Raw genomic sequence first — 54,592 nt, 5'->3', positions numbered from 1 at the left:
GGCCTCTGAAGGGGGCCGCGGGTTACGCTACTCGCTGAGCAGCTTAGTGCATAACGTGCGTATTCGCAGGGTGTGAATGCACTAGTCATTCTGGCGCAAATGAACCGGGACGGCCGACGATGCCGCGCGGCAGACTGGATTTGTCTGCGCGGTTATCCGCCGTGCGTGCAATCACTTGTCCAGAAAATATAAGGAACAACGATGACCACTGTCTATGAATCAAATCGCTTTGCGTTTCAGGTGTCATGGGGCTCGATATTGGCCGGGAGTGCCGTGGCGCTGGTGACTTATCTGATCTTCAGCGTGCTGGGTACGGCTGTCGGTGCCCAGGCCGTGGATATGATGCAAAAGGGCAACCCGCTGAGCGGCTTTGGCACCGGCACTGGGATCTGGCTGCTGGTTTCAACGCTGGCCTCGCTGGCCGCAGGCGCGTTCGTCGCCGGCCGCACCGCACCGAATCGCGGCGGCTTGCATGGCCTGCTGAGCTGGGCGATCACCACCTTGCTGACCACCTGGCTGGTGGTTTCATTGGCGAGTGGCGTGGTGGGGCTGGCGGGCAGCGCGGTGGGCAAAGGGCTTTCGCTGGCGGGCAGCGGCCTGGCGGCGGCAGCGCCAAACGTGGGCGAAGGCCTCAAGCAACAGCTGGATAAAAAGGGCATCAGCCTTGACTGGGGAAGCCTGGAAAACCAGTTGAACGCCACGCTCAAGCAGACCGGCAAGCCAGAACTGGATCCGGCTCGGTTGGAACAGAAGGCCGATAGGGCGACCGCCGACGGCAAGCAATCGGCCATGGACGCGGCGGCCGATCCGGCGCGGGCCGCCTCCGAGCTCAAGCAGTGGTTCGACCGCGTCAAGCAGTCCGGTGAGCCGACGTTGAGCGCGGCCGATAAGGATGCGTTGGTGAATATCGTTGCGGCGCGCACCGGCAAGAGCCGTGATGAAGCGAGCCAAATCGTCGATAACTACGCTCAGGCTTACCAGCAGGCGGTGCAGAAAGTGGAGAAACTCAAGGCTGAGGCCGAGCAGAAAGCGCGTGAAGCGGCCGATGAAGCGGCTAAACAGCTGTCGCGCGCCGCATGGGGGTCGCTGTTGGTGCTGCTGTTGGGCGCCGCGCTGAGCGCCGGCGTGGGGCGGATTGCCGAATCAACTCGCCGCACCCTCGCGGTAAGTTGAGATGAAAAAAAACCTGTCGTGCATTTCGCTGAATTATCGAAAAGTAGCCGGGGCCTCTGCGCCCGTGCTCGTCATCGATTTTTGCAACGAGAACAACGAGCGCTATACCCTGCGCTACAACCTGCCGCCGGATACCCCGGAACGCACCGAGCGGCGGGTGTCTTTGCTGCTGTATCTGTTGCGTAAGCACAGGTCCGCAGAGATCGACAACCTGGCTGATTGAGCAGCCCGTGAATGAAAAGCCCGGCTTTGCGAGCCGGGCTTTTTGCTGCGCTTGGTCAATAAAGCGTGGCACAAGCAGACGCGGCACTGTTACGAGGGAAGGGGAGGCGGTTCAGCAGGGCACCAGTGGCGCTCCCATTGACATGGAGGGAAAATAGGGCATCGAACAGGGTTTGTTGAAACGTCGATTCTTCACCATGCGGGAGAAGATAAAAAAGAAACTTGCAATGACGATCTGTGATTATCGGGCCCAGGGTTAAGATCTTGCGCTTATCCGCCGCATCTTCCTTCGCCACCGTTCATACTTTTTCGTATTCGGCTCAATAGTTTTATCAACCGGCCAAACAATAAAACACGATTTAATTTGTGATGATGAAATTCCTATTCGGCCATGCCCGTGGAGCGTAAAAAAACACTTAAAGATAAAACAATTAACATAAAGTGTGATTCACCCTGGCGGGGCAAATGCATCTTTAATGGATGCACTTTGCGTGGCGCATTTTTTATTCACGGATTTTTCGCAAGCGTATTTATATAACATGATCATTTTCAGTTATTTATATGATGACTTTTCCTATGCCGTAAAAATTGCATTGACAGGGTGATTTTTTTTAGGATTAATCTTAATGACTTGATTTGAGAGGTTAACGATTTTAATAAAAAGGACACAATCTTTATAAAGGCAGGGAGCGCTCATGGATTATAGAAAGGATATTCTTGTACAGGTCTTGGAGTATATGGAGAAAAATATTATAGAGGGGCTTTCCGTTGAGAAGGTTTCCATTATCTCGGGTTACTCTAAATGGCATTTACAGCGGTTATTTAAACATTATTTTGGCATTACGTTAGGGACTTATATCAGGAATAGAAAGCTGAGCCGGTCCGCTGTCCTGCTCAAACAGCATCAAGGTAACATATTGGATGTTGCCCTGGCATCCGGGTTTGCTTCTCAGCAATGCTACACGCGGGCATTCAAACGTTTCTTTGGCGAAACGCCCAACAGCTTTAGGAACAGCCGGGGATGGGATTTCTCCACCCAGATCCCACCGTATGGCAGCGACAATAAACCCTATTTTTATCATACGGTCATGCCGGATGACATCGACATGTTGAAGCAGTACAAGGCATTGATTTTCCACTCCGTCAGGAAGTACAGAGATGCCAGTGACATTACCCAGACGAATGATAAATGGCTAAGTAAAAATGGGAGGGCTTATAGCGTAGAAAAAAGAAAAGGGGGGCGGCCGCATGCCAACGGCAAGGAGCAAGAGGTTTTTCATTCCATATTTAACTTCTATATACCCATGGGGAAATATATTGTCATTCCCTTTATCGGGGAGCTACCTGAGTATATTGCCTTTTTTGAGGGTATCTATGACGCCCATCTGCCGGCTATTAATGTCAAAATGAGGGAGAGCTTTTTCATCGAATTATACAGACACGAGCATTTAAACAGTAAGATCATCAATGTCGATATACTTATTCCTGTGGCGTAGTGTTGAGGAAAGGAGGCATCATGAGTAAAGAAAAATCCTCTGGCTCGATTAATAAACACCGCCGCGCGCTCTTTATGCTACCTTTAACGTTGCCTGCCTTTGGCAGAGTGAACGTTAAAGGTTTAGGCAGGCAGGCTATTCAATTAGCGCTGGCATTAACGCTCTTCATGTTTTCAGGAAATGCGATGGCAAATAATCGGGAACAGCATCAAATAGCGTTAGTCGGCACCTGGACCCATATTCCGGATGCGCCAATGGTGCAGAAACCGACGCGCCCCAGTGAAGGGCTCTATCGTCTGGCGGTTAATGGCGACGGCACGTTAACGCTGCTCGATGCCATTAAAATGGAAAGCCCGTCGTGGATCGTCACATCCCGCGATGGCCGCTTCGCCTATGCCACCAATGAGGAGGACGCGGGAACGGTGACCGCCTTGGCGATAGACCAGGCTGGCAGCCTGCGGGTGCTGAATACGGTGAGCAGCGCGGGTCGGCAGCCGACGCATGCCACCCTCAGCCCGGACGGCAAGTTTCTGTTGATCGCCAACTATTCCGTCGCCAAAGGCGGCGCGGGGGTGACGGTATTGCCGATTGGCAGCGACGGCAGGCTGGGTGAACGCGTACAGCATTATCCGTTTACGCCCGGCTCCGGCATCGTACAGGGGCGCCAGGAAGGCGGGCATGCGCACTCCACCACCTTCAGCCGCGATGGCCAATACCTGTACGCGGCGGATCTCGGCGGCGATAAGCTGCACGCCTACCGCTATCGTTCGGATAACGCGCAGCCGTTGCAGGCGGATGCTTCGCGCGATGTCGCCTTTGCGCCCGGCGCCGGCCCAAGGCACATGGTGTTCTCGCCGGCAGGCGACTATGCCTATGTCATCACCGAAATGGCGGGCGAGATCGAGGCGTTTGCCGTTAACGACAATCGATTGACGCGGCAAGGGAAAGTGAAACTGAACGGCGGCCTCGATTCGGCGGAGGCGAAAAGCGGTGGGGCCATTATCCTGAGCCCGAGCGGCAGATATCTTATTGCCACCCATCGCGGTACCGATAACCACCTGCTGGTATTAAAAATAGGCAGGGACGGTCTGCCAGGCGTGCCGACGCGCTATGAGGCCGGCGGCATTGAGCCGCGTGCGCTCGCTTTCGATGCCGGCGGTAACCATCTCTATGTGACGAATGTATTCACCAATAGCGTGACGCTGTTCGATTTCGATGATGAAAAGGGCGAGTTGCAGGCCAGAGGGCAGGCGGCGACGATTTCAACGCCGACGGATATTAAGTTTTTCAATTAATGCCCATCATAAGGCGCGTGAGAAACCGGGTCTGAACAGGGGAAAAGGGGAATTGCGGGTGCAGATGATGGGGAATGGCGTGATAAGAAAGAATGGTGTCCCCGACTGGAATCGAACCAGTAACTAGCCCTTAGGAGGGGCTTGTTATATCCGTTTAACTACGGGGACGCTGCGGGCCGGCAACCGAAGCTGCCGGGGCATTATACCTTTTTTTACCCGCAGAATAAGCGCTTAGCGGCGCGTTTGCTCAATACCTCGCCATTTCACGCCGAAATTTCCTCGGCTAACCGACCGCGATCACGGTTTTTCCCCGCCGTGGCGCCGCTTTTTCTCTTGCCGACGCGCGGCCTGGTTTTTGGCGCTCAAATCGTTGCGGATCTGCGCGTGGCTTATCAGCGCAAAGATAAAGGTGCCGCCGATGATGTTGCCCGCCAGCGTCGGCAGGGCGAACGGGTAAATGAATTCTTGCCAGCCAATCGCGCCGTTGAACACCAGATACAGGATCTCGACCGAACCGACCACGATATGGGTCAAATCGCAAATCGCCACCAGGTAGGTCATCAGCACGATCACCCAGATTTTCGCCGCGCCGGCGGCCGGGAACATCCACACCATGGTGGCGATGATCCAGCCGGCCAGGATGCCGTTGGCGAACATTTCTCCCGGCGTATGGCGCATCACCTCTTCGCCCAGGCTGACGAAAGCGCCGCGCGTTTCGGCGTCGAACAGCGGCATATGGGTAAACGCCAGCGCCGCCAGCCCGGTGCCAATCAGGTTGCCGAGCAGCACCACGCCCCACAGGCGCAGCAGGATCAGCAGGTTGCGCGGCGTGGGCTTATGCATGATTGGCAATACCGCCGTGACGGTGTTTTCGGTAAACAACTGCTGGCGTGCCATGATGACAATGATGAAACCGAAGGTATAGCCGAGGTTCTCGATGAAAAAGCGGCTGGGATCGTCCGGCAGGCGGGCGTGGAAAATGCCTTTTGCCGCCAGCGAGGCGCCCATCGACAGCCCGGCGGCGATCGCCGACCACAGCAGCGCCAGTCCGTCGCGCTCCAGCTCTTTTTCGCCTTCCATCCGGATCTGTTCATGCACCGCTGCCGCGCGCGACGGTAGATTCTCTTCCCTGACTTCGATTTCGCGCTTGCCCTGTTCCTGCTCCTCGCTCTCTACCTGCATCGTCTCATCCGGCTCGTGCTCTTGGCGCTGCTGCTCGCTCATGCTGTCGCTCCTGCTCATTAAGGGTGAGTTCACGTCATTAAGCGTAGTTGCCTGGCCCAAATGCGGCGAAATACAGAAAAAGGTAACAAGAGTTAAAATCCGCCGATTTTTTCCACGCATTCTTGATCCTGCTCGCCATATTGGCCCGTCGGCGCGCCCGCCGCGGGCTGCGTGCGGGGAAAGGCTTATGCTATGATTCGCTATCCCAAAGAAAAATATGAGTTCCCCGATGCTGGAAGCCAAAAGTCTGAGTTGCGTGCGTGATGAGCGCATCCTGTTTAGCGAGCTAAGCTTTTCAGTTCAGCCGGGCGATATCATTCAGGTAGAAGGGCCGAACGGCGCGGGTAAAACCAGTTTGCTGCGCATTCTCGCCGGTCTGGCGCGGCCGGACGGCGGCGAGGTGTGCTGGCGCGGGCGCAGCACGCTGCGCGATCGTGCGGGTTACCAGCAAGATTTGCTGTTTATCGGCCATCAGCCCGGCATCAAAGCCGTATTGACGCCCTTCGAAAATTTGCAGTTTTATCAAGCGGTGCGCGGCACAACCGATCATCCGGCCATCTGGCGCGCCCTGGAGCAGGTGGGGCTGGTGGGCTACGAAGATCTGCCGGTGGCGCAGCTGTCCGCCGGGCAGCAGCGGCGCGTGGCGCTGGCGCGGCTATGGCTCAGCGCGGCGCCGCTGTGGATCCTCGATGAGCCGCTGACGGCGATCGACAAACAGGGCGTAGCCGAGTTGATTAGCCTTTTTGAACAACATGCGCAGCGGGGCGGCATGGTATTGTTGACCACCCATCAGGATTTGGCCGGCGTCAGCCAAACGGTAGGTAAAGTTCGTTTGGCGGAACATGACGCGGGGAGCCTGTGATGTTTTTGACCCTGGTGCGCCGCGAACTGAAGATCGCCTGCCGTAAAGGCTCGGAGATCGTCAACCCGCTGTGGTTTTTCCTGATTGTGATCACGCTGTTTCCGTTGGGGATTGGCCCGGAGCCGCAGCTGCTGGCGCGCATTGCGCCGGGCATCGTGTGGGTGGCGGCGCTGCTGGCCTCGCTGCTGTCGCTGGAGCGGCTGTTTCGCGACGACTTCCTCGACGGCTCGCTGGAGCAGCTGTTGCTGCTGCCGACGCCGCTGCCGATGACGGTGCTGGGCAAAGTGTGTGCTCACTGGGTCGTGACGGGTCTGCCGCTGCTGATCCTGTCGCCGCTGGTGGCGCTGCTGCTGTCGCTCGATATGCAGACCTGGCTGGCGGTGGCGGGGACGCTGCTGCTCGGCACGCCGACGCTGAGCCTGATCGGCGCTATCGGCGTGGGGCTGACCGTCGGCCTGCGCAAAGGGGGCGTGCTGCTCAGCCTGCTGGTGCTGCCGCTGTATATCCCGGTGTTGATCTTCGCCACCGGCGCGATCGACGCCGCCTCGATGGGCATGCCGATCGACGGTTACCTGGCGATACTCGGCGCGATGCTGGCGGGCAGCGTGACATTGGCACCGTTTGCCACCGCGGCGGCGCTGCGAGTGAGCGTGCACTAGCTAACGTATTGAATGAACAGACGGGGCAAGGCCGACAAGAGCGTACCCCGCAGAAGATTTTCGCCGTTTCGATCGCTCGGGGCGGCCGACGCATAAAAATTACCGTGAGCACTGACGACAATGTGGAAATGGTTACATCAACTGGCGCGGCCTGAACGGCTGTATCACGTCTGCGGCCGCTTTATCCCCTGGCTGGGGCTGGCGGCGGCGGCCTGCCTGCTGCTGGGCTGGGCATGGGGCTTTGGTTTCGCGCCGAAGGATTATCAGCAGGGCGACAGCTTCCGCATCATTTATATTCACGTGCCGGCGGCCATGTGGTCGATGGGTATCTACGCCTCGATGGCGGTGGCGGCGTTTATCGGCCTGGTGTGGCAGATGAAAATGTCCGATACCGTGGTGGCGGCGATGGCGCCGATCGGCGCGGTGTTCACCTTTATCGCGCTGGTGACCGGCTCCGCCTGGGGCAAGCCGATGTGGGGCACCTGGTGGGTGTGGGATGCGCGTCTGACCTCCGAGCTGGTGCTGCTGTTCCTTTATATGGGCGTCATCGCGCTGTACAACGCCTTTGAAGACCGCCGTCTGGCGGGCCGCGCCGCCGGGATTCTGGTGCTGGTGGGCGTGGTGAATATCCCTATCATCCATTTTTCGGTCGAATGGTGGAATACGCTGCATCAGGGCTCGACCAATATGCAGCAGTCTATCGCGCCAAGCATGCGCACCCCGCTGCGCTGGGCGATCCTCGGTTACCTGCTGCTGTTCGTCACGCTGACGCTGATGCGCCTGCGCAATCTGATCCTGTTCCAGGAGCGCCAGCGCCCGTGGGTCGCCGGGCTGGTGAATAAGGAGCGTCAGTCATGAATGCCGCGTTCGATTCCTGGTCGGCGTTTTTCGCCATGGGCGGTTACGCCTTCTATGTTTGGCTGGCGGTCGCCGCCACGCTGATTTCGCTGTTGGGGCTGGTGGCGCACACCGTCTGGCAACGGCGGCAGTTGCTCGCCGAGATCGGCCGCCGTCAGGCGCGCGAGCGGCGCATTCGCCATGCGCAGCAATCAAAACAAAAATCCGCCGCACCGCGGGAGAAATCATTGTGAATCCACGTCGTAAAAGCCGCCTTTATCTGGCGATCGTTGTGCTGATCGGCATCGCGCTGACCGCGACCCTGATGCTGTACGCGCTGCGCTCCAACATCGATCTGTTCTATACCCCGGGTGAAATCCTGCAGGGCAAGGGCGAAAATCATGAGAAGCCCGAGGTCGGCCAGCGGCTGCGCATCGGCGGCATGGTGATGCCGGGCTCGGTGAAACGCGATCCCAATACGCTGCAGGTCAGCTTCAAGATTTACGACGCGCGCGGCGCGATCGGCGTGACCTACACCGGCATTCTGCCGGACCTGTTCCGCGAAGGGCAGGGCGTGGTGGCGCAGGGCGTGCTGGGCGAGGGCAACGTGGTCAATGCGCGCGAAGTGCTGGCCAAACACGACGAGAAATACACGCCGCCGGAAGTGGCCGACGCGATGAAAGAGAACCACAAAGGCCCGGCGGAAGCGTATAACGCGCCGCAGGCGGAGGGCGCCAAGTCATGATGCCGGAACTGGGCAGTTTTCTGCTGTGCCTGGCGCTGGCGATTGCGCTGTTGCTGAGCATTTACCCGCAGTGGGGCGCGGCGCGGCAAGACAGCCGCATGATGGCGGTCGCCCGCCCGCTGACCTACGGCATGTTCGCCGCGATTGCGCTGGCGTTCCTGTGCCTGGTGCACGCCTTCGTGGTCAACGATTTTACCGTCGCCTACGTGGCCACCAACTCCAATACCCAACTGCCGGTGTATTACCGCATCGCCGCCACCTGGGGGGCGCATGAGGGGTCGCTGCTGCTGTGGGTGCTGCTGCTGAGCTGTTGGTCGCTGGCGGTGGCGTTGTGCAGCCGGGCGATGCCGCAGGATGCGGTGGCGCGGGTGCTGTCGGTGATGGGGATGATCACCGCCGGTTTCCTGCTGTTCATTATCATGACCTCCAACCCGTTCACCCGCACGCTGCCGAATTTCCCGATCGACGGCAGCGATCTCAACCCGCTGCTGCAGGATATCGGCCTGATCTTCCACCCGCCGCTGCTGTATATGGGCTATGTCGGCTTCTCGGTCGCCTTTGCGTTTGCCATCGCCTCGCTGATGGCCGGCCGGCTCGACACCGCCTGGGCGCGCTGGTCACGCCCGTGGACCACCGCGGCCTGGGTGTTCCTCACGCTCGGCATCGTGCTCGGATCGGCCTGGGCCTACTATGAGCTGGGCTGGGGCGGCTGGTGGTTCTGGGATCCGGTGGAAAACGCCTCCTTTATGCCGTGGTTGGCCGGCACCGCGCTGATGCATTCGCTGGCGGTGACCGAAAAACGCGGCACGTTCAAAGCCTGGACGGTATTGCTGGCGATCACCGCCTTCTCGCTGTGCCTGCTGGGCACCTTCCTGGTGCGTTCCGGCGTACTGGTCTCGGTGCACTCCTTCGCCTCCGATCCGGCGCGCGGCATGTTTATCCTCGCCTATCTGGTGATCGTGATCGGCGGTTCGCTGCTGCTGTACGCGGTCAAGGGCGGCCAGGTGCGCAGCCGGGTGCAGCACGAGACCTTCTCGCGCGAGACCTTCCTGCTGGGCAACAACGTGCTGCTGATCGCCGCCATGCTGGTGGTGCTGTTGGGCACGCTGCTGCCGTTGGTGCACAAACAGCTGGGGCTGGGCAGCATCTCGATCGGCGAGCCGTTCTTCAACACCATGTTCACCTGGCTGATGGCGCCATTGGCGCTGCTGTTGGGCATCGGACCTCTGGTGCGCTGGCGCCGCGATGAGCCGAGCAAGCTGTGGCGCCGCCTCGGCGTGGCGCTGTTGGCGACGCTGGTGCTGTCAATCCTGCTGCCGTGGCTGCTGCAGGACAGCATCGCCGGCATGACGGTCGTGGGCCTGATCATGGCGCTGTGGGTGATCATCCTGACGCTGATGGAGCTGCATGAGCGCGCTACCCACCGTCACGGTTTCTGGCGCGGCCTGCGCCAGCTGTCCCGCAGCCACTGGGGCATGGTGCTCGGCCACCTCGGCGTGGCGGTGACGGTGATCGGCATCGCCTTCAGCCAGAACTACAGCGTGGAGCGCGACGTGCGGATGAAGGCCGGCGACAGCGTGGATATTCACAACTATCACTTCGTGTTCCGCGACGTGCACGACATTCGCGGCCCGAACTACAGCGGCGGCGTCGGCATCATCGACGTCACGCGCAACGGCAAGCCGGAGGCGACGCTGCACGCGGAGAAACGCTACTACAGCGTGGCGCGCAGCATGATGACCGAAGCGGCGATCGACGGCGGTTTCAGCCGCGATCTGTACGCGGCGCTGGGCGAGGAGCTGGAGGACGGCTCCTGGGCGGTACGCCTGTATTACAAACCCTTCGTGCGCTGGATTTGGTTCGGCGGCGTCTTTATGGCGATCGGCGGCCTGCTGTGCATCCTCGACCCGCGTTACCGCATGAGCAAAAAACTCAAGCGCGAAGGCAAGCTGGAGGCGCAACCATGAATCGTAAGCTGCTGTTTATCCCGTTGGTCCTCTTCCTGCTGCTGGTGGCGGCGCTGATGGTGCAACTGACGCGCAACGCCGGCGGCGAAGATCCGACCATGCTGGAATCGGCGCTGATCGGCAAACCGGTGCCGACCTTCAGGCTGGAATCGCTGGATCAGCCCGGCAAAACCTACGATCAGGCGGTGCTGCGCGACGGCAAGCCGATATTGCTTAACGTCTGGGCCACCTGGTGCCCGACCTGCCGCGCGGAACACCAGTATCTCAATACGCTGGCGGCGCGCGGCGTGCGGGTGGTTGGCCTGAACTATAAAGACGATCGCGCCAAGGCGGTGACCTGGCTGAATTCCCTCGGCAATCCCTATGCCCTCAGCCTGTACGACGGCGACGGCATGCTGGGGTTGGATCTCGGGGTCTACGGCGCGCCTGAGACCTTCCTTATCGACGGCCAGGGGATTATTCGCTATCGCCACGCCGGCGACATGAATGAGCGCGTTTGGCAGCAGGAAGTGCTGCCGCTGTATAAAAAGTACGGGGGTGAGGCATGAGGCTGATTGTCCTGCTGTGCGCCGCGCTGCTGAGCTGGAGCGCTGCCGCGGCGATCGATACCTATCGCTTCAACTCCGTCGAACAGGAGCAGCAGTATCGCGAGTTGACCGAACAGCTGCGCTGCCCGAAATGCCAAAACAACAGCATTGCCGATTCCAATGCCATCATCGCCGCCGACATGCGCACCAAGGTGTACGAGCTGATGATGCAGGGGCAAAGCAAGCAGCAGATCATCGATTACATGGTGGCGCGCTACGGTAACTTTGTCACCTACGAGCCGCCGGTAACGCCGGCGACGCTGATCTTGTGGATCGGCCCGCTGCTGTTCGTGCTGATCGGCGGGGCGGTGGTGATCCTGCGCACCCGTCGCCGGCCTGGCGCGGTGGTGGACGATGAATTCTCCGAACGGGAACGGCAGCGCCTGGCGGCGCTGTTGCAAGAGACTGACAGGAAGAAACCCTAATGGCTTTTTGGCTGATTATTTGCGTGTTGCTGGCCGGCGCCGCCGCGTTGCTGGTGGTGCCGGCGATGCGCCACGGCAAGCAGAGCGCCGCCACGCGCGATGCGTTGAACAAGGCTTTTTATCAGGATCGCCTCAGCGAGCTGGAGCAGGACGAGCAACAAGGCGTGGTGGCCGAGCGCCCCGAGCTGGTGAAAGAGCTGCAACAGAACCTGCTGAACGACATTCCCGTCGAGCAGGCGGCGCAGGCGAAGCCGATCAACCGCTGGGCGCTGGTGCCGGGCGTGCTGTTATTGCTGGCGGTGACCGTTGGCTTTTATCTGAAAACCGGCGGGCTGGCGCAGGTGCTGGACTGGCGCCTGGTGCAGGCGCAAATGCCGGAATTGCGCGAGCGCGTCGCCAATGAGCGCGCCAAACCGCTGAGCATGGAAGAGATCGCTCGCCTCGGGCTGGGGCTGCGCACCGCGCTGCAGCAGGACGATCGCAACATCAACGACTGGATGATGCTGGGGCGGGTCGGCATGGCGCTGAACAACGCCACCACCGCTACACAGGCGTTTGCCCATGCTTATCAATTGGATCCGAATAGTCTGGAAGTGCGGCTCGGCTATGCCGAGGTCTTGACGCGCTCCAACGATCCGGAGGATAACAAGCAGGCGACGCAGCTGTTGCGGCGCATGATCGCGGAAAATCACGGCGATCCGCGGGTGCTGAGCCTGCTGGCGTTCAATGCCTTCGAACAGGGCGATTTCAAGCAGGCGATCGGCGCCTGGCAGGTGATGCTGCAGCTGCTGCCGGCCAACGATCCGCGCGCGGAAGTGATAAAGCGCAGCATTGCACAAGCAAAAGCCCAGGCCGGCGGAGAAACTGTTAAACTCAATGTGACCGTTTCGCTGTCACCGCAGGCGGCGAAAGCCCTGCCGCCGCAGGGGACGCTGGTCATCTCGGTCACCGACGGCGCCAGCCCGGTGCCGGTGGCGGTAAAACAATTGCCGCTGAGCCGTTTTCCGCTGTCTTTCTCGCTGGATGACAGCAACGCCATGATGCCCGAGCGTTTACTCTCGGCGCAGCATCAGGTGCAGGTGCGTGTGCGCCTCTCACAGGACGGATTGGCCACGCCGCAGCCGGGGGACTGGTTCGGCGAAAGCTCGCTGCAGACATTCAGCGGTAAAGAGCAGGTTAGCGTTCAGATAAACAAGCAGGTCGCTGAAAAATAAGACCGAACGTGTTTTTATGGAGAAAAATATGAATTTTCGCCTGACTGGGGTGGCATTCGCAACGGTATTACTGGTGGGCTGTGCCAGCGCGCCAGACAACGAGCCGCAAGGGCGTTCCGATCCTCTGGAAGGATTTAACCGGACGATGTTCGATTTCAACTACAACGTCCTGGATCCTTATATCCTGCGCCCGGTCGCGGTGGCTTGGCGCGACTACGTGCCGATGCCGGCGCGTAACGGCATCAGCAACTTCACCTCCAACCTGGAAGAACCGGCCAGCATGGTCAACGCCTTCCTGAAGGGCGATCCTTACCGCGGGATGATCCACTTCAACCGTTTCTTCCTGAACACCCTGCTCGGGATGGGCGGCCTGATCGACGTGGCCGGTATGGCCAACCCGAAACTGGCGCGCGAAGAACCGAATCGCTTCGGCAGCACATTGGGGCATTACGATGTGGGTTACGGCCCGTACGTGATGCTGCCGGGCTACGGCAGCTTTACCCTGCGTGAAGACGGCGGCGACTTTGCGGATACGCTGTATCCGATGCTGAGCTACCTGACCTTCTGGATGTCGGCGGGCAAGTGGGTGGTCGAGGGGATCGAAACCCGCGCCCAGCTGCTGGATTCCGATGGTCTGCTGCGCAACTCTTCCGATCCTTACATCATGGTGCGCGAAGCTTACTTCCAGCGCCACGATTTCATCGCCAACGGCGGTTCGCTCAAGCCGGAAGAGAACCCGAACGCCAAGGCGATTCAGGGCGAACTGGACGAGATCGACTCGCAGTAATCACGGGCGTTACGCCAATGAAAACCCGCCGTCAGGCGGGTTTTTTTATGCCGGCGGCAAGCGGCGGGCAAAAAAAAGCGCCCCGAGGGGCGCTTTGGCTTCTTTCTCAAGCGAGATTAGAAGCGGTAGTTGAAGTTGGCGCCGTACAGCCAGGCCTTGCCTTCGGAAGTGAAGGTGTAAGGGCCTTCGTTGATGGTGACTTTTTGGCCGTGCATGTAGGACACGCCGACGTCGACCGACGCATCTTTGTTGAACGCATAGGTGGTACCGGCACTCAGCCAGAAACGGTCCTGATCCGGAATGGAGATCGAACGGTTTTGGGCGGGCACCGGGCTGTCATCGAAAGCGATACCGGTACGGAAGGTCCAGTTGTCGTCGTAGAAGTAGGTGGTGCCCAGCGCGATGCGGTAAGCGTCTTTGAAGCCTTCATGCTTCTGGAACAGGGTCTGGCCGTTGTTGCCGGTGGCTTTCAGCTCCTGGAACTGGCTCCAGCTGGTGTAGGCCAGGCTATAGTGGATAGCCCACTGCGGCGCTACTTTGTTGTAACCGGACAGCTCCCACATTTCCGGCAGATGCAGGCTCAGAGAACCCGGAATGGTGGTGCCGTTGGTACCCCACGGAAGACCTTGAGAGGCCAGCAGCGGGTTGAAGGCTGAAGGCAGACTGCTTTTGTAATCGCCGTCGAAGTCGATTTTCACTTCTGAGCGATAGGTGAAGCCGTAACGGTTGTTTTCATCCACTTCGTACAGAATACCGGCGTTCCAGCCGAAGCCCCATTCGTCGCCTTTCAGGTGAGAAATTTGAGTATCTGCCGGGATCTGCGAAACCGGGCCGGCCAACTGTGGCGGCAATTTGCCTGAACCGGCGATCAATTTTGGCAGGTCGCCGGCGTAACGTTCGAGTTTAGCCTTGGCGTAGACGGCGTCAAAACCCAGACCGAAGCTGAAGTTTTTGTTCAGGCGATAAGCGCCGCTCAGATTCAGGTTCAGGGTTTCCAGATCGGTTTTGCCGCCCATGGAACCCGCCGCATAACCGTTGTTGTATTCGGTCGCCAAACCAAAGTTGCTGGTGACCGAGCCGCCTACGGCGAATTGATCGTTAATCGGGTGAACATAATGCAGGTTCGGCACCCAGGCGGTCGGCGCGATGTTTTTCGCATCCAGGCTGGCGCCGGAAGGGGATTGGCCACTGATATCGACGTCCGGATCGATGAAGACTGCGCCGAAAGAGAGTTCCGGACGGGTATACATCATCAGCAACGCCGGGTTGCGGCTCGCGGAGGCCGCCGTATCCGCCATGGCGCCTTCGCCAGAATACGAACGTCCTAAACCAGCTGATGAGAACTCATTCAGCTGGAATCCTGCGGCAGACACGTTTGAAGAAATAATTGCCACTGCAGCTGCGAGAGCTGATTTAGTCAATAGGTTTTTCTGGCTCATGACCAAAACCTCATTATGTGTTTATTATTTAAACTATGTTACGCAAGGTAACAAGGAGCGCGGGATTGTAGGGTCCGTTATCATTCAGACAAATCAGACCAGTGGCTGAAGTATAGGTCTGACCTGTGAAAATGTTGCAAGTTTGTTTTTGAAATATTTCCAACCTGATATCAAAAAAGAGATCTGCTTAACAAAAAGCCAGCGGTAAATAACAAAATTCTTACCATTCCTTAGCAGGCGCTCATTTTTATTTGTGATTTCCATCACTTAAAACACCCAGTAAAAGTAAGTGCTAGTGATTGCCGGCGCGGAAGCGTAAAATACCTGCAGAATTTTGTGGCTTTGTGCCGGTGAGTAAAACGGCAATTTGGGCTGATAACCGAGGCCCTTGAGGAGAACCAATCATGTCAGATGCAATTAATAAATGCAGCGCCCAGGAAACCGCCGCGTGTTGCTGCGTGGATGTCGGCACCGTGATGGATAACACCGATTGCACCGCGTCCTACAGCCAGGTGTTCAGCAATCAACAAGATGCGCAAGCCATGCTGGCCGCCCTGAGCGAAAAGGCGCGCGCGGTAGAATCCGACCCTTGTGACATCAGCAGTAGCATTAAACCGGTTGACGGCGGCGTGCAGTTGGAGGCCGATTTCACCTTCGCCTGCCAGGCGGAAACCCTGATCTTCCAGCTCGGCCTGCGTTAATCCCCGCTTTACCCCCGGCGCCGCCTGCCGCGCGTCGGGGATTGCCTTCCCCACACCGCCCCCGATAGAAAGTGCGCCTGCTCGCAGTTTTGATCTCTGCCGGTTTGCCAAATGTAACCGTTTGGTTAACAATGACCTCATCAGGTCAGACCTCTTTCTGCCCATTGCGCTGACGTTATTTTCTTCAGGAGCATTTATGAGTAAGCCACTGCCGTTGGTGACCCGTTATGGTGACCGCATTGCGATTGTGAATGGACTGCGTACCCCCTTTGCCAAACAGGCGACTGCCTATCACGGCATTCCGGCGGTGGATTTAGGGAAAACGGCGGTGAGCGAGCTGTTGGCGCGCAGCGGCATCGATCCGCAGCTTATCGAACAACTGGTGTTCGGCCAGGTGGTGCAAATGCCCGAGGCGCCGAACATCGCGCGTGAAATCGTGCTGGGCACCGGCATGAGCGTCCATACCGACGCCTACAGCGTGTCGCGCGCCTGCGCCACCAGCTTCCAGGCAATCGCCAACGTGGCGGAGAGCATCATGGCCGGCAGCATCAGCGTCGGCATCGCCGGCGGGGCGGACTCTTCTTCCGTTTTGCCGATCGGCGTCAGCAAGGCGCTGGCACGCACGCTGGTGGACGTCAACAAGGCGCGTACGCTGTCGCAGCGTCTCAAACTGTTCAGCCGGCTGAAATTCCGCGATCTGATGCCGGTGCCACCGGCGGTGGCGGAGTATTCCACCGGACTGCGCATGGGCGATACCGCCGAGCAGATGGCGAAGAGCCACGGCATCACCCGCGAGGCGCAGGATGCGCTGGCGCACCGTTCCCACGAGCTGGCGGCCAAAGCCTGGCAGCAGGGGTGGCTGCGCGATGAGGTGATGACCGCCTACGTACCGCCGTACCGCGCGCAGCTTTCTGAAGACAACAACATCCGCAAAGATTCCAGCCTGGCGTCCTACGCCAAGCTGAAACCGGCGTTCGATCGCAAGCACGGTAGCGTCACCGCGGCCAACAGCACACCGTTGACCGACGGCGCGGCGGCGGTGTTGATGATGAGCGAGTCGCGCGCCAAAGAGCTGGGGCTGCAGCCGCTGGGCTATTTGCGCAGCTTTGCCTTCGCCGCCATCGACGTGTGGGAAGACATGCTGCTGGGGCCTTCCTACGCCACGCCGCTGGCGCTGGATCGCGCCGGTATCGGCCTGGCCGATCTGACGCTCATCGACATGCATGAAGCCTTCGCCGCGCAAACGCTGGCCAACCTGAAGATGTTCGCCAGCGAAGAGTTCGCCCGCGAGAAGCTTGGCCGCAGCCAGGCGATCGGCGAAGTGGACATGGACAAATTCAACGTTCTGGGCGGTTCCATCGCCTATGGCCACCCGTTCGCCGCCACCGGCGCGCGCATGATCACCCAGACGCTGCATGAGCTGAAACGCCGCGGCGGCGGGCTGGGCCTGACCACCGCCTGCGCCGCTGGCGGGTTAGGGGCCGCGATGATCGTGGAGGTGGAATGATGAGCTTTGAAAACGCATTGCATGAACAGCGCGCCAAACCGTCGGCCTTTCAGCTGACGATTCGCCCCGACAACATCGGCGTGATCGCCATCGACGTGCCGGGCGACAAGGTGAACACGCTCAAGGCCGAGTTCGTCGAACAGGTGAACGACGTGCTGATCCGGGCGCAACAGCATACCGCGCTGGAAGGGTTGGTGATCGTTTCCGGCAAGCCGGACTCGTTTATCGCCGGCGCCGACATAACCATGATCGCTGCCTGCACCAGCGCCAAAGAGGCGGAAACGCTGGCCAAGAAAGGGCAGAGCACACTGGCGCAGATCGCCGCGTTCCCGGTGCCGGTGGTGGCGGCCATTCACGGCGCCTGCCTGGGCGGTGGGCTGGAACTGGCGCTGGCCTGCCACGGCCGCGTCTGTTCGCTCGATGACAAAACCGCGCTCGGGCTGCCGGAAGTGCAGCTGGGCCTGCTGCCGGGCTCCGGCGGTACACAGCGCCTGCCGCGCCTGGTCGGTGCCGCCAAGGCGCTGGACATGATCTTGACCGGCAAGCACATTCGTGCCCGCCAGGCGCTGCGCATGGGGTTGGTGGATGACGCCGTGCCGCAGTCGATTCTGTTGCAGACCGCTATCGAGCGGGTGAAACAGGGCTGGAAACATCAGCGCGAGCTGCCGTGGCAGGATCGCCTGCTCAACGGCCCGCTGGGCAGAAATCTGCTGTTCAGCATCGTGCGCAAGAAAACGTTGGCGAAAACCCACGGCAACTACCCGGCGGCGGAGCGTATCATTCAGGTGGTGCGCACCGGGCTGGATCACGGCAGCGCCAGCGGTTATGAGGCCGAAGCGCGCGCCTTCGGCGAACTGGCGATGACGCCGCAGTCGGCGGCGCTGCGCAGCCTGTTCTTCGCCTCCACCGCGCTGAAAAAAGAGCGGGGCGGCAATGCTCAGCCGCGCGCCCTGCACCGCGTCGGCATTCTCGGCGGCGGTCTGATGGGCGGCGGCATCGCCTGCGTCACCGCCACCCGCGGCGGTTTGCCGGTTCGGATCAAAGACATCAATGAAACCGGCATCAATCACGCGCTGAAATACAGCTGGGACGTGCTCGGCAAGCGGGTGCGCAGCAAGCGCATGCGCCCGGCCGAGCGGCAAAAACAGATGATGCTGATCTCCGGCTCTACCGATTACACCGGCTTTGAACAGGTGGATGTCGTGGTCGAGGCGGTGTTTGAAGATTTGGCGCTGAAGCAGCAGATGGTGGCCGAGGTCGAAGCAAACTGCGCGCCGCATACCGTGTTCGCCTCCAATACCTCCTCGCTGCCTATCGGCCGCATCGCCGAAAAAGCCCAGCGGCCGCAGCAGGTGATCGGCCTGCACTACTTCAGCCCGGTGGACAAGATGCCGCTGGTGGAAGTGATCCCGCACGCCGGCACCAGCGAAGAGACCATCGCCACAACCGTGGCGCTGGCGCACAAGCAGGGCAAGACCGCCATTGTGGTGGGCGACAGCGCCGGTTTTTACGTCAACCGCATCCTGGCGCCGTACATCAACGAAGCGGCGCGCTGCCTGCTGGAAGGCGAGCCGATGGAGTCGCTGGACAAGGCGCTGGTGGACTTCGGTTTCCCGGTCGGCCCCATCACCCTGCTGGATGAAGTGGGCATCGACGTCGGCACCAAGATCATCCCGGTACTGGTCGAGGCGCTGGGGCCGCGCTTCGCCGCGCCGGCTGCGTTCGATGCGGTGCTGAAAGACGGGCGCAAAGGGCGCAAGAACGGCCGCGGCTTCTATCTCTACCCGAGCGAAGGGCAGCAGCGGCAGCGGCGCAAACGTGCGGATACCTCATTGTATACGCTGCTCGGCGTCACGCCGAAGGCGCACATGCTGCCGGCGACCGTCGCTCAACGCTGCGTGATGATGATGCTGAACGAAGCGGCGCGCTGCCTGGACGAAGGCGTGATCCGCAGCGCGCGCGACGGCGACATCGGCGCAGTGTTTGGCATCGGCTTCCCGCCGTTCCTCGGCGGCCCGTTCCGCTATATGGACGAACTCGGCGCCGAGAAAGTGGTGAAGACGCTGGACTACCTGCGTCAGCAGCACGGCGAGCACTTCGCCCCGTGCGAACGCCTGCAGCGCATGGCGCAGCAGGGCGAGCGCTTTTACCCGCTGGGGAGCTGAACGCAGGGCGGCCCGATTTGCACTATAGTTGCAACAGGGCCGCGTTGTGATCGCCATCACTCCTTGCAACAGCGTCAGCCGGTGAGGCTGTACAGCGAGGCGGAGGCAGCGGTAAGTTAGCTTGACCGCCATCAATAAATTTCATGGCGGCAAGGTTAAAATTTAACCCGTTGAATTGCTTGTTCTGTGAGCAATCGAGGTTTGCCCGGAGAGGATTGCTGTAAAAAACAGCGTTTTCTTTACGCAAACTTTCAGGCAAAATGCCCGGCCGCCATAAAGAGACGGCGCGTTATCGTTTTAAAGCTTTGGCTTTGGGTTGTAAAACTCGGCGGTACAGCACGCACGGCGTTTCTGTATAGCGTTACTTTGTCAACAACAGCGGTGCAATATGCAAGTTTTGATTATGCGTCACGGAGAGGCGGCGCTCGAGGCAGCCAGCGATGCGGTAAGGCCCCTTACCCTATGCGGCCGCGACGAGTCCCGTCAGATGGCGGCCTGGTTGAACACCAAGTCTGTGGATATTGAACGCGTGCTGGTCAGCCCCTATCTGCGGGCCGAACAGACGCTGGCGACGGTGCGTGAAGCCTTGACGCTGCCGGAGGGCGAAGAAGTGCTGCCCGAGCTGACGCCGGGCGGCAACGCCGAACAGGTCGGCAGCTATCTGCAGGCGCTGGCGATGCAGGGGGTGAGCTCGGTGCTGATCGTGTCGCACCTGCCGCTGGTGGGCTATCTGGTGGCCGAACTGTGCCCGGGTGAGTGCCCGCCGATGTTCGCGACCTCGGCGATTGCCAACGTCGATCTGCCGGCGGACGGCAGCTACGGCAAGTTTGAATGGCAGGTCAGCCCGTCGCAGGTGATGGCCAAAGTGTGAGCCGCGGATGCGGTGCGGAATAAACTCAGGGCGATGTCTGACATCGCCCTGAGTCGTTTCTGCGGGTCTACTCGGCCAGCTCCACCAACAGCAGGATGGCGGCGTTGCCGCCCCATTCCTTCGGCGCCTGGTGGAACGCCAGCACGTCGGGATGCTGCGCCAGCCACAGCGGCGTTTGCTGTTTGAGAATGTGCTTGCCGTGCCCGTGCATCACGCAGGCGCAGTGCACGTGTTCGCGTTTGCAGGCGGCGATCAGCGCCCCCAGCTCCTGCTTGGCCTGCAGCTGGGTCAGGCCGTGCAAATCGAGAAACAGCTCCGGCGAATAATCGCCGCGTCGCAGCTTCTTCAGCTCATACGGGCTGCTGCCGGGGCGCACGTAGCGCGTCGGGCCTTCCTCTTCCAGCTGCGGCTGGTATTCATCTGAAAAATAATAGCTGGCATCGACCTGCTCCTGCAGCAGCCGCTGCGGGGCAATCTGTTTGACCTTGGGTTTCGGCGGGCGGTGGACGATGGTGTCCTGGCGCAGCTTTTTCGCGCCCGCCACCGACTCTCTGAAGAGCTGTTGTTCGTCTTTGCTCAGAGGGGGCTTGTTCTTCATGCTTCATTCACCGGAAATCGTTTATTTCGCTAGTTTACCTTGTGAACGAGCGCTGTCGACGCAAAACTCGGGCCAGAATGAAAAGCGCGAGGGGCAAGCGTGATTTGTCGCGGGCTTCATGGCAAACTATGCGGCTAAATCATGAAACACAGCGCCTGCCGGAGGGCAAATTGGACAAAATTTTCGTCGACGAAGCAGTGAACGAACTGCACACCATTCAAGATATGCTGCGCTGGACGGTAAGCCGTTTCAACGCCGCCAATATCTACTATGGTCACGGAACCGATAATCCGTGGGACGAAGCGGTGCAATTGGTGCTGCCAAGCCTGTTCCTGCCGTTGGATATTCCGGAGGACATGCACACCGCCCGTCTGACCTCCAGCGAGCGCCATCGCATCGTTGAGCGCGTGATCCGCCGCGTCAACGAGCGTATCCCGGTCGCCTACCTGACCAACAAGGCCTGGTTCTGCGGCATGGAATTCTACGTCGACGAGCGCGTGCTGGTGCCGCGTTCGCCGATCGGCGAGCTGATCAACGATCGCTTCAGCGCGCTGATCCCACACCCGCCACGCCATATCCTCGACATGTGTACCGGCAGCGGCTGTATCGCCATCGCCTGCGGCTACGCTTTCCCGGAGGCGGAAGTGGACGCGGTGGACATCTCCAGCGAGGTGCTGGCGGTGACCGAGCGCAACATTCAGGCGCACGGCGTCGAACATCAGGTGATCCCGATCCGTTCCGATCTGTTCCGCGACGTTCCCGCGATCCAATACGATCTGATCGTCACCAACCCGCCGTACGTCGATGCGGAAGACATGTCCGATCTGCCGCAGGAGTTCCGCTTTGAGCCGGAGCTGGGCCTGGCGGCGGGCAGCGACGGCCTGAAGCTGGTGCGCCGCATCCTGGCCTGCGCGCCGGACTACCTGACCGACGACGGCGTGCTGATTTGTGAAGTGGGTAACAGCATGGTACACCTGATGGATCAATATCCGGACATTCCGTTCACCTGGCTGGAGTTCGAAAACGGCGGCGACGGCGTGTTCATGCTGACCAAACAGCAGCTGGTGGATTGCAAGGAACACTTCAGCCTCTACCGCAGCTAAACCGCATTTCCAGGGCCCGCACGGCGGGCCTCATAACGATAAAAGACTAACGGTAAGGAGCCGTGATGGCAGGAAACAGTATTGGGCAGATTTTCCGCGTCACCACCTTCGGTGAATCTCACGGGGTGGCGCTGGGTTGTATCGTCGACGGCGTGCCGCCCGGCATTCCGCTCACCGAAGCCGATTTGCAACACGATCTGGACCGCCGTCGTCCGGGCACCTCGCGTTACACCACCCAGCGCCGCGAACCGGATCAGGTGCGCATTCTCTCCGGCGTATTCGAAGGCGTGACCACCGGCACCAGCATCGGTTTGATCATTGAGAACACCGATCAGCGCTCACAAGACTACAGCGCCATCAAAGACGTGTTCCGTCCCGGGCATGCCGACTACACCTACGAACAGAAATACGGCCTGCGCGACTATCGCGGCGGCGGCCGTTCTTCGGCGCGTGAAACCGCCATGCGCGTCGCGGCGGGCGCTATCGCCAAGAAATACCTGCAGCAGAAGTTCGGCGTGCAGGTACGCGGCTATCTGGCGCAGATCGGCGACGTGACCTGCGAGCTGAAAGACTGGGACCAGGTCGAGCAGAACCCGTTCTTCTGCCCGGATCCGGACAAGCTGGAAGCGCTGGACGAACTGATGCGCGCGCTGAAAAAAGAGGGCGACTCCATCGGCGCCAAGGTCAGCGTGATCGCAGAAAACGTGCCGGTTGGCCTGGGCGAGCCGGTATTTGACCGTCTCGACGCCGATCTGGCGCATGCGCTGATGAGCATCAACGCGGTGAAAGGCGTGGAGATCGGCGACGGGTTTGCCGTGGTGACCAAACGCGGCAGCGAAAACCGCGATGAAATCACCCCGGAAGGCTTCCAGAGCAACCATGCCGGCGGCATTCTCGGCGGCATCAGCAGCGGCCAACCGGTGGTGGCGCATCTGGCGCTGAAGCCGACCTCCAGCATCATGGTGCCGGGCCGCACCATCAATCGCCAGGGCGAAGCGGTGGAAATGGTCACCCGCGGTCGCCACGATCCGTGCGTGGGCATCCGCGCCGTGCCGATCGCCGAAGCGATGATGGCGATCGTGCTGATGGATCACCTGCTGCGTCAGCGTGCGCAAAACGGTGATGTGGTTTCCGACGTGCCTCGCTGGTAATCGCCATGAAAAACTGGATGTTGGGCCTGGTGGCCCTGACGGCCTCCGCCTCCGCCATGGCGCTGACGCCGTGGCAGAAAATCGATCACCCGGTGGCCGGCGCGCCGCAGGCGGTGGGCGGTTTCGCCAACGGCTGCATCATCGGCGCGCAGCCGTTGCCGCTGAACTCACCGAACTACCAGGTGATGCGTACCGACCAGCGCCGCTATTTCGGCCACCCGGATCTGCTGGCGTTTATTCAGCGCCTCAGCAGCCAGGCGAACCAGAAAGCGCTGGGCACGGTGCTGATCGGCGACATGGCGATGCCGGCCGGCGGCCGCTTCAGCAGCGGCCACGCCAGCCACCAGTCGGGGCTCGACGTCGACATCTGGCTGCAGCTGCCGCGCCAACGCTGGAGCGCGCAGCAATTGCTGAAACCACAGCCGATCGACCTGGTATCAGGGGACGGCAAACAGGTGGTGGCCAGCCAATGGCAGCCGCAAATTGAGTCGCTGATCAAGCTGGCGGCGCAGGACGCGGAGGTGACACGCATCTTCGTCAACCCGGCGATCAAGCAGCGCCTGTGCCTGGATGCCGGCGCCGATCGCGCCTGGTTGCACAAGGTGCGCCCGTGGTTCGGCCATCGTGCGCACATGCACGTGCGCCTGCGCTGCCCAGCCGGCAGCCTGGAGTGCCAGGAGCAGGATACGCCGCCGCCGGGCGACGGCTGCGGCGCCGAACTGGCGAGCTGGTTCGTGCCGCATCAGCCTAACGCCAAGCCGGGCAAATCCGTGCCGCCGCCGTTACCGCCGACCTGTCAGGCATTGCTGGATCACCATTTCTCAGCGGAATAACACATGGACTGGTTTGTCATTGGCCCCGAGATGCTCGGGGTGTTGTTTGCGGTAGCGCTGCTGGCGGGGTTTATCGATTCCATCGCCGGCGGCGGTGGGTTGCTGACGGTACCGGCCCTGCTGGCGGTGGGGGTTCCCCCGGCGCAGGCGCTGGCCACCAACAAACTGCAGTCGGTCGGCGGCTCCTTCTCCGCCAGCCTGTACTTTATTCGTCGGCGTGCGGTGAACCTCAACGACCAAAAGCTGACGATATTTCTGACGCTGATCGGTTCGATCGCCGGCGCCATTCTGGTGCAGCATATGCGCGCCGATTTGCTGCGGCAGATGTTGCCGTTGCTGGTGATCGGCATTGGCCTCTATTTCCTGCTGATGCCGCGGCTGGGTGAGGAAGATCGTCAACGCCGCCTCGGGGCCTTGCCGTTTGGGCTGGTGGCCGGTGGCTGCGTCGGGTTTTACGACGGTTTCTTCGGCCCCGGTGCCGGGTCTTTCTACGCGTTGGCCTATGTGACGCTGTGCGGTTTTAACCTCGCCAAGTCCACGGCGCATGCCAAGGTGCTGAACTTCACCTCCAACGTCGGCGGGTTGGCGCTGTTCATCATCGGCGGCAAGGTGGTGTGGAGCATCGGTCTGGTGATGCTGGTGGGGCAGGTGCTGGGGGCGCGTCTGGGGGCGCACATGGTGCTGACCCGCGGGCAGAAGCTGATTCGGCCGATGATCGTGATCGTCTCACTGGTGATGAGCCTCAAGCTGCTGTACGACAATCACGGCGCGGAAATTCAGCAGTGGTTGACCGCCCTGGTGCACGGCTAAAGATGAAGAGGGGGCCGCTTACGCGCCCCTGTCTCCTCATCGGTTATCGGGTATAATGGCCTCTTTATTTTTGTGGTTATAGAGTTTTTATGTCAGACATGCAGACCCGTCATCGCTATGAACAGCTGATCGAGATCTTCAATCAGTGCTTCAGCGATGACTACAACACCCGCCTGGTGAAGGGCGACGACGAGCCTATCTACCTGCCGGCCGACGACGAACTGCCGTATCACCGCATCGTGTTTGCCCATGGCTTCTACGCCAGCGGCCTGCACGAAATCTCGCACTGGTGCATCGCCGGCGAAGCGCGCCGCCAGCTGGTGGACTTCGGTTACTGGTATTGCCCGGACGGGCGCGACGCGCAAACCCAGAGTGAATTCGAAGCGGTAGAGATCAAACCGCAGGCGCTGGAATGGATGTTCTGCGTGGCGGCCGGTTTCCCGTTCAACGTCAGCTGCGACAACCTGAACGGCGACTGCGAGCCGGATCGCATCGCGTTCCAGCGCAAGGTGCGCGCCCGGGTATTGGCGCTGCTGGAGCAGGGAATACCCACACGGCCTGCGCGCTTTATTCAGGCGTTGCAATCGTTCTACAATACGCCACCGTTGGCGGCCGAGCATTTTCCGTACCCGGAAGATCTCAACTGACGCCACAGCCCGCTATTTAATGAGGAAATTTGATGATCGCAGAATTCGAAGCGCGCATTTTGGCGCTGATTGATGACATGGTAGAGCACGCCAGCGATGATGAACTGTTTGCCGGTGGCTACCTGCGCGGTCATCTGACGCTGGCGGTGGCCGAAGCGGAAGAGCAGGGTGAGCACACTGCCGAAGCGCTGAAGGCGCGGGTGGAAGAGAGCCTGCACAAGGCGATCGCCGCCGGGGAACTCTCGCCGCCGGATCAGATCCTGGTGCGCGGCATGTGGGAAAACCTCTATCAGGCCGCCACGCCTGCCGCCTGACCGCCATGCCGGGGCGCATCACCGCGCCCCTCATTTATGAATTAAACCGCACGCCCTTTCAGCAGCTTTCGTATCCACATCCGATTCGGATTCAACGCCGCCAGCAGGCGCGCATCGCCCGGCAACGGTTCGCCGAACAGCTGCGCCGCCAGAATTTCCGCTGCCAGCGGCGCCGAGCACAGCCCGCGCGATCCCAACCCGCCGATAGCGAACAGGCCGGGATAGACCGGCGCATCGGCGACGGTTTCGCCGCGCTGGTTCTGCCGCTGCAAATCCTGATACTGCGTCACCGTGGCCTGATAGTCCGGCAGCGCGCCGACCATCGGCAAATGATCGCGGGTGGCGCTGCGCACGCCGCAGCGCGCCTGATGAGCGCTGACGTCCACCTGCTGCGGCCAGGCCTGCTCAGGCAGGCAGCGCAGCAGGCGCTCGCGGTTTTCCTGTTGCTCCTGCTCGCGGTAGTCGGTGGCGGTGTCGCCACGCTGGTAGCTGGCGCCGATGCAGTGTTGGCCGTTGTTGGCATTGACCGGCGTCAGGTAGCCGTCGTAGCACAAGACCTGTTTCAACTGACCGAGGGCCGGCGAGCTTGGGATGTGCGACACCTGCCCGCGCACCGAGTACAGCGGCAGGGCTTGCGTCGGCGCCAGCTCGGCCAACCGGTGCCCGTTGGCCAGGATCACCGTCGCATGGCGGTGGCTTTCGCCGTGGGTGAAGTCGATACGCCAGCCGTTTTCTTCACGCGCCAGCGCCTGCGCATCGTGCCGGTAGCGGCAGACCAGACCCTGCCGCTGCGCCAGCGCGATAGCGCCGCGCGTCAGCTCGGCCGGGCAGAGCCAGCCGCCCTGCGGGTAGGTGATGCCGCCAAAGCCGGTATCGACGCCGCACAGTTCACTGAGCGTCTCGCGGTCGGCCGCCATCGCCAGCGCCGGCGGCCAGTCGGTTTTCAGCATATTGGCGATCTTGGCCCCACTCTTTTCGTCGTAGGCCAGCTGGCTGACGCCGCACCACTGGTGATCAAAGGTGACGCCTTGTTGCAAGAGGGTGTCGTATTGACGACGGGCGAAGGGAAACGCGGCGCTGAAGAAACTCTCCAGCGCGTCGCCGCTGCCGTTCAACAGAGGATAAATCGCCCCCTGACGGTTGCCGGAAGCGCCCTCGGCCGCCTGCTCGTCGGCGCAGTACAGCGTGACGCTGGCGCCGCGCCGCAATAAGGCCAACGCGGTGAGCGCGCTGGCGACGCCGCCGCCGATCAGGGCGATGTCGGCGGTGTTGTCCGCCGCCGGACGCCGATACCAGGGGGCCGGGTGGGGTGTAGGCTGCGTATCGGCCGGCAGACCGCCTGCGAGCATCTCACGTTTTTGGCCGAAGCCTTTGCAACGGTTGACCTGAAAACCGGCCTGCTGCAAGCCGCGGCGCACGAAGCCGGCGGCGGTAAAGGTGGCGAAGCTGCCTTCCGGCCGGGCGAAACGCGCCATGGCGGCGAACAGTTGCTCGGTCCACATGTCGGGATTTTTGGCCGGTGCGAAGCCGTCGAGGAACCAGGCGTCGATCTGGTTATTCATGCTGGCGTCGAACTGAGGCAGCAATTCGTTGACGTCACCGAACCACAGATCGAGCGTAATGCGGCCTTCGGCCAACAGCAGGCGATGGCAGCCCGGCAGCGGCAGCGGCCATTGGGCGCGCAGCTCGTCGGCATAGGGAGCCAGCTCCGGCCAGCGCGCATGCGCCGCCGCCAGATCGGCCTGCTGAAGGGGGAATTTTTCAAAGCTGATAAAGTGCAGGCGTTGCAGTGCGGCGTCCGGCTCGGCCTGGCGGAAGCCCGCGAAGGCCTGCCACAGGGTCAGGAAATTGAGCCCGGTGCCGAATCCGGTTTCCGCCACCACCAACAGCGGGCGCGGGTGAGTGGCGAAACGCTGCGGCAGCCGGTTGCCGTGCAGGAAGACATAGCGGGTTTCTTCCAGCCCATCCTGATTGGAAAAATAGACGTCATCAAACTGTTTCGAAACAGGTGTACCCTGTTCGTTCCAGGTTAGCGTTGCGGTTTGGATGGGGGCGTGGTTCACGGTCAATAGCTCGAAATTCAAGGGATGCCGCGAATTCTAACGGCGCTGGCGCCCTGGCGCAAACTGGACAACAATAAAGCTGAAAAACGCTGATCGGACTTGTTCGGCTTACATCTGTACGCTAAAGTGCGATGCAAAATCCCGTAGGTAAATAGTGGAAGAGGTATTGAATGAAACGTGCAGTGATTACTGGCCTGGGAGTTGTCTCCAGCATTGGTAATAACCAGCAGGAGGTCCTGGCGAGCCTGCAGGAAGGACGTTCTGGGATCACTTTCTCCCAGGAACTGAAAGATTCCGGCATGCGTAGTCACGTATGGGGGCAAGTTAAGCTCGACACGACCGGCCTGATCGACCGCAAGGCGGTACGTTTCATGAGCGATGCTTCCATCTATGCCTTCCTGGCGATGCAAGAAGCGATCGCTTCTTCCGGCCTGAAGGAAGAAGAGTATCAAAACAACCCGCGCGTGGGCCTGATCGCCGGTTCCGGCGGCGGTTCTCCGCGCTTCCAGGTGTTCGGCGCCGATGCGATGCGCAGCCCGCGCGGCCTGAAAGCGGTTGGCCCGTACGTGGTCACCAAAGCCATGGCCTCCGGTGTTTCCGCCTGCCTGGCGACGCCGTTCAAAATCCACGGCGTAAACTACTCCATCAGCTCCGCTTGCGCGACCTCTGCACACTGCATCGGTAACGCGGTTGAGCAAATCCAGCTGGGCAAACAGGACATCGTGTTCGCCGGCGGCGGCGAAGAGCTGTGCTGGGAAATGGCCTGCGAGTTCGACGCGATGGGCGCGCTGTCCACCAAGTACAACGACACGCCGGAAAAAGCCTCCCGCACCTACGACGCCGATCGTGACGGTTTCGTCATTGCCGGCGGCGGCGGTATGGTCGTGGTTGAAGAACTGGAGCACGCGCTGGCGCGCGGTGCGCACATCTATGCAGAAATCGTTGGCTACGGCGCAACGTCCGACGGCGCCGACATGGTTGCGCCATCGGGCGAAGGCGCAGTACGCTGCATGAAGATGGCGATGCAGGATCTGGATGCGCCTATCGACTACATCAACGTGCACGGCACCTCCACGCCGGTAGGCGACGTGAAAGAGCTGGGCGCGATTCGCGAAGTGTTCGGCGACAATACCCCGGCTATCTCCTCCACCAAGGCGATGACCGGCCACTCGCTGGGCGCCGCAGGCGTGCAGGAAGCGATCTACAGCCTGCTGATGCTGGAGCACGGCTTTATCGCGCCGAGCATTAACATCGAAACCCTGGATGAGCAGGCGGCCGGCATGAACATCGTGACTCAGCCGACTCAGCGCGAGCTGACCACCGTGATGTCCAACAGCTTCGGCTTCGGCGGCACCAACGCTACTCTGGTGATGCGCAAACTGGCGAAATAATTCCGCCTGAGCTTCATCTCGCCATCAAGCCCGCGTTTTCGCGGGCTTTTTACCGTTCAAAGCCCGCCGGGCGAGCGCTCGGAGTTTTCCCAAATCACATCCCCTGACACATCATTACCTCGCCATTACACGCGTTGGGCATACAATAGCCAGGTAGCGTGATTATCGCTCGGCGTGGCTTTCTAAAGTGATCGAACATTGAGGCAAGAAGTATGAAAAAGTTAATTGCGGTTGGGTTACTGTCGGCCGTGTTGGCCGGATGCGCCACTGATTCTCCCTGCGTTCCGGTCTACGATGACCAGGGGCGTCTGGTGCACACCAACACCTGCATGAAGGGCACCACTCAGGATAACTGGGAAACCGCGGGCGCGATCGCCGGCGGCGCGGCGGCAGTGGCCGGTCTGACCCTCGGCATCATCGCGCTGACCAAGTGATCGGCGCGGCGCCTGCGGGCGCATGCAACCAGCCCGGCCATTGCGTGCCGGGCTTTTTTATTTCACTGCACCAAAAACGCCTTGAACTGCGGCGTCATCACGGCGCTAAAGCCGTCGTCGGTTTTGCTGATCAGGTAGACCGCCAGCCCTTTCTCTTCGGCAAGTTTCAACGCTTTCTCCGTGCCCAGCACCATCAGGCCGGTATCCCAGCCGTCGGCCTCGAGCGCGGTGGGGGCGATCACCGTGGCGGAAACCAGCCGGTGGTTGATCGGCCTGCCGGTGGTCGGATCGATGACATGAGAGTAGCGCTGGCCGTCTTGTTCAAAGTAGTTGCGGTAGCTGCCGGCGGTGCTGATGCCGTAACCGTGCAGATCCACCAGCGCCTGCACCGCGTTTTCACGGTCGGTTGGCTTTTGGATTGCCACCCGCCAGGGTTTGCCCTGGCCGTTGACGCCGCGTGAAGAGACCGCGCCGCCGACCGATACCAGGTAGTTGGTAATGCCGTTGCGGTTCATCAGGCGCACCAGTTCATCGGCACCGTAGCCTTCGCCCAGCGTCGAGAGATCGACGTACATGTCCGGCAGATCTTTTTGCAGCCACTCCCCGCGATTGTCGCTGATAAGCTTCAGGTGCTGCAGGCCGATGCGCTGCTTCGCCGCGTCGATCTGCGCCTGTTCCGGCACCTTGACCGGATGCTTGTCGGGGCCGAATCCCCACAGGTTCACCAGTGGGCCAACGGTAATGTCCATGGCGCCGCCAGTATCGCGGCCGATGCGCTGGGCCATCAGCACTATGTCCGCCATGCCGCGCGGGATCGGCTGCGGTTCGAGGCTGGCGCTACGGTTAAATTGCGACAGCACCGAGTCGGCGCGGTAGGTGGAGATATCGTCGTTGGCCCGTTCGAGCACCACGTCGATCTGCCGCTGCAGTTCTTGCTTGCCGATCGCGACGTCACCGCTGACTTTAACGCTGTAGAAGGTGCCCATGGTCTTGCCGTCGATATCGATTTGCGGGCGGGAGGAGGCATCGTCGCAGGCGGCGAGCAGGGCGCATAAGGCGCTGAGCAACGCCCCTTTGGCGAACAAGGAAGCCATAACATGTCCTTTGAAAACGAGAAAGCCGCTACAAATAAAGTAAAGCGCGGCAAATGGAAAGCGGATAAAGGTAAAATAGCATTTTGCTGGCGTTGCGGCTGCGCCTGAGCTAACGTCTCGCTCATGCTTTTCGCTGAGGTTTCAAGCTGCCACCATGAGTGCAACCGCCATTTCCCGGCTTATCCATCCCTTTGTCAAAGACCGTTTCCTGCATGCGCTGTTGCTGGCCGGCGTAGCGATGTTCGCCTTTCATCCGCAGCCGCTGGCGGCGCTGGGCGGGTTCATCGACGGCCGCACCCTCATTACTCTGTTGGGGCTGATGCTGCTGACCAAAGGCGTCGAGGTCAGCGGCTACTTCGACTTCGTTGGCCGTAAGATTATCAACCGGCTGCATAGCGAACGGCGGCTGGCGCTGTTCCTGGTGTTTTCCGCCGCGCTGCTGTCGTCGTTTCTGACCAACGACGTGGCGCTGTTTATCGTCATTCCGCTCACCATCACGCTGAAAAAGCTATCGGCGCTGCCGGTGGGCCGTTTGATCATCTTTCAGGCGCTGGCGGTGAACGCCGGTTCGCTGCTGACGCCGATCGGCAACCCGCAAAATATCCTGCTGTGGAGCCGCTCCGGCCTTTCTTTCCTCGGCTTCATCGGCCAGATGGCGCCGTTTGGCGCCGCGATGATGCTGAGCCTGTTGGCGTTGACCTGGTTCAGCTTCCCGGCGCGCGACATCGTGAAAACGCCGAATACCGAGGGCTACCCCTATCAACGGCCGCTGTTGCTGAGCTGCGTGGGGCTGTATGCGATCTTCCTGCTGTGCCTGGATATCGGTCTGTCGCTGTATGGGCTGCTGGCGGTGTTCGCCGGCTTTTTGTTGCTGGCGCGCCGGGTGCTGTTGCAGATCGACTGGAGCCTGATTTTCGTGTTCGCCGCCATGTTTATCGATGTTGGCCTGTTTACCCGCCTGCCGCCGCTCCAGCCGGCGTTTGCCGCTATCGCCGGGCTGAACGACGGCGGGGTGTATGCGCTGGGCGTCGGGCTGTCGCAGATTGTCAGCAACGTGCCGGCCACTATTTTGCTGCTCAACTATGTGCCCTCCAGCGCGCAGTTGGCCTATGCGGTCAATGCCGGCGGCTTTGGGTTGGCGGTCGGCTCGCTCGCCAACCTGATTGCGCTGCGCATGGCGGGGGAGCGCAAGATCTGGTTGCGCTTCCACTATTACTCGCTGCCGTTGCTGGCGTGGGCCGCGCTGGTCGGCTGGCTGTTGAGCTAGCCCGGATTACCGCTCTGCCGGGCGGCCAACAGGCAAATGCTGCGGGTTACCTGGTAGGATTTCACAAAGGCGCTGATGGGTAAAAACTCGAAGCGCGAGTGGAAGTTATGCGCGCCGGTGAAGTAATTGGGCGTCAGGATGCCGCGGCTCGAGAGCGCCGCGCCGTCGGTGCCGCCGCGCATCGGGATCACCTTCGGCGGGATGCCGTGGGCGGCAAGGGCGCCAAAGATCAGATCGATGGCGCGCCGATCTTCGCCGATGGCGTTGCTGATGTTGCTGTAGATGTCGCTGATGCTGCAGCTGACGTTGGCGCGCGGATAGTTGGCCGCCACCTGACGCACCGTCTCCTCAAGGCGGGTTTTACGCGCCTCGAAGGTGGCGCGATCGAAGTCGCGAATCGACACCTTCAGCGTCGCCTGATTGGCATTGGCGGCCAGATCCGTGAACCAGAAATAGCCCTCGCGCCCGTCGGTGTGTTCCGGGGTATCCTGCACGTCGAATCGGTTGATGATGTCGTTGGCGATGCGTATCGGGTTGATTAACACGTTTTTCGCCGACATCGGGTGCGCGGTCACCCCTTCGATGCGGATCTCCGCCGACGCCGCGTTGAAATTCTCGTACACCACTTCACCCAGCTCGCAGCAGTCGATGGTGTAGGCGAAATCGACGGCGAAACGCTGCAGATCCAGCGCCTTGGCGCCGCGCAGGCCGATCTCTTCATCCGGCACGAACGCCACCACGATATCGCCGTGGCGATCGGCCGCGGTCAGGTTGGCCAGCAGCGTCATCACCACGGTGACCGCCGCCTTGTTGTCGGCGCCCAGCACGCTGGTGCCGTCGCTGAACAGGATCTCTTCGTTCCGGTAGGGCAGGATCTCCGGGTGCTCGGCGGTGCGCAGCCAGATATCTTGCTCGGCGTTCAGGCATAAATCTTCGCCGGTGAAGCGCAGGCGCTGCGGGCGAATTTCGGGCGACAGGCCGACGTCCACGGTGTCGATATGGGTGATGAAGCCGATGCGCGGCGCGCCGGGTTGGGTGCCGGGCTTGCGGGCGGTGACGGTGGCGTGGTCGTCTATCTGCACGTCGGCCAGGCCGAGCCGGCGCAGCTCTTCCGCCAGCAGCTGTGCCATCTCATGCTGCCCCGGCGTGCTGGGCAGGGTGGTTGCGGCGGCGTCGCTCTGGCTGGTCACCGCCAGATAGCGGAAGAAACGTTCGGTGAGCTGTTCGGCAATCGTGCTGGTCATCGGAACTCCTCGCGGTTGGCAATCTACCGGTTTTAAAACGAAATCAGCCGTTTGTCCAACGGTGCAATGCGTAAACTGCCAGAATGCGAAGCATCGCGCAGAAACAAAAAATAGCGGTGAAACTAGGAAATCGTCGCAGGTTTCTGCGGCAAAATCGGTGTTAGCTGTGGGCCGGGAAGCGCCCGCATAACACTTATCTGTTCCTCAAGGAGAATTCATGCACACCGGTCACGCTCTGCTTATCACCATACTGTCCCTTGGCCTCTCTCCCAGCGCCTGGTCCTCTGCCGACACCGGACATGCCAACAGCAACGCCAACAGCCGCGAAGTGGCCAGCGCGTTGGGCGGCCTGAAAAACAAAACCTACGAACTGGAACAGGCGCCGAAGATCCGCGTCGCCAGCTTCAATATCGCCGCCGGCAAGGTCAGCGACATGACCGCCATCGCCAAGGCGATTCGCGCGATGAACGTCGACGTGGTGGCGCTGCAAGAGGTGGATAAGCTCACCGCCCGCAGCGGCCGCGTCGATCAGGCGGCGGAGCTGGCGAAGCTGACCGGCATGCAGGCGGTGTTCGGCCGGGCGATCGACTTCGACGGCGGTGAATATGGCCTGGCGTTTCTCTCCAGGTATCCGCTGCACGACGCCGTGATCTATCCGCTGCCGTCCGGCCAGCGCGAACAGCGCATCGCCTTCAGCGTCAAGGTCGACGTGCCGGAGTTCCCGGCGCCGATCACCCTGTTCAACACCCACCTCGATACCAAGGAAGACCCGACAATGCGCCTGGATCAGGTGCGGGAGCTGAACGATCGCACCATCGAAGTGCGCGGTATCAAGCTGCTGTTCGGCGACATGAACGATGTGCCGGGCAGCGTGACCTGGCTGGAATTGAGCCGCTATTGGAACGACATCATGCCTAACGGGCAGGATGGCCGCAGCTGGCCGGCGGAAAACGCCGAGATCAAGGTGGATTACCTCTTCACCGGCAACGCGCAGCGCTGGCATCTGGACAGCCTGACGGTACCGAACGCCAGCGGCGACTGGAACGGCGTGCATTGGCCGGCGGTGAGCGACCACCTGCCGCTGGTGGCGGAAATGCGCCTGACCGAGCAATAAGCCGGTCGCATTCCGTTGGGGCCGGGCTAAGCCACGGCGATCTGCGCCAGCCGCTCGACGGCGCTGCGGATCTCGCCCGGCGTCAGGGCCGAAAAGCCCAGCAGCCAGCCGTCGCGCTGTGCCTGAGCCGTCTGGTATTGTGCCGTCAGCCGGGGCGTGAGGATGCCGAGCCGCTGCGCCTGTCGGCTGAGCGCCGCCTCCTGGCCGGGCGGCAGCCAGACGCTGAGCTGCAGGCCGCCGGCGGCGGGAGCGGGCGTGGCGAAGTGGCCGAGTTTTTCGCGAACTTCCGCCAGCAACACATCGCGGCGGCTACGGTAGAGCTGGCGCATGTAGCGGATATGCGCGGCAAAGTGCCCCTGGCGGATGAATTCGGCGGTGACCGCCTGCATCAGCTGCGCGCTGTGGCCGTCATACACCGTGCGCGCGGTGACGAACGCGTCAACCAGCGTGGGCGGGACGATCAGGTACGCCAACCGCAGCGAAGGGAACAGCGATTTGGAGAAGGTGCCGAGGTACAGCACCCGGCCACGGCGATCCAGGCCCTGCATCGCCGGTATCGGCAGGCCGTCGTAATGAAACTCGCTGTCGTAATCGTCCTCGACGATCCAGGCCTGCTGCCTGTCCGCCAGCGCCAGCAGCGCCAACCGGCGTGCCAGGCTGAGCGCTGCGCCGGTTGGGTATTGGTGCGAGGGCGTCAGATAAATCAAACGAGGGTCGGGCAAGGAGGGGTCAGCGCGCAGGCCGTCGCCGTCCACCGCGACCGGCGTCAGGGCGGCGCCGGCGCTGATAAAAGCATTTCTTGCCCCGGTGTAACCCGGTTCTTCCATCCAGACGCTGTCGCCGCTGTCCAGCAGCAGCGTGGCGATCAGCTGCAGCGCCTGCTGCGAACTGGTCAGCACGATAACCTGCCGTGCATCGCAGATCACGCCGCGCGTTTGATTGACGTGGGCGGCAATCGCTTCACGTAGCGGCAAATAGCCCTGAGGGTCGCCGTAGCGCAGCAGGCTTTCTCCCTGTAGCCGCAGGCGCTGTGCGGTCAGTTGCTTCCACAAGACCAGCGGAAACGCGCGCAGATCCGGCGAGCCGGCGGCAAACGCCCGTGGCTGCTGCGGATCGCGGCAGCCGCCGGTTTGTACGATCTGTTGGCCGCGCTGCGAAAGGCGCGGTATGCCGGCAGCGGTCGCCGGCGGCGGTGATTTGGCGATGATAATCGCCACAAAGGTGCCCTGGCCGACGCGGCGCTGCAGGTATCCCTCCGCCTCCAACTGACCGTAGGCCGCTTCGACGGTCACCCGCGAGAGGCCCAGATCGCTGGCCAGCACCCGGCTGGAAGGCAGGCGTTGCCCAACGCTCAATGCAGCTTGGTGGATGGCCTGCCGCAATGCGCCGCACAGGCGATCGCGCAGCGTGCCGGCGGTGTGGGGCGATTGCTGAAACAGCGTGACCAGCGAGTGCCGCATAATGGGTCTTATCACAGTTGGGAAATGGGTATCAATCATAAGACCAAAATGGGGCACTATTGTCATCTGTCTTGATGCACGGGAGTGAGTGGTATGTCGAAAGAATCATTGGTGCTGGCTTTTCCTCCGGCGGCGCCGGAAGAGAGCCTGGCCTACCTGGCGGCCAAACTGAGCCGCTATGCGGATGCCTGGGACGTGGCGGAGGATCTGCGCAATGGCGTGGAGGGGGTGGTAGTGATAGACACCCGCGCGGAGGCGATGTACGCCGCCGGGCATATTCCCGGTGCGCTCAGTTTGCCGCATCGCCTGATGGATGAAGCCGGCACGGCGCAGCTGGATCGCGAAAAAGTGTATGTGACCTACTGCGACGGCATCGGCTGCAACGGTTCCACCAAGGGCGCTTACAAGCTGGCGAAGCTGGGATTCCGGGTGAAGGAGCTGATCGGCGGGCTGGACTTCTGGCTGCGCGACGGCCATCCGTTGGCCATCGGCGAACAGCCGGGATCGTTGCGCGATCGGGCGGCTGTTGAGGACTGCGGCTGCGCCTGAGGCGTTAAAACACCAGCGCCAGCACGACGGCCAGCGCCAACAGCAGCAGGATCAGCGCGACGGCGGGTTTGCTGAGCGCTTTTTGCAGCGGCAGCGGCAGGGCGGCGATCAGCGGGTTGAGCAGCGGCTGCGGATCGACAGGGTGGCTGACGATAGCCTGAGCCTGGCCGGCTTTTTCCAGGCGGCGGGCAAACAGTTGATGAATGGCGTCGCTCATTTGCGGATGCGTCAGCGGCGCATTGGCACCGCAGTTGAAGCGCGCCTGGCAGTAGTCGTTCATCTGCTGCAGCTCTTGCTCGTCCGCCGGCTGCTTGAGCGCCGCCAGCAGATTGTTCAGCGTCGGCGCGCTCTGCGGGCTGAGGGCCACCTTCACTTGCAAGAATTGGTTTAACAGCTGGAAGTGGCGCGCCGGCAGCGGATCGTTGGTTTTCACGCCCGCCAGATCAAACAGCGTTTGCCAGATTTTAGCCGGCGCTTCACCGGTGGCCGCGCTAAGTTTGGTGATCTGCTGCTGCAGGCTCTGATGCTCTGCGGGCAGCAGCGGGCGATCGCTGGTGGCGGTTTGCTGCGGCTGAGGAATGGTCAGGCCGCCGGTCTGCAACAGATTCAGCACCTGCTGCAGCTGTGGTGGGCTCAGCTGGCTCAGTACCGTGTGGCCGAACTGCTGGCGAATAAAGTCGCTGACCGCCTGGCGGTTGTTGCCCTGCGGCAGCAATTCGGCCAGCTGTTGCAACAGCTGGCGCCCGGCGTGGTTTTGCTGCGCCTGCGTCAGGCGCGTTTGCAGCAGCTGTTCCGCCGGTTGAAAATGGCGGGCCAACAGTTCACCGCCGTTGTCGGCGCCGAGCTCGTGGCGCAGAGTCGCCCAGATCTCCGCCGATTTTGCCGGGCTGAGCGTCATGATTTTCACGATCAGCTTTTCCAGCGTCGTGCGCTGTGCCGGAGAAAGGGGTTGATCGTCAGTGGCCGCCGTTTTGCCCGGGGAGGGAGGGCGTTCGCCGGCGATTGGGGTGCCCGGCCCACTCAAAGGTTGCATATCACCAGTCCTTCGCTGTGTATCCCCGCAGAATGCCTGGAGGAGAGAATCATCATCGTACCCGGCGAAAAGCGCAGGCTTACCCGCTATGATACCTGTAAATCGCCGCCATCAATACCGCCGCTCAGACATTTCTTTACCGACAAAACGTTGCTAATCGCGCCCGCGTCGCTAAGATAACCCCAGACCCGAACATGAGGATGGCATGGTTAAACGGCAGCGGATTGCAAAATGGTTTTTATGCCTGGCTTGCCTGGTGGTGCTGACGTGCATGACCCAGCGCATGGCGGGCCTGCATGCGCTGCAGCAAACGCTGGGGATCCCGGCCGCCACCGCCGTTCAGTCCAGTGACACCGCCGCCGAAGCGCAGCCGACGCCCTGTGAACTGAGCGCCAAGTCATTGCTGGCCGCGCCGCCGGTGATGTTCGAAACCGTACTGTTCGGGCTGGGCCTGCTGCTGGCGCTGTTGGCGCCGACCATTGCCGCGCGCCTGCGTATTCCTCCTCCTCGCGCCATTTCACCGCCCACCCTCAGGGTGCACCTTCGATTATGCGTTTTCCGTGAATGAGTTAATCGCCCGTTTTTCGCGGTGAATTAATCATTTATGGAGAATTAACATGTTGAAAATTATCAGGCTGGCCTGCGCTTGCCTGTTTATGCTGTGGCTGCCTGCCTTGCAGGCGGCGGACAGCGGCTGGCTGCAAAACCCGGCCAACGATCATGCCAAGGTGCGGCTGCGTGCCGCCACGTCACAGCCGGGGGAGACCCGCCTGCTGCTGTCGGTCGAGCTGCAAAAGGGCTGGAAAACCTACTGGCGTTCCCCTGGCGAAGGCGGCATCGCGCCGGCTATCGTCTGGCAGGGCAACCCGCCGCCGGCGACCTGGCACTGGCCGACGCCGCAGCGTTTCGAGGTGGCCGGCATTTCTACCCAGGGCTATCACGATCGGGTCACGCTGCCGATCGTAATGTCTGGTCAGGTATCCAGCCCGCTGGCGGGCACCCTGACGCTATCCACCTGCAGCAACGTCTGCATTCTGACCGACTACCCGTTCAGCCTGGATCTGACGACGCCGAACGATCCGCAGTTTAACCACGACTTCGCGCAGGCGATGGGGCAGGTGCCGATCGCCGCCGGGGTGGCGGAGGGCGTCAAGGCCGGTTACCGCAACGGCGAGCTGCAGATTTCCGCCGAGCGCGCCGCCGGTTGGCAGCAGCCCGCGCTGTTCTTCGATACGCTGGCGGATGCCGATCTCGGCAAGCCGCAGGTTGAGACCGACGGCGCTCAGCTGTTGGCGCGAGTGCCGGTCAGCGATGGCTGGGGCGATGCGGCGCCGGATCTGCGCGGCAAAACGCTGACGCTGGTGATCGACGACGGCGGCATGGCGCAGCAGATTACGCTGCCGATTGGCGATCCGCTGGCCGCGCCCGCCGGTGCGGCATTCCCGCTATGGCAGGCGGTATTGATGGCGCTGGCGGGCGGGTTGATCCTCAACCTGATGCCGTGCGTGCTGCCGGTGCTGGGCATCAAGCTTGGCTCCATCCTGCAGGTGGAACGGCGCGATCGGCGCAGCGTGCGTTTGCAGTTCCTGGCGTCGTCGTTGGGTATCGTCGCCTCGTTTATGGCGTTGGCCTTACTGATGACGCTGCTGCGGCTCGGCAACCATGCGCTCGGCTGGGGCATTCAGTTCCAGAATCCATGGTTTATCGGTTTTATGGTGCTGGTGACGCTGCTGTTCAGCGCCAACCTGTTTGGCCTGTTCCATCTGCGCCTCTCGTCCGATCTGAATACGTCGCTGGCGACCCATAATGGGCACGGTCTGAGCGGCCATTTCTGGCAGGGCGCGTTTGCCACGCTGCTGGCGACGCCGTGCTCGGCGCCGTTTCTCGGCACGGCGGTGGCCTTCGCGCTGGCGGCGTCGCTGCCGGTGCTGTGGGGCATGTTCATCGCGCTCGGCATTGGCATGAGTCTGCCGTGGCTGCTGATCGCCGCCTGGCCATCGCTGGCGCTGCGCTTGCCGCGCCCCGGTCGCTGGATGAATACCGTCAAGCTGGCGATGGGGTTGCTGATGCTGGCGTCGTCGCTGTGGCTGCTGAGCCTGCTGAGCAATCATATCGGCGTGCAGGCCACGCTGTGGCTGGGGGCGTTGGCGCTGCTGGCGTTGCTGCTGGCGGTGTGGCGTCAGCAGGGCGCACGGTTGGCGGCCAAGCTGGCGGCGGGCACGTTGGTGCTGGCGGGCGTGGCCTTGCTGGCCGGATCGCTGACCGCCGGCCTGTGGCGCCAGCCGTTGCAGGATCGGGTGCAGTGGCAACCGCTGAGCGAGCAAGCGATTACCGAGGCGCTGGCCCAGCATAAGCGGGTGTTCGTCGACGTGACCGCAGACTGGTGCGTGACCTGTAAAGCCAATAAATTCAATGTGCTGCTGCGCGATGACGTACAGCGCGCGCTGAGCGCCGACGACGTGGTTGCGCTGCGCGGCGACTGGAGCCGCCCGTCGGCCGACATTAGCGCCTTCCTGCAAAAGCGCGGCAGCGTCGCCGTGCCTTTCAACCAAATCTATGGCCCCGGCAGCCCGGACGGCGAGGTGTTATCCCCGCTGTTGACCCGTGACGCCGTGCTGCAAACGCTTTCCCATGCCAAAGGAACCGAACAATGAAAAAGCTACTGATTTTACTGATGATCATCGCAGCCCCGGTGTGGGCCGCCGAGCCTTTCACCCCGGCACAAGAGGCGCGTATCAAAGAGATGATCCGCGAAACGCTGGTGTCCAACCCGGACATTCTGGCGCAGGCGGTGGACGCCTGGCAGCAGCAAACCGCCGGCCAGCAAATCAGCCAGGCTATCAAGCAGAACGCCAAAACGTTGTACCAGGATCCGGCCAGCCCGCGCCTCGGCGCCGCCAACGCCAAACTGACGCTGGTGACCTTTACCGACTATAACTGCCCGTACTGCAAGCGTTTTGATCCGATGCTGGAGAAGATCGTCAAGCAATACCCGGACGTGGCGCTGGTGGTGAAGCTGCTGCCGTTCAAGGGCGAAAGCTCGGTCAGTTCGGCGCGCGCGGCGCTCACCACCTGGCAACAGCACCCGGATCAATTCTGGGCCCTGCACCAGCGGCTGATGGCGAAAAAGGGCTTCCACGACAACGCCAGCATCGCCGCCGCGCAAGAGAAAACCGGCGTCAAGGCGGTGGCGCCCAGCGAACAGAGTATGACCACGCTGCGCACCAATATGGAGCTGGCGGAACAACTGGGCGTGCAGGGGACGCCGGCGACGCTGATCGGCGATCGGATGCTGCCGGGGGCGGTGTCGTATGAAGAGCTGGAAGCGATGGTGAAGCAGCAGCTGGCGAAGGCCAACCATGGCTAAGCTCAAGCGCTGGGGGCGCGAGTTGCTGCTGCTGGCGCTGATCGCGCTGGCGGTGGTGACGGTGATGGATTGGCTGAACGCGCCGCAGGCGCCGCCGGCCTTCGATGCTCAGACCCTGACCACGCTGGACGGCGAGCGCGTGTCGTTGGCGCAGCTCAGCCATGAGCGGCCGCTGCTGGTTTACTTCTGGGCCAGCTGGTGTGGCGTCTGCCGCTTCACTACGCCGGACGTCGCCCGTTTGCAGGCGGCGGGCGGCAACGTGCTGACCGTCGCGCTGCGCTCGGGCGACGATACCCAGGTGAAACACTGGCTGGCGCGCAAACGGCTGGCGCTGCCGGTGGTCAACGATCCGGCCGGTACGCTCTCGGCGCAGTGGCAGATTGGCGTGACGCCGACCTTCGTGGTGGTCTCGCAGGGCAAGGTGGCGCAGAGCACCACCGGCTGGACCAGCTACTGGGGGATGAAGCTGCGGCTGTGGTGGGCCGCCGTCTAACCGGCGCTTTTCTCCGTTATCACCTCCTCAATCGCCCGGCACAGCCGGGCGATACCTTCTTCAATCTGCGGCGGTGAGTTGGCGGCGAAGTTCAGCCGCAGGCCGTGCGCGCCCAGCTGTTCCTGCGCATAAAAGCATTCGCCGCGTGCGAAGGTCACGCCGTGCCTCCAGGCGACCGGCATCAGTTCGGTGGTGGTCACCGTCGCCGGCAGCGTCAGCCAGATAAACAAGCCCCCCTGCGGCGTTTCGAAGCGGCACCCCGGCGGCAGCCGCCGTTGCAAGGCATCAATCATCACCTCCAGATGGCGGCGGTAGACGCGCCCGGCGCGCCGCAGCTGCTTGTCGTAACGGCCGACGGTGACGAACGCGTCCAGCGCCCGCTGGATCAGGCTGGAACTGGTGAAGCTGTCGACGTGTTTCAGCCTGGCGAAACGCTGATAGTGTTCGCTGTCCGCCACCAGATAGCCGATGCGCATGCTGGGCAGCAGCATTTTGGAGAAGGTGCTGACGTAGATCACCGCGCCCGGCTGCGCCAGCGCGCGCAGCGACGGCAGCTGTTTGCCCTGGTAACGCAGATCGCCGACGAAGTCGTCTTCCAGGATCACCACGCCGGCCTGTTGGGCGACAGTCAGCAGGCGTCGCCGCCGCGCCTCGCTCAGGCAGCGGCCGGTCGGGTTGTGGAAATTGGGGATGGTGTAGATCAGTTTGGGGCGGTGGCGTTCCAACAACTCCGGCAACAAATCCACCCGCATGCCGTGGCGGTCGCCCGGTACGGTGACGATATTGATGCGGTGCTGGCGCAGCAGGCCCAGCGCTTCGGCGTAGGTCGGCTCTTCGACGATCACCGTATCGCCCGGCGCCAGCAGGCTTTGCACCACCAGACTGATGGCGTGCTGCGAGCCGTTGGTGATCAGCACCTGTTCCGCCTGCGTGGGGATGCCCTGCGCGCTGAGAATGCGGCTCAGCGTATCGCGCAGCGGGTAGTAGCCGCAGTATTCGCCGTAGCTGAAGGCCTCTTCCGCATGGCGGCTGAGCACCGACAGCAGCACTTTGCGAAACGCCTCCAGCGGAAACACCTGAGGGCTGCCGACGCCGGCGGCGAAGTTGATCAGCCCCTCCGGCAGCGGGGCGTCGGCGTAGCCGTCCAGCCGCGAGGTGAGGGTGGTGAAGCTCTCCAGCGGGAATGGAGCATCGCTGCTCGGCCGGGCCGGGCGCGCCTGCGCTTGCGGGTGCGCGACATAGGCGCCGCTGCCGCGCCGCTGATGCAAAAAGCCTTTGGCCGCCAGTTCGGCGTAGGCGTTATCCACCGTTAAACGGCTGACCGCCAGTTCGGCCGCCAGCGTGCGCGTCGAGGGCAGTTTGTCACCATCGACGAACACGCCGGTGAGGATGGCGCGCCGCAGCGCTTCTTCGATCTGTAAATAGAGCGGAACGTCCTGCTCGCGATCCAACGGGATATGCATGCGAAATTGGCCCGGTTATGGAGAGTGATTTTTACTATACCCCATGTCAACAGGGCTTCAAGCGCAGAAAAGTGGCCTGCATGACAACGCCGTAAAGTGGCTATAGTGAGAAAAAATGGCCGCGTTACACTGTCCGCCTGAGCATTAACGTCGCCATTTCTCCGAGGATCTCATGTCATTACCGTCAGGCGTTTCCGCCCGGCCGGCGTTGCCCGGCGCGCGCCTCTTTCAGGGCAGCCACCAGGGGTACGTCATCGCCATTATCAGCGCCATGCTGCTGGCCTTTACCGCCATCATCATTCGCGCGCTGACCGAGTACTATCACCTGCCGACCTTCGTGCTGGCGTTCTGGCGCGCGGCGCTGGTGGCGCTGGTGCTGTTGCCGCTGCTGTTGCTGGTGAAACCGCAGTGGGCGCGCCTGCGCCGTGAACAGGTGGTGTTCTACGCGCTTTACGGGCTGCTGCTGGCGCTGTTCAACAGCCTGTGGACGCTGTCGGTGGCGCTGAACGGCGCGTCGGTGGCGACCATTCTGACCTACTGCTCGGTGGGCTTTACCGTGTTCCTCGGCTGGGTGATGTACAGCGAACGCCTGACGCTGCGCCAATTGCTGGTGATCGCCATCAGCCTGGGCGGTTGCTTCCTGGTCAGCAACGGCGACAGCATGGGGAACAGCCACTTCGATCTGCTGGGGCTGCTGGTCGGGATGCTGTCGGGCATCGGTTATACCCTGTATACCCTCGGCGGGCGGGTGGCCAGCGAACGCGGCTATCCGGTGTGGAACACCATCCTGTACGTGTTCGGTTTTTCGGCGCTGTACCAGCTGGTGTTCAACGCGGCGCTGACGGCGTTCCCGCTGGCGGCGTTCCACGGCATGGCCGGCTCTCTGTGGTTCCTGTCGCACGGCGCACTGGGCATCCAGTGGAGCGGCTGGCTGTTGCTGCTGGCGCTGGCCGCCGGGCCGACGCTGCTGGGTTTCGGGCTGTACAATATCAGCCTGAAAACGCTGCCGCTGGCGGTGGCCAACCTGATCCTGTCGCTGGAACTGGTGTTCACCGCGGTGATCGCCTATTTCCTGCTGGGGGAGAGCATGAATCAGCTGCAGCTGCTGGGCAGCGCGCTGGTGATGGGCGGGGTGCTGCTGCTGAAAAGCAAGACCGCCGAGGCGTGATCGGCTACCATTACGCCTCGCAAGAGAGGCCGTAAGATGAATAACCCGAGATTGAAACGAGCGCTTATCGCTTGAATGGCCGTGTTGAGTGAACGACAACACGGCCACAGACATTCCGTTCCGTGGCTTTTATTCCCGTAACAAGAGAATACGCCATGTCCGAAAAACACTGGTCCAAAACCGAGCTGCTGCATCAGACGGTGACCAACCCGAATATCATCATCAAAGGCACCCACAGCTACTACAGCGACTGCTGGGATAACGGCTTCGAGCGCTCGGTGGTGCGCTATCTGCACGGCGACGCGGTCAGCCGGCAATGGCAGCCGCTGGGTGACATAGATCGCTTGCTGATCGGCGATTATGTGTGCATCGCGGCCGAAGCGGTGATCCTGATGGGCGGCAACCACACCCATCGTATCGACTGGTTGAGCCTGTATCCGTTTATGGCAACCATCAAACGGGCGTACCGCCCCAAAGGCGACACCCGGCTGGGGGACGGTTGCTGGATTGGCATGCGGGCGATGTTGATGCCAGGGGTATCGATAGGCGAAGGGGCGATCGTCGCCGCCGGCAGCGTGGTGGTCGGCGATGTTGAGCCTTATGCCATCGTCGGCGGTAACCCCGCGCGGTTTATCCGTTGGCGGTTCGCGCCGGAGGTCATCGCGCGGTTGCTTGCCTTGCGCCTCTATGACTTGTCCGAGGCGGACTTTGCGGTGATTCAGCTCCTGCTCGCCGATGACGATATCGAGGCGTTGGAAAGGGGAATTGCGGCCCTACGCCGTTAAACACAACGGGCGGGGGATCCCCGCCCGTTTCGCGTTACTCGGCTTTGGCCTCGGCCGCCGGTTGGCGGCGTTTGCGCATCAGGCGCAGCAGCGGCGGCAGCGCCAGTACCGCAACCGCCAGCACCAGCAGCGTTTGCGCGATGCTGCTGCTCCACAGAATGCCGAACTCGCCGTTGCTGATCGACAGCGCGCGACGCAGATTCTGCTCCAGCATCTCACCCAGTACGAAGCCCAGAATCAGCGGCGACATCGGGAAGTGCATTTTGCGCAGGATGTAGCCGAACACGCCCAACCCGACCATCAGCAGCAGGTCGAAGGTGGTGCTGTGCACCGCATAAACCCCCACCGCCGACACCGCGGCGATCGCCGGCACCAGGAACCACAGCGGGATGGTCAGCATGCGGGTGAACAGGCCGACCAGCGGCAGGTTCATGATCAGCAAAATGACGTTGGCGATCAGCAGCGCGGCGATCAGTCCCCAGACGATGTCCGGCTGTTCGGTGAACATTGCCGGGCCGGGGGTGATATTGTACAGCGTCAGCGCACCCATCATCACCGCCGTGGTGCCGGAACCCGGCACCCCCAGCGTCAGCATCGGAATGAACGAACCGCAGGCCGAGGCGTTGTTGGCCGCTTCCGGCGCCGCTACGCCGCGGATGTCGCCCTTGCCGAAGGTGTCGCTGTTGCCGCTGATTTTCTTCTCGGTCATGTAGGTCAGCGCACTGGCGATAGTGGCGCCGGCGCCTGGCAGAATGCCGACGAAGAAGCCGATCACCGACGAGCGCAGGGTAGGGCCTGCGCACTGCGCCGCCTCTTTGCGGTTGAACAGCAACCGGCCGGTTTTACGCACCAGCTTTTGCCCGGCGCTGGTGCTTTCCAGCATCAGCAGGATTTCGCTGACCGAGAACAGGCCGATCACCACCACGATAAACTGCACGCCGTCGGAGAGGTGCACGCTGTCAAAGGTAAAGCGGTAAACGCCGGTGTTGGCGTCGACGCCCACCGTCGCCAGCCCCAGGCCGATCAGCGCCGCCAGCAGCGATTTCAGCGGGTTTTGGCTCATCATGCTGCCGAGGCAGGCGATGGCGAACACCATCAGAGCGAAATACTCCGCCGGGCCGAAGGCCAGTGACCAGCGGGCCAGCAGCGGCGCGAACAGGATGATGCCGCCGATGGCGATCATCGATCCAACGAACGAACTGACCGCCGAGATGGACAACGCCACGCCGGCGCGCCCCTGCTGCGCCATCGGGTAGCCGTCCAGCGCGGTCATGATCGCCGCCGCGTCGCCCGGTACGTTAAGCAGTATCGACGAGATGCGCCCGCCGTACTCGCAGCCGATATACACCGTCGCCAGCAGGATCAGCGCCGATTCGGCCGGCAGCTTGAGGGCAAACGCCAGCGGCAGCAGGATCGCCACGCCGTTGATCGGCCCGAGGCCCGGCAGCAGGCCGACGATGGTGCCGACGAAGCAGCCGATCAGGGCGATAATCAGGTTCTGCGGCACCAGCGCCACTTCGAACCCTTGGGTCAAATACATCCAGGTATCCATCATCGCTCCCGTTAGCTCAGCCAGGCGCCGAGCGGCAGTGTGACATCGAGAAGTTGGTCAAAGGCGTAATACAGCGCTGCACCCATGACGACGCCGGAGATAGCCGCCGCCGGCAGGCTGGCTTGAAACAGCAGGCCGATGCTGAACGTCAGCAGCGCGGTCGCCAGCGGGAAGCCCAGCCATTCAAAACCCCAGGCATACAGCACCAGGGTGATCACCAGCACCAGCAGCCGCTGCAGCACCTTGTTGTGCGGCCACTCCACCGCCTGCGGGCGGCGCAGCAACAGCAGGGCCGCGCACAGCGCCATCAGGCTGAGGATCGCCAGCGGAAACGGGCGCGGCCCCAGCGGTTCATAGCTGTATTCGCTTTGGATGCCCCAGCCGATGAACAGCCCGCCGATACACAGCAGCAGCCAGAAGCCGGCAAAAATACGATCGCTCATGGTTTTCCCCTGCGGTTATTTGGCCAGGCCGAACACTTTTGCCTGCTCACGGTATTGGGCAACCTGATTCTTCACGTAGGCGTCCAGCTCTTTGCCGGTCATGTTGAATTCGAACAGGCCGCGCAGATCGCGCTGTTGCTTGAATTCGTCGGTCGCCATCATTTTCTGGAAGGTGTCGATCCACCACTGATACTCTTCATCGCTGACTTTCGGCCCGACGTAGAAGCCGCGAATGATCGGCCACACCAGGCTGTATCCCTGCTCTTTGGCGGTGGGAATGTCGGCCAACTGGCCCGGCAGACGTTGCTCGGCATACACCGCCAGCACGCGGATCTTGTCGCCCTGCAGATAAGGCACCATCTCGCTCAGGTCACCGGAGACCGCCTGGATATGGTTGCCGAGCAGCGCGGTTACCGGCTCGCCGCCGCCTTCGAATGCCACATAGCGCATCTTGCGCGGATCCACGCCGACTTCGCGCGCCAGCAGCGCGGTTTTCATCCAGTCCTGGCTGCCGATGGAGGCGCCGGCGCCGAACACCACGCTGTTGGGATCTTTTTGGAAGGCGTCCATCAGGTCTTTCAGGGTTTTGTAAGGCGAGTCGGCGCGCACCGCGATCATGCCGTAGTCGGTACCGACCGCCGCCAGCCATTTCACGTCGTCCACGTTATAGCGGCCGAACTTGCCCTGGGCCAGATTGAGCAGCGAGCCGCCGGAGAAGGCCACCACGGTGCCGAACTCCGCCGGGCGCTGCGCGACGATGGCGTTATAGGCCACTGCGCCGACGCCGCCGGGCATATAGGTGACGCGCATCGGCTTATCGATGGCCTTGGTGTCCTGCAGCGACACCTGAATCAGCTTGCAGGTCAGATCGAAGCCGCCGCCGGGCTTGGCCGGCGCGATGCATTCGGTGCGTTTGGGCGCTTCCACGGCAAAGGCCTGATTGGCCGCCAGCAGCAGGGCGGCGGCGGTAAAGGTACGGGTCATTATTTTTTTCATTGTGACTTGCCCTCGGTATTGTTCTGGTTGTGAAATCCCGCCGGGTGCGGTTGCGGGATTGTTAAAACAACAACCTTTCATTTACCTTTCAGCGGCCGGAAAAGTTTCCAGTCTGTGATTGGGGTCGCTTGTCGCGAGCAAAGAGCGGGTGCGCTATCATAGAAAGGAAGAGAAGAACAGGGGGCAAAACCGGCCAAAATCCTGCGTAATATCAGGTTTGCGGTTCTGCTTTCGCGATAGAATCATGAGCAATGAAATGAATAGAGACGCAGTAATATGTTTTCGTTAGGGAAATTGTTTGGTGGCAGGGACAGCGCCAAAGTGTGCGCGATTAAACGGCTGCCGGAGGTCTATGCAGAGATGACCGGTGAAACCGGGCAGTGTCGTTTAAAGCGGCTGCGTGCCGATATTGGCGTATTTGAGCTGCATTTCGTCAATGCCGACGGTGAAAAGTATGCCTGCCAGATGACCGCCTGCGTGACCGGCATCGATCTGGTGTTTGCCGCCAACAATCGCTCCGTGCTGGTTTCTTCACCGTTTACCGCCGACAAGCTGCGCCCGGTGCTGGACATTGCCGTTGCCGACAGCCCCATTCCGCTGATCTGATACCGGTCTGCGATCGCGCTCCATATGCATAATTGTGTGCCAGCTCCCAAAACTGGCGGCGCGGCGCTCTTTTATCCCCTTATTTTCCATGCCATTCTCTGTTATCGACCTGTTAACAAGTACGCTATCGGCGTCAGGTTGTTCAGGTAAATCAATGGAATGGAAACATGCGACTGTTATTGGTTGAAGATCACCCCGAGCTGTCTCACTGGTTGCAAAAGGCGCTGACCGGCGCCGGCTTTGCCGTCGACGTCGCCCCGGACGGCGTGGCGGCCGATCATCTGTTGCTCAACGAACGCTATGCGCTGGCGGTGTTGGATGTGGCGCTGCCGCGTTTGAACGGCCTGGATTTGCTGGCGCGCCTGCGCAAGCGCGGGCAGGATCTGCCGGTGCTGCTGCTGACGGCGCGCACCGACGTGGCCGATCGGGTGAAGGGCCTGAATCTGGGGGCGGACGATTACCTCACCAAGCCGTTCGAACTGGACGAGCTGGAAGCGCGCATTCGGGCGCTGCTGCGCCGCAGCGTCGGCGCCGCGCAGCCGGCGTTACAGTACGGCGCGTTGACCTATCACGACGAAGGCTATTTCCTGCTGGAAGGCAAGCCGCTGGCGCTGACGCCGCGCGAACTGGCGGTGTTGACCGCGTTGATGCACCGCCGCGGCCGCCCGGTGGCCAAGCAGCAGCTGTTTGAGCAGGTGTTTACGCTGTCCGACGAGGCCAATCCGGAGAGCATCGAGCTTTACGTACACCGTTTGCGGAAAAAGCTGCAGGGCAGCGACGTGGCAATCATCACGCTGCGCGGTCTGGGTTACAGCCTGGAGCGGTGTAATGCGGTGGTTTAACGCGCCGCGTTCGTTATTCTATCAACTGCTGCTGTTTTTTGGCCTGCCGCTGGTGGCGTTGGGCGGCATCTCGATCTACACCCACTATTTCAGCGCCATGAGCGCCGCCACCCTGGCTTACGATCGCACGCTGCTGGCGTCGGCGCGCACCGTGGCGGAGCGGCTGGTGGTGCGCGACGGCAAGCTGGCGGTCGATGTGCCCTATGTGGTGCTCGACAGCTTCGAGCGCAACATGAACGATCAGCTCTATTACGAGGTGATCTCGCCGCAGGGGAAAAGCATTTCGGGCTATGACGATTTGCCGCCGTTGCCGCCCCATATCCCGCGTTCCACGCTCTACCCGGCGCTGGTGCATTTTTACGATGCGGAATACCTCGGCCGGGCGATCCGCGTGGCGGCGCTGTTTCAACCGATCAACGAGTCGGGCGTGAGCGGCATGGCGACCATTCTGGTGGCGGAAACCCTGGAGTCGCGCCGTTACCTGGCGCGACAGATGATGATCGCGGCGCTGTTGAGCCAGGGCACGGTGGTGGTGTTGACCCTGATTCTGGCGTTCGCGCTGCTCAAGCGGGTGTTGAAGCCGATGCGCAAGCTCTCCGGCATCATGCTGCGGCGCGATCCGGGCGAGCTGACGCCCCTGCCGAGGGTATTGCCGTGGTCGGAGATGCAGCCGCTGCTGGTGGCGTTCAATCGCTATATCGAACGGCTGCGGCTGATGGTGGCGCGCCAGGAGCGTTTCAGCGCCGATGCTTCGCACCAACTGCGCACGCCGCTGGCGGTGTTGAAGACTCAGGTTGGGGTAGCGCTGGCCAGCGACCGGCCGCAGCAGTGGCGCGAAAGCCTGCAGGCGATGAGCGCGACGCTGGATAATACCGTGGCGCTGACCGACCGCCTGCTGCATCTCTCACGCCTGAAGGCCAGCGAGCACCGGGCCGAGCGCCAGCTGCAGCCGGTCAATCTGGCGCAGGTGCTGCGCGACGCCTGTTTTTCCCGCTTGCCGCAGGCGCGCAGTAAACAGATCGATCTCGGATTTGAAGGCGAGGCGGCGTGCCAGGTGGCGGGGGAACCGCTGCTGTTGGCCGAACTGTGCGCCAACCTGCTGGACAACGCGCTGAAATACACGCCGCGTCAGGGCGTGGTGACCGCGCGCCTCACTCAGGATCAGGCGGCAGGGGAAGGCGTGCTGGAGATTGAAGACAGCGGCCCCGGCATCGCCTTGCAGGACAAGGCGCTGGCGCTGCAGCCGTTTCATCGGCTGGACAACGTGGGCGATCAGCCGGGCGCCGGCCTGGGGCTGGCGCTGGTGAAGGACATCACCGCGTATCACGGCACCCGCCCGGAGCTGCTGAGCTCCGCCGCGCTGGGCGGCCTGTTGGTGCGGGTGCGTTTCAGGCTGCTGCCTTAGGCCTGTTCTTTGCAGGATTCGACGTCGGCCGCCGGGGCCTTGGCTTTACGCGTCAGCGGCGTGCGCAGCCGCTGCGACAGAATAACGCCCAGCAGGGTGATGCCGCCGCCGATCAGGTGGTAACCGTGCAACTGCTCATGCAGGAACAGCACGGCGATAGCGGCGGTAAACACCGGCGCCAGGTTCATAAAGATCGAGGCGGTGTTGGCGCCCAGGCGCATCACGCCCTGGATCCACAGGAACGGGGCGATGATCGAAGCCGGAATGCCGGCGAACAGCACCAGCGGCAGGTTATGGCCGTTCAAGCCGACATCCTGCGCCATCAGGAAATTAGGCAGCAGCAACAGAACGCCGAACAAGATCTGCACGTACAGCGATTGCCAGTTCGGCAGCGCGATGGCCCAGCGTTTGGTCAATACGCCATACAGCGCGTAAGAGGCGGTGGCGAGCAGCATCATCAATTCCCCCTTGCCGATACCGTGCTGCAGCAGCACGCCGGGCTGACCGCCGCTGACCAGCCAGATCAGGCCGCAGAAGGAGAGTATGCTGCCGAGCAGCACGCCGACGGTTGGTGCAATGCGCAGCAGTACGATGCTGATCAGGATGGTCAGCAGCGGGATCAGCGATACGATGATGCCCATAAACAGCGCGCTGACGCTGTGTGCGGCGTAATACGCCAGGCTTTGGTACAGCACCATGCCCAGCAAACCGAGGATCATCAATTTCCACCAGTTGGCGCGCACCTGCGCCCAGTTGCGCAGCACGCCCGGCAGCACGAACGGCGTCAGGGCAATCAACGCCAGCAGCCAGCGGTAGAGCGAGATGGCCGCCGGATCGATGGCGGTGGCGGAGAGTTTGCTGACGACGGCGTTAATCGACCAAATCAGCACGGCCAACAGCGGGAAAAGCATATTCATGATAATTATTCTCAATAACGTCCAACATGCTGGCTAGTCTACGCGTGTCCGGTTTATCATATATAGCGATATCCAGACAAAAATCGGCGTAAACAAGACAAATCACGGGACGAAACCATGCCAGAAATCCGCCATTTCCCCGAGTCGCTGATCCCGGCGCCGAAGCCGGTGCAGTTCCGCTGCGAGGAGTTCAACGCGCGCACCGAATTCCAGCCGCACAGCCACACCTGGGGCCAGTTGATGTGGGTCAAAGCCGGGGTGATGGTGCTGCGCATCGGCGGGCAGCGCTTTCTGGCGCCGCCGGAGTTCGTGCTGTGGGCGCCGGCCGGCATCGAACACTCCTGCTATAACCAGCGGCTGGCGCAGTGCCGCATGGTGGACATTACGCCGGCGCTGTGTGCCGGCATGCCGGCCGACCCTTGCCTGGTGAGCGTGACGCCGATATTCCGCGCCATCGCCGAGGATTTCTATGCGCGCAAGCAGTACATTCCGCAAACGGAAGAGGATTTGCGCCTGTGCCAGGTGCTGATCGACCAGCTGCGCCTGTCGCCGCGCCAGCAAACCTATCTGCCGTCGTCGGACGACAAATTTTTGGCGCCGGTGCTGGAAGCGCTGGAGCACTGCCCGGCGGACAACACCTCGCTGGCGGCGTGGGCGGCTCGGGTCTACACCACCGAGCGCACGCTGTCGCGCCGCTGCCAGCAGGATCTGGGCATGTCGTTCAGCGAATGGCGCCAGCGCCTGCGTTTCCTGCATGCCGTGTCGCTGCTCGAGCAGGGCAAGACCGTGCAGGACGTGGCGCTGGACGTCGGCTACAGCTCCGCGTCGGCGTTTATCGTCATGTTCCAGCAGATCGCCGGCACCACCCCTGAGCGCTTTCGCCGTGCCTGATTCAGTGGCACACTATTTCGCAGACAAATAGCCGTAAACCGTCGGAGAACGCAGTGAAAATTCTGGTTGATGAAAATATGCCGTACGCGGCCGAGCTGTTCAGCCGCCTGGGCGACGTGCAGGCAGTGCCGGGCCGCCCGATCCCGCGTGAGGCGCTGGCGGATGCCGATGCGCTGATGGTGCGTTCGGTCACCAAGGTCAATGAAGCGTTGCTGGCCGGCAGCCGCATCGGCTTTGTCGGTACCGCCACCGCCGGCACCGATCACGTCGATGACGCCTGGCTGCAACGGCAGGGCATCGGCTTTTCCGCCGCACCGGGCTGCAACGCCATTGCGGTGGTCGAGTATGTGTTCTCTGCCTTGATGCTGCTGGCCGAACGCGATGGCTTTCATCTGCGGGATAAAACCGTCGGCATCATCGGCGTGGGCAACGTCGGTTCCCGCCTGGACGCGCGCCTCAAAGCGCTGGGCGTGCGCACGCTGCTGTGCGATCCGCCGCGTGCCGATCGCGGCGACGCCGGGGAGTTTTGGCCGCTGGAGAAGCTGGTGGCCGAGGCCGACGTGCTGACCTTCCATACGCCGCTGAATAAATCCGGCCCATACCATTCGCTGCATCTGGCGGACGCCGATCTGTTGGCGGCGCTGCCGGACAACCGCATTCTGATCAACGCCTGCCGCGGGCCGGTGGTGGATAACGCCGCGTTGTTGCAGGCGCTGGAAAAGGGCAAAAAGCTGAGCACGGTGCTGGACGTGTGGGAACCGGAGCCGGATCTCTCCTTGCCGCTGCTGGCGCGGGTGAATATCGGCACTGCGCACATCGCCGGGTATACGCTGGAAGGCAAGGCGCGCGGCACCACTCAGGTGTTCGAAGCGTTCAGCCGCCATCTGGGGCAGCCGCAGCAGGTGGCGCTGGCCTCGCTGCTGCCGGTGCCGGAGTTCAGCCAGATCCGCCTCAACGGGCCGCTGGATGAAGCGCGGTTAAAACGATTGATGCACTTGGTGTATGATGTGCGCCGCGATGATGCGCCGCTGCGCAAAGTCGCCGGGCAACCGGGCGAATTCGATCGCCTGCGCAAGCACTATCAGGAACGCCGCGAGTGGTCGTCGCTGGCCGTGCAATGCGATGACAGCGCCAGCGCCGAGCTGCTCGGCAAGCTGGGCTTCAGCGTGGCATAGCGCGTAAGGTTGTCTTAAGCCAACGCCGCTACAGTGAGCGGCAAAGATTATCGGGCGGTGATTGCACTGCCCGTCTGCTTTTATGAATGAAATACTCTGGAGAAAACCCGATGTCTGACGGCTGGAATATCGCGCTGCTCGGCGCCACTGGCGCGGTAGGTGAAGCGTTGCTGGAATTGTTGCAGGAACGCCAGTTCCCGGTGGGTGAGCTCTATCCTCTGGCAAGCGAACGCAGCGCGGGCGCCAATGTGCGCTTCAACGGCAAGTCTCTTCTGGTGCAAAACGCCGAAGAGTTCGACTGGTCACAGGCGCAGCTGGCCTTCTTCGTCGCCGGCAGCGAAGCGTCCGCGCGCTATGCCGAAGAAGCTGGCAACATGGGCTGCCTGGTGATCGACACCAGCAGCCTGTTCGCCATGGAGCCGGATGTGCCGCTGGTGGTGCCGGGCGTTAACCCGCAGGTGCTGGCGGATTACCGCAACCGCAATATCGTGGCGGTGGCCGACAGCATGGTCAGCCAGCTGCTGACGGCGATCAAGCCGCTGACCGAACAGGCGGGGCTGTCGCGTCTGCACGTCACCACGCTGATGTCGGTATCGTCGCGCGGCAAGGTGGCGGTGGACGACTTGGCCGGCCAGAGCGCGCGCCTGCTGAACGGCATCCCGGCCGAGGAAGGTGTTTTCGGCAAGCAGCTGGCGTTCAACCTGTTGCCGCTGATTGCCGACGAGCAGGGTAGCGTGCGCGAAGAACGCCTGATCGTCGATCAGGTGCGCAAGGTGCTGCAGGATGAAGGGCTGCCTATTTCGGTGAGCTGCGTTCAGTCGCCGGTGTTTTACGGCCACGCGCAGGTGGTTCACCTGGAAGCGCTGCGCCCGCTGTCCGCCGAAGAGGCGCGCAGCGAGCTCGAAGAGGTCGAGGACATTCAGCTGAGCGAAGAGGACGATTACCCGACTCAGGTCACCGACGCCTCCGGCAGCGATGCGCTCAGCATCGGGTGTCTGCGTAACGATTACGGCATCCCCGAGCTGTTGCAGTTCTGGACGGTGGCGGACAATGTGCGCTTCGGCGGCGCATTGATGGCTATCGAAACCGCCGAGCGTTTGGTGCAGGAGCAGATGTACTGATGTCTGAGGTGGTCTCGCCCGTTCAGCCAACGCTGAAAATTGCGCTGGGCATCGAATATGACGGCAGCCGGTACTACGGCTGGCAGC

56 protein-coding genes and 1 tRNA gene (1 of these 57 running past the window's edge) are annotated in these 54,592 nt (G+C 61.8%); 42 read left to right on the top strand and 15 right to left on the bottom strand.

The annotated features are described in order from the left end of the window. Nucleotides 1–201 precede the first annotated feature (201 nt). Entirely contained in the window at nucleotides 202–1,173 is a 972-nt protein-coding gene (locus tag ACJ8QI_RS13795) for a YrzE family protein (protein ID WP_038876539.1), read from the top strand. A gap of 1 nt (nucleotide 1,174) precedes the next feature. Beyond that, nucleotides 1,175–1,396 (top strand): hypothetical protein, encoded by a 222-nt coding sequence (locus ACJ8QI_RS13790; RefSeq protein WP_004936288.1) that lies wholly within the window; start codon nucleotides 1,175–1,177, stop codon nucleotides 1,394–1,396. A gap of 55 nt (nucleotides 1,397–1,451) precedes the next feature. On the opposite strand, the gene ACJ8QI_RS13785 is transcribed toward ACJ8QI_RS13790, so the two are convergent. After that, nucleotides 1,452–1,691 (bottom strand): hypothetical protein, encoded by a 240-nt coding sequence (locus ACJ8QI_RS13785; protein ID WP_336842849.1) that lies wholly within the window; start codon nucleotides 1,689–1,691, stop codon nucleotides 1,452–1,454. A 399-nt stretch (nucleotides 1,692–2,090) separates the two neighbouring features. Here ACJ8QI_RS13785 and ACJ8QI_RS13780 point away from each other — a divergent pair, with 399 nt between their 5' ends. Further along, complete coding sequence (locus tag ACJ8QI_RS13780; RefSeq protein ID WP_060419953.1) at nucleotides 2,091–2,891, top strand: helix-turn-helix domain-containing protein; 801 nt, start codon at nucleotides 2,091–2,093, stop codon at nucleotides 2,889–2,891. Nucleotides 2,892–3,076: 185 nt separating this feature from the next. Next, nucleotides 3,077–4,186 carry a lactonase family protein gene (locus tag ACJ8QI_RS13775; RefSeq protein ID WP_442532656.1) on the top strand — a complete coding sequence of 370 codons (1,110 nt, stop codon included), beginning with the start codon at nucleotides 3,077–3,079 and terminating at the stop codon, nucleotides 4,184–4,186. 93 nt (nucleotides 4,187–4,279) lie between these two features. Here the strand turns inward: ACJ8QI_RS13775 and ACJ8QI_RS13770 are convergent. Next, nucleotides 4,280–4,354, bottom strand: a tRNA-Arg gene (locus tag ACJ8QI_RS13770). A 129-nt stretch (nucleotides 4,355–4,483) separates the two neighbouring features. Beyond that, nucleotides 4,484–5,410: a formate/nitrite transporter family protein gene (locus ACJ8QI_RS13765; protein WP_442532655.1), complete on the bottom strand. Its 927-nt coding sequence runs from the start codon at nucleotides 5,408–5,410 to the stop codon at nucleotides 4,484–4,486. 229 nt (nucleotides 5,411–5,639) lie between these two features. Here ACJ8QI_RS13765 and ccmA point away from each other — a divergent pair, with 229 nt between their 5' ends. The 10 genes from ccmA to mlaA all read left to right on the top strand — a co-directional run bounded on the left by ccmA (nucleotide 5,640) and on the right by mlaA (nucleotide 13,493). Further along, nucleotides 5,640–6,272 (top strand): cytochrome c biogenesis heme-transporting ATPase CcmA, encoded by a 633-nt coding sequence (gene ccmA / locus ACJ8QI_RS13760; RefSeq protein ID WP_060419962.1) that lies wholly within the window; start codon nucleotides 5,640–5,642, stop codon nucleotides 6,270–6,272. Beyond that, nucleotides 6,272–6,931 (top strand): heme exporter protein CcmB, encoded by a 660-nt coding sequence (gene ccmB / locus ACJ8QI_RS13755; RefSeq protein WP_025303731.1) that lies wholly within the window; start codon nucleotides 6,272–6,274, stop codon nucleotides 6,929–6,931. The genes ccmA and ccmB overlap by 1 nt, the downstream gene beginning before the upstream one ends. A gap of 120 nt (nucleotides 6,932–7,051) precedes the next feature. Further along, on the top strand, nucleotides 7,052–7,789 hold the full coding sequence (locus tag ACJ8QI_RS13750; protein WP_004936270.1) for a heme ABC transporter permease: 738 nt from the start codon (nucleotides 7,052–7,054) through the stop codon (nucleotides 7,787–7,789). Beyond that, the gene (gene ccmD / locus ACJ8QI_RS13745) at nucleotides 7,786–8,022 is read left to right on the top strand and encodes a heme exporter protein CcmD (RefSeq protein WP_004936267.1); all 237 of its coding nucleotides are present in this window, start codon (nucleotides 7,786–7,788) and stop codon (nucleotides 8,020–8,022) included. The genes ACJ8QI_RS13750 and ccmD overlap by 4 nt, the downstream gene beginning before the upstream one ends. Then, entirely contained in the window at nucleotides 8,019–8,513 is a 495-nt protein-coding gene (gene ccmE / locus ACJ8QI_RS13740) for a cytochrome c maturation protein CcmE (protein WP_004936264.1), read from the top strand. The genes ccmD and ccmE overlap by 4 nt, the downstream gene beginning before the upstream one ends. Continuing rightward, nucleotides 8,510–10,480: a heme lyase CcmF/NrfE family subunit gene (locus tag ACJ8QI_RS13735; RefSeq protein WP_039564915.1), complete on the top strand. Its 1,971-nt coding sequence runs from the start codon at nucleotides 8,510–8,512 to the stop codon at nucleotides 10,478–10,480. Before ccmE ends, ACJ8QI_RS13735 begins: the two co-directional genes overlap by 4 nt. Beyond that, complete coding sequence (locus ACJ8QI_RS13730) at nucleotides 10,477–11,028, top strand: DsbE family thiol:disulfide interchange protein (RefSeq protein ID WP_033653726.1); 552 nt, start codon at nucleotides 10,477–10,479, stop codon at nucleotides 11,026–11,028. The genes ACJ8QI_RS13735 and ACJ8QI_RS13730 overlap by 4 nt, the downstream gene beginning before the upstream one ends. Beyond that, a complete protein-coding gene (locus tag ACJ8QI_RS13725) occupies nucleotides 11,025–11,492 on the top strand; it encodes a cytochrome c-type biogenesis protein (protein ID WP_060419972.1) in 468 nt (155 codons plus the stop codon). Before ACJ8QI_RS13730 ends, ACJ8QI_RS13725 begins: the two co-directional genes overlap by 4 nt. Further along, complete coding sequence (ccmI, locus tag ACJ8QI_RS13720) at nucleotides 11,492–12,706, top strand: c-type cytochrome biogenesis protein CcmI (protein ID WP_202669924.1); 1,215 nt, start codon at nucleotides 11,492–11,494, stop codon at nucleotides 12,704–12,706. The genes ACJ8QI_RS13725 and ccmI overlap by 1 nt, the downstream gene beginning before the upstream one ends. A gap of 28 nt (nucleotides 12,707–12,734) precedes the next feature. Then, nucleotides 12,735–13,493: a phospholipid-binding lipoprotein MlaA gene (gene mlaA, locus ACJ8QI_RS13715; protein WP_442532654.1), complete on the top strand. Its 759-nt coding sequence runs from the start codon at nucleotides 12,735–12,737 to the stop codon at nucleotides 13,491–13,493. 116 nt (nucleotides 13,494–13,609) lie between these two features. On the opposite strand, the gene fadL is transcribed toward mlaA, so the two are convergent. Then, nucleotides 13,610–14,932, bottom strand: coding sequence for a long-chain fatty acid transporter FadL (fadL, locus tag ACJ8QI_RS13710; RefSeq protein ID WP_060419975.1), 1,323 nt, complete (start codon nucleotides 14,930–14,932; stop codon nucleotides 13,610–13,612). 404 nt (nucleotides 14,933–15,336) lie between these two features. On the opposite strand from fadL, the gene ACJ8QI_RS13705 reads away from it, so the two are divergent. The 4 genes from ACJ8QI_RS13705 to sixA all read left to right on the top strand — a co-directional run bounded on the left by ACJ8QI_RS13705 (nucleotide 15,337) and on the right by sixA (nucleotide 20,176). Then, nucleotides 15,337–15,633 carry a YfcZ/YiiS family protein gene (locus tag ACJ8QI_RS13705; protein WP_197658651.1) on the top strand — a complete coding sequence of 99 codons (297 nt, stop codon included), beginning with the start codon at nucleotides 15,337–15,339 and terminating at the stop codon, nucleotides 15,631–15,633. 196 nt (nucleotides 15,634–15,829) lie between these two features. Continuing rightward, complete coding sequence (gene fadI / locus ACJ8QI_RS13700) at nucleotides 15,830–17,140, top strand: acetyl-CoA C-acyltransferase FadI (protein WP_442532653.1); 1,311 nt, start codon at nucleotides 15,830–15,832, stop codon at nucleotides 17,138–17,140. Next, nucleotides 17,140–19,305 carry a fatty acid oxidation complex subunit alpha FadJ gene (gene fadJ / locus ACJ8QI_RS13695; RefSeq protein WP_087763421.1) on the top strand — a complete coding sequence of 722 codons (2,166 nt, stop codon included), beginning with the start codon at nucleotides 17,140–17,142 and terminating at the stop codon, nucleotides 19,303–19,305. Before fadI ends, fadJ begins: the two co-directional genes overlap by 1 nt. A gap of 388 nt (nucleotides 19,306–19,693) precedes the next feature. Continuing rightward, nucleotides 19,694–20,176, top strand: coding sequence for a phosphohistidine phosphatase SixA (gene sixA / locus ACJ8QI_RS13690; protein WP_004936230.1), 483 nt, complete (start codon nucleotides 19,694–19,696; stop codon nucleotides 20,174–20,176). A gap of 67 nt (nucleotides 20,177–20,243) precedes the next feature. On the opposite strand, the gene smrB is transcribed toward sixA, so the two are convergent. Next, nucleotides 20,244–20,774 (bottom strand): endonuclease SmrB, encoded by a 531-nt coding sequence (smrB, locus tag ACJ8QI_RS13685; RefSeq protein ID WP_004936226.1) that lies wholly within the window; start codon nucleotides 20,772–20,774, stop codon nucleotides 20,244–20,246. A 170-nt stretch (nucleotides 20,775–20,944) separates the two neighbouring features. Between smrB and prmB the strand changes: the two genes are divergently transcribed. The 6 genes from prmB to ACJ8QI_RS13655 all read left to right on the top strand — a co-directional run bounded on the left by prmB (nucleotide 20,945) and on the right by ACJ8QI_RS13655 (nucleotide 25,632). Further along, on the top strand, nucleotides 20,945–21,877 hold the full coding sequence (prmB, locus tag ACJ8QI_RS13680; protein WP_033648158.1) for a 50S ribosomal protein L3 N(5)-glutamine methyltransferase: 933 nt from the start codon (nucleotides 20,945–20,947) through the stop codon (nucleotides 21,875–21,877). Between the two features lie 65 nt (nucleotides 21,878–21,942). Continuing rightward, the gene (aroC, locus tag ACJ8QI_RS13675) at nucleotides 21,943–23,028 is read left to right on the top strand and encodes a chorismate synthase (RefSeq protein ID WP_033635387.1); all 1,086 of its coding nucleotides are present in this window, start codon (nucleotides 21,943–21,945) and stop codon (nucleotides 23,026–23,028) included. A 5-nt stretch (nucleotides 23,029–23,033) separates the two neighbouring features. After that, nucleotides 23,034–23,861, top strand: coding sequence for a penicillin-insensitive murein endopeptidase (mepA, locus tag ACJ8QI_RS13670; RefSeq protein WP_038876512.1), 828 nt, complete (start codon nucleotides 23,034–23,036; stop codon nucleotides 23,859–23,861). Nucleotides 23,862–23,864: 3 nt separating this feature from the next. Then, nucleotides 23,865–24,671, top strand: a complete 807-nt coding sequence (locus ACJ8QI_RS13665; protein WP_025303718.1) for a sulfite exporter TauE/SafE family protein — start codon at nucleotides 23,865–23,867, stop codon at nucleotides 24,669–24,671. A gap of 98 nt (nucleotides 24,672–24,769) precedes the next feature. Continuing rightward, entirely contained in the window at nucleotides 24,770–25,318 is a 549-nt protein-coding gene (locus tag ACJ8QI_RS13660; protein WP_162215436.1) for an elongation factor P hydroxylase, read from the top strand. 32 nt (nucleotides 25,319–25,350) lie between these two features. Next, nucleotides 25,351–25,632, top strand: coding sequence for a YfcL family protein (locus ACJ8QI_RS13655; RefSeq protein ID WP_016926855.1), 282 nt, complete (start codon nucleotides 25,351–25,353; stop codon nucleotides 25,630–25,632). 41 nt (nucleotides 25,633–25,673) lie between these two features. On the opposite strand, the gene mnmC is transcribed toward ACJ8QI_RS13655, so the two are convergent. Continuing rightward, the gene (gene mnmC, locus ACJ8QI_RS13650; RefSeq protein ID WP_442532652.1) at nucleotides 25,674–27,695 is read right to left on the bottom strand and encodes a bifunctional tRNA (5-methylaminomethyl-2-thiouridine)(34)-methyltransferase MnmD/FAD-dependent 5-carboxymethylaminomethyl-2-thiouridine(34) oxidoreductase MnmC; all 2,022 of its coding nucleotides are present in this window, start codon (nucleotides 27,693–27,695) and stop codon (nucleotides 25,674–25,676) included. Between the two features lie 170 nt (nucleotides 27,696–27,865). Between mnmC and fabB the strand changes: the two genes are divergently transcribed. Together fabB and ACJ8QI_RS13640 are read left to right on the top strand one after the other, a co-directional pair. Further along, nucleotides 27,866–29,086, top strand: coding sequence for a beta-ketoacyl-ACP synthase I (gene fabB, locus ACJ8QI_RS13645; protein ID WP_016926857.1), 1,221 nt, complete (start codon nucleotides 27,866–27,868; stop codon nucleotides 29,084–29,086). Between the two features lie 212 nt (nucleotides 29,087–29,298). After that, a complete protein-coding gene (locus ACJ8QI_RS13640) occupies nucleotides 29,299–29,520 on the top strand; it encodes a hypothetical protein (RefSeq protein WP_004936201.1) in 222 nt (73 codons plus the stop codon). A gap of 62 nt (nucleotides 29,521–29,582) precedes the next feature. Here the strand turns inward: ACJ8QI_RS13640 and apbE are convergent, their stop codons facing one another. Then, nucleotides 29,583–30,614, bottom strand: coding sequence for an FAD:protein FMN transferase ApbE (apbE, locus tag ACJ8QI_RS13635; protein WP_442532651.1), 1,032 nt, complete (start codon nucleotides 30,612–30,614; stop codon nucleotides 29,583–29,585). Nucleotides 30,615–30,768: 154 nt separating this feature from the next. Here apbE and ACJ8QI_RS13630 point away from each other — a divergent pair, with 154 nt between their 5' ends. After that, nucleotides 30,769–31,881, top strand: a complete 1,113-nt coding sequence (locus ACJ8QI_RS13630; RefSeq protein ID WP_442532650.1) for an SLC13 family permease — start codon at nucleotides 30,769–30,771, stop codon at nucleotides 31,879–31,881. On the opposite strand, the gene pepT is transcribed toward ACJ8QI_RS13630, so the two are convergent. Then, a complete protein-coding gene (gene pepT, locus ACJ8QI_RS13625; RefSeq protein WP_442532649.1) occupies nucleotides 31,878–33,125 on the bottom strand; it encodes a peptidase T in 1,248 nt (415 codons plus the stop codon). The two genes, ACJ8QI_RS13630 and pepT, sit on opposite strands and share 4 nt — an antisense overlap. A 217-nt stretch (nucleotides 33,126–33,342) precedes the next feature. On the opposite strand from pepT, the gene ACJ8QI_RS13620 reads away from it, so the two are divergent. Then, on the top strand, nucleotides 33,343–34,239 hold the full coding sequence (locus ACJ8QI_RS13620) for an endonuclease/exonuclease/phosphatase family protein (protein WP_060419997.1): 897 nt from the start codon (nucleotides 33,343–33,345) through the stop codon (nucleotides 34,237–34,239). Nucleotides 34,240–34,265: 26 nt separating this feature from the next. On the opposite strand, the gene pdxR (ACJ8QI_RS13615) is transcribed toward ACJ8QI_RS13620, so the two are convergent. Next, nucleotides 34,266–35,699 carry a MocR-like pyridoxine biosynthesis transcription factor PdxR gene (gene pdxR, locus ACJ8QI_RS13615; protein WP_442532648.1) on the bottom strand — a complete coding sequence of 478 codons (1,434 nt, stop codon included), beginning with the start codon at nucleotides 35,697–35,699 and terminating at the stop codon, nucleotides 34,266–34,268. 93 nt (nucleotides 35,700–35,792) lie between these two features. Between pdxR (ACJ8QI_RS13615) and ACJ8QI_RS13610 the strand changes: the two genes are divergently transcribed. Beyond that, nucleotides 35,793–36,248: a rhodanese-like domain-containing protein gene (locus ACJ8QI_RS13610; RefSeq protein ID WP_149571493.1), complete on the top strand. Its 456-nt coding sequence runs from the start codon at nucleotides 35,793–35,795 to the stop codon at nucleotides 36,246–36,248. 4 nt (nucleotides 36,249–36,252) lie between these two features. Here the strand turns inward: ACJ8QI_RS13610 and flk are convergent, their stop codons facing one another. Continuing rightward, nucleotides 36,253–37,281, bottom strand: a complete 1,029-nt coding sequence (gene flk / locus ACJ8QI_RS13605) for a flagella biosynthesis regulator Flk (RefSeq protein ID WP_060420006.1) — start codon at nucleotides 37,279–37,281, stop codon at nucleotides 36,253–36,255. Nucleotides 37,282–37,486: 205 nt separating this feature from the next. Here flk and ACJ8QI_RS13600 point away from each other — a divergent pair, with 205 nt between their 5' ends. The 4 genes from ACJ8QI_RS13600 to ACJ8QI_RS13585 are packed head-to-tail and all read left to right on the top strand — an operon-like array spanning nucleotide 37,487 to nucleotide 41,141. Then, nucleotides 37,487–37,849, top strand: coding sequence for a hypothetical protein (locus tag ACJ8QI_RS13600; RefSeq protein WP_047730175.1), 363 nt, complete (start codon nucleotides 37,487–37,489; stop codon nucleotides 37,847–37,849). A gap of 49 nt (nucleotides 37,850–37,898) precedes the next feature. Continuing rightward, nucleotides 37,899–39,935: a protein-disulfide reductase DsbD family protein gene (locus ACJ8QI_RS13595; RefSeq protein WP_442532647.1), complete on the top strand. Its 2,037-nt coding sequence runs from the start codon at nucleotides 37,899–37,901 to the stop codon at nucleotides 39,933–39,935. Next, on the top strand, nucleotides 39,932–40,648 hold the full coding sequence (locus tag ACJ8QI_RS13590; RefSeq protein ID WP_336842835.1) for a DsbA family protein: 717 nt from the start codon (nucleotides 39,932–39,934) through the stop codon (nucleotides 40,646–40,648). The genes ACJ8QI_RS13595 and ACJ8QI_RS13590 overlap by 4 nt, the downstream gene beginning before the upstream one ends. After that, entirely contained in the window at nucleotides 40,641–41,141 is a 501-nt protein-coding gene (locus ACJ8QI_RS13585; RefSeq protein WP_442532646.1) for a protein disulfide oxidoreductase, read from the top strand. Before ACJ8QI_RS13590 ends, ACJ8QI_RS13585 begins: the two co-directional genes overlap by 8 nt. Here the strand turns inward: ACJ8QI_RS13585 and pdxR (ACJ8QI_RS13580) are convergent. Then, complete coding sequence (gene pdxR, locus ACJ8QI_RS13580; RefSeq protein WP_442532645.1) at nucleotides 41,138–42,604, bottom strand: MocR-like pyridoxine biosynthesis transcription factor PdxR; 1,467 nt, start codon at nucleotides 42,602–42,604, stop codon at nucleotides 41,138–41,140. The genes ACJ8QI_RS13585 and pdxR (ACJ8QI_RS13580) overlap by 4 nt on opposite strands. Before the next feature lie 172 nt (nucleotides 42,605–42,776). On the opposite strand from pdxR (ACJ8QI_RS13580), the gene ACJ8QI_RS13575 reads away from it, so the two are divergent. Next, entirely contained in the window at nucleotides 42,777–43,772 is a 996-nt protein-coding gene (locus tag ACJ8QI_RS13575; RefSeq protein ID WP_084827342.1) for a DMT family transporter, read from the top strand. 155 nt (nucleotides 43,773–43,927) lie between these two features. Then, nucleotides 43,928–44,557, top strand: coding sequence for a CatB-related O-acetyltransferase (locus tag ACJ8QI_RS13570; RefSeq protein ID WP_442532644.1), 630 nt, complete (start codon nucleotides 43,928–43,930; stop codon nucleotides 44,555–44,557). A gap of 34 nt (nucleotides 44,558–44,591) precedes the next feature. Here ACJ8QI_RS13570 and ACJ8QI_RS13565 read toward each other — a convergent pair whose 3' ends face one another. From ACJ8QI_RS13565 to ACJ8QI_RS13555, 3 genes are read right to left on the bottom strand one after another with little or no spacing between them, the layout of a single operon-like run. Next, a complete protein-coding gene (locus ACJ8QI_RS13565; RefSeq protein WP_016926872.1) occupies nucleotides 44,592–46,109 on the bottom strand; it encodes a tripartite tricarboxylate transporter permease in 1,518 nt (505 codons plus the stop codon). 11 nt (nucleotides 46,110–46,120) lie between these two features. Beyond that, nucleotides 46,121–46,552, bottom strand: coding sequence for a tripartite tricarboxylate transporter TctB family protein (locus tag ACJ8QI_RS13560; protein WP_019453755.1), 432 nt, complete (start codon nucleotides 46,550–46,552; stop codon nucleotides 46,121–46,123). A gap of 15 nt (nucleotides 46,553–46,567) precedes the next feature. Beyond that, nucleotides 46,568–47,548, bottom strand: coding sequence for a Bug family tripartite tricarboxylate transporter substrate binding protein (locus tag ACJ8QI_RS13555; RefSeq protein WP_033635359.1), 981 nt, complete (start codon nucleotides 47,546–47,548; stop codon nucleotides 46,568–46,570). Between the two features lie 276 nt (nucleotides 47,549–47,824). On the opposite strand from ACJ8QI_RS13555, the gene ACJ8QI_RS13550 reads away from it, so the two are divergent. From ACJ8QI_RS13550 to ACJ8QI_RS13540, 3 genes are all read left to right on the top strand, one after another. After that, a complete protein-coding gene (locus ACJ8QI_RS13550) occupies nucleotides 47,825–48,154 on the top strand; it encodes a hypothetical protein (RefSeq protein ID WP_049200156.1) in 330 nt (109 codons plus the stop codon). A gap of 167 nt (nucleotides 48,155–48,321) precedes the next feature. After that, nucleotides 48,322–48,996: a transcriptional regulator TctD gene (gene tctD, locus ACJ8QI_RS13545; protein ID WP_038876462.1), complete on the top strand. Its 675-nt coding sequence runs from the start codon at nucleotides 48,322–48,324 to the stop codon at nucleotides 48,994–48,996. After that, nucleotides 48,983–50,401: a sensor histidine kinase gene (locus ACJ8QI_RS13540; protein WP_187322633.1), complete on the top strand. Its 1,419-nt coding sequence runs from the start codon at nucleotides 48,983–48,985 to the stop codon at nucleotides 50,399–50,401. The genes tctD and ACJ8QI_RS13540 overlap by 14 nt, the downstream gene beginning before the upstream one ends. Here ACJ8QI_RS13540 and ACJ8QI_RS13535 read toward each other — a convergent pair. Beyond that, nucleotides 50,398–51,318 (bottom strand): DMT family transporter, encoded by a 921-nt coding sequence (locus tag ACJ8QI_RS13535; protein WP_055311859.1) that lies wholly within the window; start codon nucleotides 51,316–51,318, stop codon nucleotides 50,398–50,400. The genes ACJ8QI_RS13540 and ACJ8QI_RS13535 overlap by 4 nt on opposite strands. Nucleotides 51,319–51,435: 117 nt before the next feature. Between ACJ8QI_RS13535 and ACJ8QI_RS13530 the strand changes: the two genes are divergently transcribed. From ACJ8QI_RS13530 to truA, 4 genes are all read left to right on the top strand, one after another. Continuing rightward, on the top strand, nucleotides 51,436–52,209 hold the full coding sequence (locus ACJ8QI_RS13530; protein ID WP_038876456.1) for an AraC family transcriptional regulator: 774 nt from the start codon (nucleotides 51,436–51,438) through the stop codon (nucleotides 52,207–52,209). Nucleotides 52,210–52,262: 53 nt separating this feature from the next. Then, on the top strand, nucleotides 52,263–53,384 hold the full coding sequence (gene pdxB, locus ACJ8QI_RS13525) for a 4-phosphoerythronate dehydrogenase PdxB (protein ID WP_442532643.1): 1,122 nt from the start codon (nucleotides 52,263–52,265) through the stop codon (nucleotides 53,382–53,384). Between the two features lie 110 nt (nucleotides 53,385–53,494). Then, nucleotides 53,495–54,505 (top strand): aspartate-semialdehyde dehydrogenase, encoded by a 1,011-nt coding sequence (locus tag ACJ8QI_RS13520; RefSeq protein ID WP_442532642.1) that lies wholly within the window; start codon nucleotides 53,495–53,497, stop codon nucleotides 54,503–54,505. After that, on the top strand, nucleotides 54,505–54,592 hold the beginning of the coding sequence (truA, locus tag ACJ8QI_RS13515) for a tRNA pseudouridine(38-40) synthase TruA (RefSeq protein WP_094460894.1). 734 nt of this gene lie beyond the right edge of the window; the window shows 88 of its 822 coding nt (coding positions 1–88); the start codon lies at nucleotides 54,505–54,507; its stop codon lies off the right edge, out of view. Before ACJ8QI_RS13520 ends, truA begins: the two co-directional genes overlap by 1 nt.

The organism is Serratia sp. CY84636, assembly GCF_052166245.1.
In the GTDB taxonomy this organism is placed as follows: Bacteria; Pseudomonadota; Gammaproteobacteria; order Enterobacterales; family Enterobacteriaceae; genus Serratia; species Serratia nevei.
Note: the sequence above shows the minus strand (reverse complement) of the source record. Positions and strands in the feature narration are given on the sequence as shown.

Coding starts and splice junctions, on each gene's coding strand:
- ACJ8QI_RS13795 (WP_038876539.1), top strand. CDS start 202: ATGACCACTGTCTATGAATCAAATCGCTTTGCGTTTCAGGTGTCATGG.
- ACJ8QI_RS13790 (WP_004936288.1), top strand. CDS start 1,175: ATGAAAAAAAACCTGTCGTGCATTTCGCTGAATTATCGAAAAGTAGCC.
- ACJ8QI_RS13780 (WP_060419953.1), top strand. CDS start 2,091: ATGGATTATAGAAAGGATATTCTTGTACAGGTCTTGGAGTATATGGAG.
- ACJ8QI_RS13775 (WP_442532656.1), top strand. CDS start 3,077: ATGGCAAATAATCGGGAACAGCATCAAATAGCGTTAGTCGGCACCTGG.
- ACJ8QI_RS13765 (WP_442532655.1), bottom strand. CDS start 5,410: ATGAGCGAGCAGCAGCGCCAAGAGCACGAGCCGGATGAGACGATGCAG.
- ccmA (WP_060419962.1), top strand. CDS start 5,640: ATGCTGGAAGCCAAAAGTCTGAGTTGCGTGCGTGATGAGCGCATCCTG.
- ccmB (WP_025303731.1), top strand. CDS start 6,272: ATGTTTTTGACCCTGGTGCGCCGCGAACTGAAGATCGCCTGCCGTAAA.
- ACJ8QI_RS13750 (WP_004936270.1), top strand. CDS start 7,052: ATGTGGAAATGGTTACATCAACTGGCGCGGCCTGAACGGCTGTATCAC.
- ccmD (WP_004936267.1), top strand. CDS start 7,786: ATGAATGCCGCGTTCGATTCCTGGTCGGCGTTTTTCGCCATGGGCGGT.
- ACJ8QI_RS13735 (WP_039564915.1), top strand. CDS start 8,510: ATGATGCCGGAACTGGGCAGTTTTCTGCTGTGCCTGGCGCTGGCGATT.
- ACJ8QI_RS13730 (WP_033653726.1), top strand. CDS start 10,477: ATGAATCGTAAGCTGCTGTTTATCCCGTTGGTCCTCTTCCTGCTGCTG.
- ACJ8QI_RS13725 (WP_060419972.1), top strand. CDS start 11,025: ATGAGGCTGATTGTCCTGCTGTGCGCCGCGCTGCTGAGCTGGAGCGCT.
- ccmI (WP_202669924.1), top strand. CDS start 11,492: ATGGCTTTTTGGCTGATTATTTGCGTGTTGCTGGCCGGCGCCGCCGCG.
- mlaA (WP_442532654.1), top strand. CDS start 12,735: ATGAATTTTCGCCTGACTGGGGTGGCATTCGCAACGGTATTACTGGTG.
- fadL (WP_060419975.1), bottom strand. CDS start 14,932: ATGAGCCAGAAAAACCTATTGACTAAATCAGCTCTCGCAGCTGCAGTG.
- ACJ8QI_RS13705 (WP_197658651.1), top strand. CDS start 15,337: ATGTCAGATGCAATTAATAAATGCAGCGCCCAGGAAACCGCCGCGTGT.
- fadI (WP_442532653.1), top strand. CDS start 15,830: ATGAGTAAGCCACTGCCGTTGGTGACCCGTTATGGTGACCGCATTGCG.
- fadJ (WP_087763421.1), top strand. CDS start 17,140: ATGAGCTTTGAAAACGCATTGCATGAACAGCGCGCCAAACCGTCGGCC.
- sixA (WP_004936230.1), top strand. CDS start 19,694: ATGCAAGTTTTGATTATGCGTCACGGAGAGGCGGCGCTCGAGGCAGCC.
- smrB (WP_004936226.1), bottom strand. CDS start 20,774: ATGAAGAACAAGCCCCCTCTGAGCAAAGACGAACAACAGCTCTTCAGA.
- aroC (WP_033635387.1), top strand. CDS start 21,943: ATGGCAGGAAACAGTATTGGGCAGATTTTCCGCGTCACCACCTTCGGT.
- mepA (WP_038876512.1), top strand. CDS start 23,034: ATGAAAAACTGGATGTTGGGCCTGGTGGCCCTGACGGCCTCCGCCTCC.
- ACJ8QI_RS13665 (WP_025303718.1), top strand. CDS start 23,865: ATGGACTGGTTTGTCATTGGCCCCGAGATGCTCGGGGTGTTGTTTGCG.
- ACJ8QI_RS13660 (WP_162215436.1), top strand. CDS start 24,770: ATGCAGACCCGTCATCGCTATGAACAGCTGATCGAGATCTTCAATCAG.
- ACJ8QI_RS13655 (WP_016926855.1), top strand. CDS start 25,351: ATGATCGCAGAATTCGAAGCGCGCATTTTGGCGCTGATTGATGACATG.
- fabB (WP_016926857.1), top strand. CDS start 27,866: ATGAAACGTGCAGTGATTACTGGCCTGGGAGTTGTCTCCAGCATTGGT.
- ACJ8QI_RS13640 (WP_004936201.1), top strand. CDS start 29,299: ATGAAAAAGTTAATTGCGGTTGGGTTACTGTCGGCCGTGTTGGCCGGA.
- apbE (WP_442532651.1), bottom strand. CDS start 30,614: ATGGCTTCCTTGTTCGCCAAAGGGGCGTTGCTCAGCGCCTTATGCGCC.
- ACJ8QI_RS13630 (WP_442532650.1), top strand. CDS start 30,769: ATGAGTGCAACCGCCATTTCCCGGCTTATCCATCCCTTTGTCAAAGAC.
- pepT (WP_442532649.1), bottom strand. CDS start 33,125: ATGACCAGCACGATTGCCGAACAGCTCACCGAACGTTTCTTCCGCTAT.
- ACJ8QI_RS13620 (WP_060419997.1), top strand. CDS start 33,343: ATGCACACCGGTCACGCTCTGCTTATCACCATACTGTCCCTTGGCCTC.
- pdxR (WP_442532648.1), bottom strand. CDS start 35,699: ATGCGGCACTCGCTGGTCACGCTGTTTCAGCAATCGCCCCACACCGCC.
- ACJ8QI_RS13610 (WP_149571493.1), top strand. CDS start 35,793: ATGTCGAAAGAATCATTGGTGCTGGCTTTTCCTCCGGCGGCGCCGGAA.
- flk (WP_060420006.1), bottom strand. CDS start 37,281: ATGCAACCTTTGAGTGGGCCGGGCACCCCAATCGCCGGCGAACGCCCT.
- ACJ8QI_RS13600 (WP_047730175.1), top strand. CDS start 37,487: ATGGTTAAACGGCAGCGGATTGCAAAATGGTTTTTATGCCTGGCTTGC.
- ACJ8QI_RS13595 (WP_442532647.1), top strand. CDS start 37,899: ATGTTGAAAATTATCAGGCTGGCCTGCGCTTGCCTGTTTATGCTGTGG.
- ACJ8QI_RS13590 (WP_336842835.1), top strand. CDS start 39,932: ATGAAAAAGCTACTGATTTTACTGATGATCATCGCAGCCCCGGTGTGG.
- ACJ8QI_RS13585 (WP_442532646.1), top strand. CDS start 40,641: ATGGCTAAGCTCAAGCGCTGGGGGCGCGAGTTGCTGCTGCTGGCGCTG.
- pdxR (WP_442532645.1), bottom strand. CDS start 42,604: ATGCATATCCCGTTGGATCGCGAGCAGGACGTTCCGCTCTATTTACAG.
- ACJ8QI_RS13575 (WP_084827342.1), top strand. CDS start 42,777: ATGTCATTACCGTCAGGCGTTTCCGCCCGGCCGGCGTTGCCCGGCGCG.
- ACJ8QI_RS13570 (WP_442532644.1), top strand. CDS start 43,928: ATGTCCGAAAAACACTGGTCCAAAACCGAGCTGCTGCATCAGACGGTG.
- ACJ8QI_RS13565 (WP_016926872.1), bottom strand. CDS start 46,109: ATGGATACCTGGATGTATTTGACCCAAGGGTTCGAAGTGGCGCTGGTG.
- ACJ8QI_RS13560 (WP_019453755.1), bottom strand. CDS start 46,552: ATGAGCGATCGTATTTTTGCCGGCTTCTGGCTGCTGCTGTGTATCGGC.
- ACJ8QI_RS13555 (WP_033635359.1), bottom strand. CDS start 47,548: ATGAAAAAAATAATGACCCGTACCTTTACCGCCGCCGCCCTGCTGCTG.
- ACJ8QI_RS13550 (WP_049200156.1), top strand. CDS start 47,825: ATGTTTTCGTTAGGGAAATTGTTTGGTGGCAGGGACAGCGCCAAAGTG.
- tctD (WP_038876462.1), top strand. CDS start 48,322: ATGCGACTGTTATTGGTTGAAGATCACCCCGAGCTGTCTCACTGGTTG.
- ACJ8QI_RS13540 (WP_187322633.1), top strand. CDS start 48,983: ATGCGGTGGTTTAACGCGCCGCGTTCGTTATTCTATCAACTGCTGCTG.
- ACJ8QI_RS13535 (WP_055311859.1), bottom strand. CDS start 51,318: ATGAATATGCTTTTCCCGCTGTTGGCCGTGCTGATTTGGTCGATTAAC.
- ACJ8QI_RS13530 (WP_038876456.1), top strand. CDS start 51,436: ATGCCAGAAATCCGCCATTTCCCCGAGTCGCTGATCCCGGCGCCGAAG.
- ACJ8QI_RS13520 (WP_442532642.1), top strand. CDS start 53,495: ATGTCTGACGGCTGGAATATCGCGCTGCTCGGCGCCACTGGCGCGGTA.